The sequence below is a fragment of the Bradyrhizobium sp. CCGUVB14 genome, assembly GCF_024199935.1.
Classification (GTDB): Bacteria; Pseudomonadota; Alphaproteobacteria; order Rhizobiales; family Xanthobacteraceae; genus Bradyrhizobium.
Map to the genome: position 1 here is coordinate 9,643,195 of NZ_JANADS010000001.1, position 56,998 is coordinate 9,700,192.

The window sequence follows — 56,998 nt, forward strand, 5'->3', positions numbered from 1 at the left end:
ACGAACTGCGCGATCATGATGCAGACGAACAGGCATCCGACCTCGAAGAAGTACAGCACGACTTTGGCGTGATCGGGCCGGATATCCCAACCCTTCAAGGTACGCAGGTCGGTCATGCCGTTGATGCCGCCGGTGTAGCCCTGCTGGCCCACGATCAGGATGGTGAGGATCGCCGCGACCGCCTGGGTGATGATCGCGAAATAGGTGCCGCCGACGCGGCGCTTGAACATCGCGGTACCGATGATCAGGGCGAAGATGCCGGGCACCAGGATGATGGCGGCGATGGTGAAGGTGAGGCTGTTGAAGGGCTTCCAGAACAGCGGCAGCGCCGTGATCTGATTCCAGTCCATGAAATCCGGAATGCCGGGGGTCGACTGGATCTTGGTGTTCTCCACGCTCGATGCCTCGAGCTTGAGGAACATCGCCATGCAGTAGCCGCCGAGACCGAAGAACACGCCCTGTCCGAGGCTGAGAATGCCGCCATAGCCCCAGCAGATCACCAGCCCGAGCGCGACGAAGGCATAGGTCAGATATTTCGCGACCAGATTGAGCCTGAAGACATCGAGCGTGAGCGGCAGCACCACCACCAGGAAGACCGCGAGCACCAGAATTCCGATGAGCTCCGATCGATTGAAGAACCGATTGTCGGTCATTGCATCAGCCTCTATTTCTCACTTGCGGACCTTGAGGGCGAACAGCCCTTGCGGCCGCAGCATCAGGATTCCGACAACGGCGAGCAGCGTCAGCACCTTGGCCATCGAGCCCGACATGAAGAACTCGAGGGTGGATTGCGTCTGCGAGATCGAGAAGGCCGAGGCGATGGTACCGATCAGGCTCGCGGCGCCGCCGAACACGACCACCAGGAACGTGTCGACGATGTAGAGCTGTCCGGAGGTCGGACCGGTCGAGCCGATCATGGTGAAGGCGCTGCCGGCGACGCCGGCGATGCCGCAACCGAGACCAAATGTGTAGCGGTCGACTTTTTCGGTGTTGATACCGACGGCGCCGGCCATGATGCGGTTCTGCACCACCGCGCGCACCTGGCGCCCCCAGCGCGATTTGTACATGACATAAGCGACGCTGATCGTGATCAGCACGGTGAGGCACATCACGAAGACGCCGTTGATCGGGACTTCGATGCTGTCGGTGACGTGCAGCGAGCCGAGCATCCATTGCGGCAACTCGACACCGACCTCACGCGCGCCGAACACGGAGCGATAGGCCTGCTGCAGCATCAGGCTGAGGCCCCAGGTCGCAAGCAGCGTATCAAGCGGACGCTTGTAGAGGTGCCGTATCAGCACCCATTCCACCAGCATTCCCAGCGCACCTGATGCGACAAAGGCGAGGATCATCGCGAGGAAGAAGTAGCCGCTGAACAGGCTCGGCAAGTAGGTCTGGAAAAAATTCGAGGTCATCCAGGTGACGTAGGCCCCGAGGATCATGAACTCGCCATGGGCCATGTTGATGACGCCCATCTGGCCGAAGATGATCGCAAGACCGAGCGCCATCAGCACATAGACAGAGAACAGGATCAGTCCTGCAAAGCCCTGCATGACGAAGATGGAGCCAAGGTCACCAAGCGAGTAGTCGCCGAACATCGATGTCCTCCGTCAGGGATGAGGTCCCGCGTCGCGAGCGAATTCGCGACGCGGGGGTCTTGGGCGTGGAGTTGCAATCCACGCCAGGGAGAGGCTTGAGCTTTACGGAGAGAGCGGCGATCGCCGCGCTTCTTACTGGTAGCCCTTCGGGAACGGATCCGGCTCGACGAGATCGGCGGTCTCGTAGATCAACTCGAACTGACCATCGAGCTTGGCGCGTCCCACGCGGGTCTTCGACCAGAGGTGATGGTTTTCGTGGATGCGCACATAGCCTTCCGGCGCGCCCTTGAACTCGACGCCGGGCGAAGCCGCCGCGATCTTGTCGACGTCGAAGGAGCCGGCCTTCTCGACCGTCAACTTCCACAGCCACGGGCCGAGATAGGCAGCCTGGGTGACGTCTCCGATCACGGTCTTCTCGCCCCACATCTTCTTGAACGCGGGCACGAAGGCCTTGTTGTTCGGATTGTCGAGCGACTGGAAGTACTTCATGCAGGCATAGGCGCCCGCGATGTTCTCACCGCCGATGCCGTCAATTTCGTCTTCGGTGACCGAGATCGTCAGCAACGCCTGCTTGGAGAGGTCGATGCCGGCGGCCTTGAGCTGCTTGTAGAAGGCGACGTTGGAGCCGCCGACGACGTCGGTGAAGATCACGTCGGGCTTGGTCAGCTTGATCTTGTTGATGACCGAATTGAACTGGGTGTTGCCGAGCGGATAATATTCCTCGCCGACGACCTTGCCCTTCAGCACGTTCTCGACGTGCTTGCGCGCGATCTTGTTGGAGGTGCGCGGCCAGATGTAGTCGGAGCCGATGAAGAAGAACGTCTTCGCGCCCTTCTCCTTGGCGATCCAGTTCAGGCCGGCGAGAATCTGCTGGGTCGCTTCCTGGCCGGTGTAGATCACGTTCTTGGACTGCTCGAGGCCTTCATAGAAGGTCGGGTAATAGAGCATGCCGTTGTACTGCTCGACGACCGGCAGCACCGCCTTGCGCGAGGCCGAGGTCCAGCAACCCATGATCGCCGCGACCTTGTCGTTGACCAGCAGCTTCTTGGCCTTCTCCGCAAAGGTCGGCCAGTCGCTGGCGCCGTCTTCCTGGATGAACTTGATCTTGCGACCGAGCACGCCGCCGGCGGCATTGATCTGCTCGATGGCGAGCTTTTCGGCTTCGATCGAGCCGGTTTCGGAGATGGCCATGGTGCCGGTCGCCGAGTGCAGGATGCCGACCGTCACCTCGGTGTCGGTGACAGCGAGGCCGGTGGTGTTGACCGCCGAGGTCGCCGGGGTCTGCGCGAAAGACGCCCGCGGCAGCATCGTGATAGCCGGGACGGCCGCCATTCCCATCAATAGTTTGCGCCGGAGCGGCGACAACAGGCCCTTGTTGGTTTCGTCTGACATGAGCACCCCACTGTTTGTTCGAGGACACGCGATTGGTGCCGTGAGGATGGCTCGAATTTGTGCACCGCAAGCATACGCAAGATCGCGTATACTGCACCGCAAAATACCGACGTAGGCTTTTGGTACGGGATTTGCGAGGTCGCGAGAGGTTCGGACGAGTTCGGGAGTGGGGTGTAAGTGGCAGGGCGGCAGCGAATAGACCGCGTCAGGCGCCAGTACAATCAATGGGTCGCCAACCAGACGCTGGAAGACTACGCGCTGCGCTTCACCGCCAAGAGCGCGCGACGCTGGTCCGCCGCGCGCGTCGCCAATACCGCCATCGGCGCCATCTCCTTCCTGGTGCTGGAGGCGATCGGCGGCACCATCACCCTCAATTACGGCGTCACCAACGCCGCCGCCGCGATCCTCGTCGTCTCCACCATCATCTTCTTCTGCGGCGTGCCGATTGCCTATTATGCAGCCAAATGCGGCATCGACATTGACCTGCTCACACGCGGTGCGGGTTTCGGCTATATCGGCTCAACCGTCACCTCGCTGATCTACGCCTCCTTCACGTTCATCTTTTTTGCAGTCGAGGCGGTGATCCTGGCGACCGCGCTGGAGATGTGCTTAGGGATCCCCCGTCCGATCGGCTACCTCATCAGCGCCGTCGCGATCATCCCGCTCGTGACCTACGGCATCACGCTGATCAGCCGCTTCCAGCTCTGGACACAGCCGCTCTGGATCGTCCTGCACATCCTGCCCTTCGCCGCGATCGCGTGGGCCAGCCCGCACTCCTTCACGGAATGGCACAAATTCGCCGGCGAGCACGGCGACCTCGGCGGCCATTTCGATCTGCTGCTGTTCGGTGTCGCGTCCTCCGTGGTGTTCTCGCTGGTGGCGCAGATCGGCGAGCAGGTCGACTTCCTGCGATTTCTGCCGCGCGACCGCCGCACCTCCAGGGCGTCGTGGTGGATCGCCCTGATGAGCGCCGGGCCGGGGTGGATCGTGCTCGGTGCGCTGAAGCTGCTGGCCGGCTCGTTCCTCGCCTTCTTCGCGCTGAGCCACGGCGTGCCGCCCGAAGAGGCGGCCGAGCCCGCCCACATGTATCTCGTGGCCTTTCGCTACGTGCTGTCGGACCCGGACCTCGCGCTGGCGCTGACCGGCTTCTTCGTGGTGCTGTCGCAGATCAAGATCAACGTCACCAACGCCTATGCCGGCTCGATCGCCTGGTCGAACTTCTTCTCGCGCCTGACACACAGTCATCCCGGGCGTGTGGTCTGGCTGGTGTTCAACGTGATGGTGGCGCTGCTGCTGATGGAGATCGGCGTCTACAAGGCGCTGGAACAGACGCTCGCGCTCTACTCCAACGTCGCGATTGCCTGGGTCGGCGCGCTGGTATCCGACCTCGTGATCAACAAGCCGCTCGGGCTTCGTCCGCCGCAAATGGAATTCAAGCGGGCGCATCTCTACGACATCAACCCGGTCGGCGTCGGCGCGATGACACTCGCGATCATCGTCTCGATCGCAGCGTTCTACGGCCTGTTCGGCCCGACCATGAAGGCGCTCGCCGCCTTCGTCGCGCTGACGGTGGCCTTCGTCACCGCGCCGATCATCGCGTGGCTGACCGACGGCAAATTCTATATCGCACGCAAGCCGAAGCGGAGCTGGGCCACCATCGAGGCGATCCAGTGCTGTATCTGCGAGCACAGTTTCGAGCCGGAGGACATGACGTCCTGTCCCGCTTACGCCGGCCCGATCTGCTCCCTGTGCTGCTCGCTCGATGCACGCTGCCACGACCTCTGCAAACCGCATGCGCGGGCGCAGGTGCAATTCTCGGACGCACTCGGCAAGATCCTGCCGCAACCGATCTACGCGCGCATCAATTCGCAGTTCGGGCACTATATCGGCGTGTTCGTGGTCTCCGCCGGCCTCGTCGCATTGGTGCTTGGGCTGATCTATCTGCAGACCTCGGCGAGCGTGCATGGCGAGAATTCGCTCGTCTCCAACGTGCTGTGGAAGGTGTTCTTCTCGCTCAGCATCATCATCGGCGTGGTCGCCTGGCTGTTCGTGCTGGCGCAGCAGAGCCGCCGCGCAGCGGAGGCCGAGACACGGCGGCAGACGGCGCTGCTGATCCAGGAGATCGACGCGCACAAGCGCACCGATGCCGAGCTCCAGCGCGCCAAGGAAGTTGCCGAGTCCGCCAATCTCGCCAAGAGCCGCTACGTAGTAGGGCTGAGCCATGAGTTGCGCTCGCCACTCAACGCGATCAGCGGCTACGCGCAACTGCTCGAGCAGGACGCAACGCTCAACACCAAGCCGCGCGATCAGGTCCGCGTCGTCCGCCGCAGTGCCGATCATCTCTCCGGCCTGATCGACGGTATTCTGGATATCTCCAAGATCGAGGCGGGACGGCTTTATCTCTCCCGTGACGAGGTCCGCCTGAGTGAGTTCCTCGATCAGCTCGTCGGCATGTTCCGTCTCCAGGCCGGTGCCAAAGGCATCGACTTCGTGTTCCGGCGGCCGGCGACATTGCCGACGGTGGTCTATGCCGACGAGAAGCGGCTGCGGCAGGTGCTGATCAATCTCCTCTCCAATGCCATCAAGTTCACGCAGACCGGCAGCGTCCAGTTCGTCGTACATTACCGCAGCCCGGTCGCCGAGTTCGAGGTGATCGACACCGGACCCGGCATCCAGGGCGACGATCTCGAACGCATTTTCGCGCCGTTCGAGCGCGGCGCGCTCGGGGTCTCGCAGCCGCAAACGGGTACGGGCCTCGGGCTCACCATCAGCCGGCTGCTGGCCGGCGTGATGGGCGGCGACATCAAGGTTGCCAGCACCGTCGGGCGCGGCAGTACGTTCAAGGTGAAGATGCTGCTATCGGAGGTCAGCAACCCCAGGCGCATCGCGCCGGTGGAGGCGCCGGTCTCCGGCTATCATGGTGCGCGCAAGACCATCCTCATCACTGACGACGACCCGGTGCATCGCGATCTCCTGCGTGAGGTCCTGACGCCGCTCGGTTTCATCTTGCTGAGCGCCACCGACGGCCCGGGCTGTCTCGCGCTGGCGCAGCATTGCCGGCCCGATCTGTTCCTGCTCGACATCTCGATGCCAGGCATGGACGGCTGGACCGTGGCGGAACAACTGCGCGCCGACGGTCACCATCAGGCCCGCATCCTGATGGTGTCGGCGAGCGCGCTGGAGGCACACGGCGCACCGCTCGCACAGCCCTTCCACGACGGTTATCTGATGAAGCCGATCGACATTCCGCGGCTGCTGGAGACCGTTCGCCAGTTGCTCAAGATCGAATGGCAATACGGCTCCGACGACATCGTCGTGCCACTGTGGCGGCCAGACGGCGGCTCGCGGCCGCCGGTCCGACACATCGAGGCGCTGATCGGGCTCGGCCAGATCGGCTACGTCAAGGCGATTCAGCTGAAGCTGGACGAGATCGGCAGCGAGCACCCCGAGCATGCCGACTTCGTCGCGGAGATGCGATCGCTGGTCGATCGCTTCGATCTCGATAAATACATGACAACATTGAAAACACTGCATGCTTATGAGCATTGAGCCGAAAAAGCGCGACGTCGCGCTCGTTGTCGACGACTCTCCCGAAACGCTGCGGCTGCTCACCGACGCGCTTGACGGCGCCGGGATGACGGTAATGGTCGCGCTCGACGGCGCGAGCGCGATGCGCATCGTCGACCAGATCACGCCCGACATCGTGCTGCTCGACGCCGTGATGCCCGGGCTGGACGGCTTCGAGACGTGCCGGCGGCTCAAGCGCGACGCGGGCCTGGCCAATGTCCCCGTGATCTTCATGACGGGCCTGGCCGAGACCGAGCACATCGTGCGCGGGCTGGAAGCCGGCGGGGTCGACTACGTGACAAAGCCGATCGTGATCGAGGAGATGCTGGCGCGCATCCGCGTCCATCTCGGCAATGCGCGACTGACCCAGAGCGCGCGCACCGCGCTCGACGTCTCCGGCCGCTTCCTGTTCGCGGTCAACCGCCAGGGCCACATCCTGTGGGCGACGCCGCAGGCGCAAAAGCTGCTGGCCGACCATCACGGCGCCCAGGCCGACGACTTCGTGCTACCGCCGTCCCTGCTGCAATGGCTGGAGCAGGCGAAAGGCAAGGGCAGCGCGAAGTCGCAAGCCGCGTCACTGCCCGACAATCCGCAGCTTCGCTTCTATTACATGGGCGAGATCGCGCCGAACGAGTTCCTGCTGCGACTGTCCAAGGAGTCGGGCACCGCGCTGCCGCCGGAGTTCACCAGCGAGCTCGGCCTCACCACCCGCGAGGGCGAGGTGCTGGCCTGGCTCAGCAAGGGCAAGACCAATCGCGACATCGCGCAGATCCTGGGATTGAGCCCGCGCACCGTCGACAAGCATCTGGAGCAGATCTACGCGAAGCTCGGCGTGGAGAACCGGACGGCGGCGGCGGCGATTGCCACGAATGCGACGCGGAGGAATTCGTGAGGGACTGCGGATGAGCTGGATCGCCGCCAACTACAACAACGGTGTCGTCCCGGCGAACGCCGGGACCCATACCGCGTGATCTCTCGATTCTAGAGGTAGCCGTACCGAACGACGAGTCTTCGCCAATCAGCTCCCTGGGGTTATGGGTCCCGGCGCCCCGTGCGCAATTGCGCACTAGGCCGGGGACGACGGCGGAGGACGTGGCGGCAGCTGTGATTACACAACGACCCGCGAACACCCCTCACCCATAGACAAACGCCTTGTCGTCCAGATCCGTCTTCGGGATCTCGTCCTTCTCGGTCCAGTAATCCTGGCTGTGCTGCCATTCCGGCTTGTCGCCGCGCTTGGGCAACAGGTTCATATGGCGCGTGATGTAGCCGGGGTTGAAGTTTTCCGGATCGATCCAGGGCAGGATCGGCATGTTGTGGTCTTCGGCGCGCAAGGCCACCTCGACCTTCTTGCTACCCTTCGCCTTCATGTGGCCGAGCAGCCGGCAGACAAAGTCCGCGACGAGATCCACACGCAAGGTCCAGCTCGCGCGGAAATAGCCGAACACCCAGACCAGGTTCGGCACGCCCGTGAACATCATGCCGCGATAGGTGACGGTGTCGCCGAAAGCCAGCGGCTTGCCGTCGATCTCGAAGGCGATGTCGCCGAGCGCCGACAGGTTGAAGCCGGTCGCGGTGACGATGACATCGGCCTCCAGCAGCTTGCCGGATTTGAGCTGGATGCCGTTCTCGACGAAACATTCGATCTCGTCGGTGACGACGGAAGCCTTGCCGCTGGCAATGCCCTTGAAGAGGTCCGCATCGGGCACGAAGGCGATACGCTGCCGCCACGGACGATAACTCGGCGTGAAATGCGTCTCGACGTCGTAGTCCGCGCCGAGCACGGCGCTGATCTGGCCGATCAGCTCCTTCTTCACCTGCTCCGGCTTCGACAGGCAGAGTTTTGTAAATGCATCCTGCTCGAACAGAATCTTGCGGCGGACGATCTCGTGAATCCAGGCCTCGTCGACCTGAAGCCGGCGCAATTCCTCGGCGATCTCGATCGCATTGCGCCCCAGGCGGAAATAGGTCGGCGAGCGCTGGAGCATGGTGACATGCGCGCATTCGTCCGCGATGTTCGGCACCAATGTCGCAGCCGTCGCGCCCGAGCCGATGACGACGACCTTCTTGGCCTTGAGATCGATATCATCAGGCCAGGTCTGCGGATGGACGATGCGACCCTTGAAGCGATCCATGCCCTTCCATTCCGGCGTGTAGCCTTCCGAATGGCGGTAATAGCCTTGGCACATCCAGAGGAAGTTCGCGGTGAAGATCCGGGCTTCGCCGGTATCGGTCGTCACCGCCTCGATGGTCCAGAGGTTCTGTTCGCTCGACCAGCTCGCCGAATTGATCTTGTGCTTGTAGCGGATATGGCGAGCGATATCGTTGTCGTCGATCACCTCGTTCATGTAGGCGAGGATCTCCTCGGCCGTCGCAATCGGCGGTCCGACCCAGGGCTTGAAGCTGTAGCCGAAGGTGTGGAGGTCGCTGTCGGAGCGGATGCCGGGATAGCGATGGGTGCTCCAGGTGCCGCCGAACGTCGCCTGCGTTTCCAGGATGACATAGCTCGTGCCCGGAAGCTGCTTCTCGATATGGTAGGCGCTGCCGATACCGGAGATGCCGGCGCCGACGATCAGCACGTCGAAATGTTCCGAAGCCTGTTTGGTGGTGGCGTGACTGCGAACAGCGACATTCATTGTTGTTTCTATGCCTTGCTTGTTTTTGTGGCCGCCCTTGATCGGACGACGCGTTTCCTCCGCGACGGGCATGGTTGCCAACCGCGCTTCCTCAGCAAAATGACATAGATCAAGTCGCGATCAAACTACAACGCCGCGCCCCAGCTCCGCGCTGTCTGCAAGATCCAGTCGCGATAGAGCGTCAGCGGCGTGACGCCCGTCAATCCGCCGCAGCCGGCGGCACCATTTGGTCCCGTCGACCAGCTGATGACGCCGACAAGCACGGCGCCATTCGGCTTGTCTTCGAACACGGGGCCGCCGGAATCACCGGTGCAGGCGCCGATTCCGTCGCGAACACCGTTGGTTACGGGATCGACCAGGCGGATCTGGAACGTGCCGGGCTGACCTGTGGCCGCGAGACTGGCAACGCGAATCGCGCCGCCGCTCTTGCCATCGCCGCGCACGGTGACGCCGATACCGGCGATGGTGAAGCGGCTGCCAACCTGGATTGGAATATTCGGCATGCCGACCGACACTGTCGATTTTCCCTTGAGTGGAATTTCCAGTTGCAGCAATGCCACGTCGGCGGTGGCACGATGCGCCAGCATCGCCTGCATGTTGAAGCCTGGATGGATCGCGACAGTACGCACGTTCAGCAGTTGCGGCGCGCCGTCCGCGCCGCGATCGACGATCTTGTAGTCCGCGCCGGGCTGCACACAGTGCGCGACGGTGAGCACCAGTTTGGGTGCGATCAGGCTGCCGGTGCAGAAATTGCCGCGCGAGCCCACGATGGTGACGACCGCACGCGCGACGCCATCGGTCTGCGGCGTGCCGCCGCCGACGATCGCATGCGCGGGCGTGGCGAGCAGCAGCGCGGATACGATGAGAGTTGCAAGCTTCTTCATGGGAACACGCTCTGGCGTCAGCATCGGCTTCGGACTGGCCCTTGCCGATAGCGCATGCTAGCCCTCTTGGAAAGGAATTGACGAGGGCAGGATAGTGACGATCGAGGCTGTGATCTTTGATTTTGGCGGCGTGTTGACGAGCTCGCCGTTCGAGGCGTTTTCGCGGTTCGAGACCGAACGCGGCCTGCCCGTCGACATCATCCGGCGCACCAACGCCGCCAATCATCTGGAGAACGCCTGGGCCAAGTTCGAGCGCGCCGAGGTCGACGTCGACACGTTCGATAAGCTGTTCGCAGAGGAGTCGCGTGCACTCGGCGCCGAAGTACGCGGCCGCGAGGTGCTGCCGCTGCTTCAAGGCGATCTGCGTCCTGAGATGGTCGAGGCCCTGAAGCGCATCAAGGCCAGGTTCAAGACCGGCTGCATCACCAACAATTTGCCGGCCAACGCCATCGGCAGCATGACCGGGCGTTCGCTCTACGTCGCCGAGGTCATGGTGCTGTTCGACCACGTCATCGAATCCGCCAAGATCGGCCTGCGCAAACCGGACCCTCGGATTTACCAGCTGATGGTCGAGACGCTGAAGGTCGATCCGAAGAAGTGCGTTTATCTCGACGACCTCGGCGTCAATCTGAAACCCGCGCGCGAGATGGGCATGACCACGATCAAGGTGGCGAGCGGCGCGCAAGCGATCGCCGAGCTCGAGGCGGCGACGGGGTTGAAGCTGGGGTAGGCAACTCGTTGTTGCGAGGCGTAGCGCCGTAGGGTGGGCAAAGCGGAGGCGTGCCCACCACAGGCAGATGGTGGGCACGGCGCTTCCGCGCCTTTGCCCACCCTACGAGAGCTTACTCCGCGGCAGACGCGATCCGCTCCGGAAACGCTGCCGCCAGCGACGCACGATCCGGCTTCAGCACACCACGCTCGGTGATGAGCCCGGTGACGAGCCGCGCCGGGGTCACGTCGAAGCCGTAGTTCGCGACCGGCGATCCCTCCGGCACGATGCGCACGGTCTCCAGCCTGCCGTCCGCGGTACGGCCGGTCATGTCGGTAACCTCTGCTCCGCTGCGCTGCTCGATCGGAATGTCGCGAATGCCGTCATTGACGGCGAAGTCGATCGTCGGCGACGGCAGCGCAACGTAGAACGGCACGTTGTTGTCATGCGCGGCGAGCGCCTTCAGATAGGTGCCGATCTTGTTGCAGACGTCGCCATTGGCGGCGACGCGGTCGGTGCCGACGATGGCGAGATCGACCATGCCATGCTGCATCAGATGCCCGCCGGTGTTGTCGGGGATCACCGTGTGCGGCACGCCGTGATGGCCAAGTTCCCAGGCGGTCAGCGACGCGCCCTGATTGCGCGGCCGGGTCTCATCGACCCAGACATGGATCTTGATGCCGCGTTCTTGCGCGAGATAGATCGGCGCGGTTGCGGTCCCCCAGTCGACGGTGGCGAGCCAGCCGGCGTTGCAATGGGTCAGCACGTTGATCGTCTCGCCCGGCCTCTTCTTCGCAACGATCGCCTCGATCAGCGCGAGACCGTTGGCGGCAATGCCGCGGTTGATCTCGACGTCCTGCTCGACGATCTCGTCGGCACGCGCATAGGCGGCTTCCGCCCGCTCAACCGGATCGATCGGCGCGAGCGTCGCGCGCATTTCGTCCAGCGCCCATTTCAGATTGATCGCGGTCGGCCGCGTCACCACGAGCGTATCGTAGGCGCGTTTCAAGCCCGCGTCGGAGGCGTCCTCGCGCATCGCCAGCGCCATGCCATAGGCCGCGGTGGCACCGATCAACGGCGCGCCACGCACCAGCATATCGCGGATGGCGACCGCGGCGTCCTCGCACGAGGTCAGCTTCGCAACAACGAACTCATGCGGCAGCCTGCGCTGGTCGATCGCGCCGACCGACCAGCCGTCGCGCTCGCGCCAGATGCTGCGGAAATGCTTACCGTCGACCTTCATGGCATTCTGCCTTTTCGTCCTTGTCTTGCATCTCAACCGCGCAGGATGCGCCCGGCCACCGCATCGAGCTTCTTCAGAAGCTCGGGATCGCGCGCCTCGGGCGCGGTGATCAGCGCGGTGTCGAGCGCACGGTCCGAGCCGATCGGGCACGGCTCGTGCTCACGGGGAAACTCCCTGGCCAGCCGCGCCACCAGCGCCTTGGCTTTGTCGGCGTTGGAAGTCAGCACGCGGATGATGTCCTGCACCGTGACGGCATCATGATCGGGGTGCCAGCAGTCGAAATCCGTCACCATCGCGACCGTCGCGTAGCAAATCTCGGCCTCGCGGGCGAGTTTTGCTTCGGGCATGTTGGTCATGCCGATCACGGAATAGCCCAGCGTCTTGTACGTCATGCTTTCCGCATAGGTGGAGAATTGCGGTCCCTCCATGCAGACATAGGTACCGCCGCGCGCGATCGCGATGCCCTCGGCTTCGGCCGCAGCGGCCAAATGAATCCGCAGCCGCGGCGAGACCGGATGCGCCATCGAGACATGCGCGACGCAGCCCTTGCCGAAGAACGAGCTCTCGCGCTTGTGCGTGCGGTCGACGAACTGGTCGACGAGAACGAAGGTGCCGGGCGGCATCTCTTCCTTGAAGGAACCACAGGCCGACAGCGAGATCAGGTCGGTGACGCCGGCGCGCTTCAGCACGTCGATATTGGCGCGATAGTTGATGTCGGAGGGCGACAGGCGGTGGCCCTTGTCGTGGCGCGGCAGGAACACGATCGGCAGGCCTGCGATGGTGCCGCGCCGCACCGGCGCCGACGCCTCGCCCCAGGGGCTCCTGATCACCTCTTCGTGCGCGCCTTCGAGTCCCGGCAGGTCGTAGATGCCGGAGCCGCCGATGATGCCCAATACCGCCTGCGTCATGCCTGCTCCACCCTGTCAGCTACGTGCGACATGGTTAAGCTATGCCAGTTTTGCGGCGGTTTTGGAACGGGGTGGTGAGATGATGCCAGTGGTGTGGGGGGCGGCGGCGCTCACCACGCACGAGATGTCGTCCCCGCGAACGCGGGGACCCATACCGCGAAATCTATCGAGGTGGTTGGTCGTAATCCCGAACGACCGATCTTCGTCAAACTTCTCCCTGGGGTTATGGGTCCCTGCGTTCGCAGGAACGACCCAGGAGAGAGAGCGGCGTCCGCGGCTTAAGCCGCGGCCGCCAACTTCAACTGCGTCGCGACCATGCGTTCCAGCGTCTCGACGGACTGGAAATTCTCGGGCGTGATCTCGGTCTGCGGAATGGTGAAGTCGAACTCGGCTTCGACGCCCAGCATCAGATTCACCATGTCCATCGAGGTCAAGCCGGCATCGACGAGCTTCGTCGACGGCGTGACGTCGGCGGTGAGCGAATTCTGCGCGAGGATGCCCTTCACCAGCTTGGTGATGCGATTACGCAAATCGGTATCGAAAGCCTGCATTGGCAAATTTCCATCTGTCCATAAAAGGTCGGCCGGTTGCCGGGTACGATGGGCACGACCGGCCGATCCCGCAATGGGCGGCACCATTACTTCGCGTTTCTTAGTAAACGATGACTCAGATTGTCTGAAATTCGGGCTTCTTCCAAATCCCTAACGTGACATCGGGATTCTCGCCGACGCAAACAACCGGCCCTTAACTGTTCGTCCGGAATTGCGGTTCGTTTACCCTCTATTTCATCGACGAATTTGAATTAAATCCGTAGCCTCAGATCACAAGCAAAGATGGTCGGATGATCGCGAACGGCATCGCAAATGATGCCTGCGGTTTCGAACGGCGAAACGGAGGCGGACGAGCATGAACGTGCGTGAAGCAGTCCTGGCTGTCGACGAGACGCAAGCGAGTCTTTTCGAAGGTCCTTCCTTGATCGAGCGTGCGGCTCGCACCGCCACCGTGGCGGCAGCCGACGCTGACGGCGTCGATCGCGACGCCCGCTTCCCCCACAAGGCTTTCGACACCGCGCGCGAGCAGAAACTGCTCGGCGTCATGATCCCGGTCGAGTTCGGCGGCTTCGGCGCCTCGATCTACGATGTCACCGACATCTGCTACACGCTCGGGCGCGCCTGCGCCTCGACTGCGATGATCTACGCGATGCATACGACCAAGGTCGCCTGCGTGATCCGCCACGGACACGGCATTCCCTGGATGGAGACCATGATGCGCCGGGTCGCCCGCGACCAGTGGCTGCTCGCCTCCTCCACCACCGAGGGTCAGAACGGCGGCAACATCCGCGCCAGCGCGGCCGCGGTCGACCACGCCGGCGACACCGTCTCGCTCGTGCGCGACGCCACCGTGATCTCCTACGGCGCCCAAGCCGACGGCCTCGTCACCATCGCCCGCCGCGCCACCGAGGCTGCGGCTTCCGACCAGGTCCTGCTGGCGCTCGCCAAGGACGATTATTCGCTGAAGCAGACGCAGGGGTGGGAAACGCTCGGCATGCGCGGCACCTGCTCGACCGGCTTCGAGCTGAAGGTTGATTGCCCCGCCGACCGTGTCTTCCCGGAAGCCTATGACAAGATCCACGCCCAGACCATGACGCCGTTCGCGCATCTATGCTGGTCGTCCGCCTGGGCCGGCATTGCCGCGGCCTCGGTCACGCGTGCGCAGGCCTTCGTCCGCAAGGCGGCCCGCAGCTCCGGTGGCCAGATGCCGCCGGCGGCTGCGCACTTCACCGCCGCGAAGATGTCGCTCGCAAAACTGCGCGCGCTGATCGCAGCCAATGTCGACGCCTTCGCCGGCGCCGAGCATGACGAGCGCGCGCTCGGCTCGCTCGATTTCCAGTCATCGATCACGCTGTTGAAGGTCCAGGCCTCCGAGCTCGCGGTCGAAACCGTGATGCATGCGATGCGTACCGCGGGCCTGTCCGGCTATCGCAACGACGGCGAGTTCACGATGGGCCGCCATCTTCGCGACGTGCTGTCGTCCCCGATCATGATCAACAACGACCGTATTCTGGCCAATGCCGCCACCTCGACCTTGATGAGCGGCATTCCGGCAAGCCTTCGTGACTAATAAGCCTTCGCGACCGACGTGCTTTCGAGACCAACAAGAATAATTGCCGATAACAGGAAGTCGAACATGAACATTGCTGTTCTCCCCGTTTCGCCCGAGACCGCACCGCAGGCCACGGATCCGCTCGATCATCTCGCCGACAAGCTGTTCCACCCGATGGGGTCGGACGGCGTCTACGCCCGCACCGCGCTCTATGAGGGCGTTGTTGAACGTCTCGCCGCACTGATCACGAGCAATCGCGAAGCCGGCACCGAGGTGATGCGCTTCCCGCCGGTGATGAGCCGCGCCCAGCTGGAAAAGTCCGGCTACCTCAAGAGCTTCCCGAACCTGCTCGGCTGCGTCTGCGGCCTGCATGGTACCGAACGCGAGATCAACGCCGCGGTGAGCCGCTTCGATGCCGGCGGCGACTGGACCTCGTCGCTGTCGCCGGCCGACCTCGTGCTGTCGCCCGCGGCCTGCTATCCCGTCTATCCGATCGCGGCGAGCCGCGGCCAGCTGCCGAAGGGCGGCCTGCGCTTCGACGTCGCGGCCGACTGCTTCCGTCGCGAGCCGTCGAAACATCTCGACCGGCTGCAATCGTTCCGGATGCGCGAATATGTCTGCATCGGCACCCCCGATGACGTCGCCGACTTCCGCGAGCGCTGGATGGTGCGCGCGCAGGCGATCGCGACCGATCTCGGCCTGACCTTCCGCGTCGACTATGCCAGCGATCCCTTCTTCGGCCGCGTCGGACAGATGAAGGCGGTGAGCCAGAAGCAGCAGCAGCTGAAGTTCGAGCTGCTGATCCCGCTCCGCTCGGAAGAGCAGCCGACCGCCTGCATGAGCTTCAACTATCACCGCGAACATTTCGGAACGACCTGGGGCATCCAGGACGCCAATGGCGAGCCTGCGCACACCGGCTGCGTCGCCTTCGGCATGGATCGCCTGGCGGTCGCGATGTTCCACACCCACGGCACCGATGTCTCCGCCTGGCCCACCAAGGTGCGGGACATTCTTGGCATGCAGCCGCAAGTCGCGGCTGACGCTCACGGCGAAGGTTGGCGCTAAGGTAAGGGGCCTCCCATTTCCACGGGTAAGACGAGCGTGATCCACACCAAGGTCCGATGTCGCGAGATCACTGAAGCCGACGTCGATGCGGTCGCGGACCTGTTGACGCGCGGCTTCGTCGGCCGCTCGCGCAATTACTGGATCCAGGGCCTGCGCCGACAGGCCTTCCGGCCGGTGCCGGACGGCTATCCGCGCTTCGGCTACATGCTCGACAATGACGGCGCGCCGGTCGGCGTGCTGCTGCTGATCTACACGACGCGCAAGGATGGCGAGGAGACCGCCATCCAGTGCAATCTGTCGAGCTGGTATGTCGAGCCGGCTTACCGCAATTACGCGCCGCTGCTGACCAAGATCGCGCAGCGGCACAAGCACGTCACTTACCTCAATATCAGCCCGGCGCCGTGGACCTGGCCGCTCATCGAGACGCAGGGCTTTCGCGCCTATTGCCGCGGGCTGTTCGTCTCGGTGCCGGCACTGTCGCGCGCACCACGCTGGAGCAAGATCGAGGTCATCTCGCAGCATACCAAGCAGATCGAGGGGCTCACCGATGATGAGACCGAGCTGCTGACGCGGCATGCACGCTACAATTGCCTGAGCCTGGTCTGCCGCACGCCGAAGGGCGTCTTCCCCTTCATCCTGCAACCGGTGCGCATCCGCCGCGGTTTCATCGCGCCGCCGGCGATGCAGCTGATCTACTGTCGCAATGCTTCCGAATACGCCGCCTGTGCCGGCCGTATCGGCCGGCTGCTGTTGCGGCTGGGCAAGATCTCGGTTTTCGTCGATTCTAACGAGCCCATCCCCGGCATGGTCGGTATTTATACCGAGCGGCGCGGCCGCAAATATTTCAAAGGTCCGCACCGCCCGCGGCTGGCTGATCTCACGGATACGGAACTCGTACTCTACGGGCCGTAGGGACGGTACGCTCTTACAGCAAAGACGGTGTGGTCCCGGCCTCCGCCCGGACGGCACCTAGATTTGTTGCGCGATTCCGGACACTCGCTCTCTTCATTACCAGTCACCCTCCGTAAACTACGGCGCTTAAGGGAATTTTCCCGCCTCTTCGCTACGCTCAGTGGCTGAATGACGTTGCGTTAAGTCTATTTCCGCCGAGATCCACTGATCCCATGACGTCGACAAGCGACAGCGAGCTCGGTGCACGCCGCGAGCAAGGCCAGGACGGCCTGCTTGGGCTGAGCCAGCTTGCACTCGATGGCATGGAACAGGGCGTCTGTGTCTACGACGCCGATAACCGGATCGTGCTGGTCAATACACGCTACCTGACGCTGTTCAACATGTCGCCCGACATCGTTCGGCTCGGAACGAGCTATCGCGACGTGCTTGCCCACAGCATGGCGCGCGGAAACATTCCAGCGGATGAACTCGACGCGCTCTATGCTTCACGGATCGCATTGATCGCGGCCGGCAAGCCGTTCCAGACCCGGCAAACGCTCGCCAGCGGCCTTGTCATCACGCTTGAACTGAAGCCGCTTCCCGGCGGTGGCTGGATGACGATCTGCGACGATGTCAGCCGCCTCGCCCGACTTGAGACCGAGCTGCAACTCCAGACCGAACGCAGCCAGCATGCGCTCGCGCACATGTCGCACGGCCTGATCATGTATGATGCCAATAGCCGCATCGTCGTCTGCAACGAGCGGTTCTTGCAATTCTACAACCTCGACCGCAACGTCGTGAAACCGGGTGTCGCGCACAGCACCGCCATCGACCACTGGCTGTCGCGCGGCAACAGAGCGGACATGTCCGGAGAGGAGTTCCGCGATGCCCGGATCAACGACGTCCGGACCAGGAGCCCGAAAACCGTTCTCGTGACGCGCTATGACGGCCGCAGGGTCCAGGCCGTATCCCGGTTCATGCCCGACGGCGGCTGGGTTACCGTGCATGAAGACGTCACCGAGCGGCTGCAGCACGAAGAGACGCTGAAGCAGCAGAACCTCATGCTGGATGCCGCGCTCGAAAACATGGCGCATGGGCTCGCGTTCTACGACAGCGACATGCGCCTGCGCACCTGTAATTCCACCTACCAGGAGATCTACCGGCTGTCGCCGGAGGAGAGCAAGCCCGGCACACATCTCGCCGAGCTGATCGAACGCTCGATGGCGAACGGCGCCTTCTCCTCCGAATACAGCCCGCAGCAGATCCTGGAAACCGCCCGCACCCGGATCGCGAACCGCGATTCCTCGCCGATGCGGCGAAGCATGACCAACGACACGGTGATCTCGGTTCGCTATTGCGCGCTGCCCGAGGGCGGCTTCGTCGCCACCTATGAGGACATCACCGAGCGCGAACGCGCGGTCGAGGAGCTGAGCGAGCAGTATCGCCGCTTCGACGCGGCGCTGAACAACATGAGCCAGGGCCTGTGCATGCTCGATGCAAGCCTGCACGTGATCGTCTGCAACCGCCGCTACATCGAGATGTACGGCCTGTCGCCCGACATCGTGAAGCCCGGCGTCTCGATGCGCGAGATCATGGAGCACAGCTGCGATCTCGGCATCCATCCGAACACCACCGCCGCCAAGATCTATGCCGACTATGTCGAGCGGCTGCGCGAGGGCGAGCACACGCTGCACCGCCATCTGAGCGACGGCCGCATCATCAAGCTGAACCACAAGCGGATGGAGCATGGCGGCTGGGTCGTCACCTATGAGGACGTCACCGAGCGTCACAAGGCCCAGGCCCGGGTCGCGCACATGGCGCAGCACGATTCCCTCACCGACCTGCCCAACCGCACGCTGTTCCGCGAGAAGATGGGCGAGGGGCTGAACCAGGTCGCGATCGCCGGCGGCGCGATGGCCGTGCTCTGCTTCGACCTCGACAATTTCAAGACCGTCAACGACCGGCTCGGCCACGCCGCCGGCGACCGCCTGCTGCGCTGGGTCGCAGCACGGCTGAAGGAGAATGTCGGCGAGCACGACACTGTCGCCCGTCTCGGCGGCGACGAGTTCGCCGTGCTCCAGCGCGGACCGCAGCCGCAATCGGCAGAACGGCTTGCGCGGCGCCTGGTCGAGATCATCGGCCATCCGCCGCCGCTGGAGAGCCAGTCGATCCATGTCGGCGTCTCCGTCGGCATCGCGATCGCGCCCGACCACGGCCTCGACGCCGACGAACTGATGAAATGCGCCGATCTCGCGCTCTACCAGGCCAAGGCCAAGGGGCGCGGTGCCTATCAGCTGTTCGAGCCTGAAATGGAAGAAGAGGCGCGCAGCCGGCATGCGCTGGAGCACGACCTGCGCGGCGCGCTGGAAGCCAACCAATTCCATCTGGTGTTCCAGCCGCAGGTGCGGCTCGACACCACCGAGCTGACCGGCTTCGAGGCGCTGCTGCGCTGGAAGCATCCGTCGCGTGGCCTGGTCTCGCCGGCCGAATTCATTCCGATCGCCGAAGAGAACGGGCTGATCGTTCCGATCGGCGAATGGGTGCTGCGTACGGCCTGCGCCACGGCGGCCTCGTGGCCGGATGTCACGGTCGCGGTCAATTTGTCGCCGGTGCAGTTCCGTTCGCGCGGACTGGTGGCGATGGTGACGAGCGCGCTTGCAGAAGCCGGCCTGCCGCCGCAGCGGCTCGAGCTCGAGGTCACCGAGACGGCGCTGCTCGATGACAGCGAAGCGACGATCGAAATCCTGCACCAGCTCCGTGCCCTCGGCGTGCGCGTCAGTCTCGACGATTTCGGCGTCGGCTACTCTTCGCTGAGTTACTTGCGCAAATTCCCGTTCGATCGCATCAAGATCGACCGCTCCTTCGTCGGCACGCTCGGCGAAAGCCCCGAGAGCGTCGCCATCGTTCGCACCATCGCGAGCCTCGGCTCCGTGCTCGGCGTCGAGACAACGGCGGAAGGCGTCGAGACGGTGGAACAGCTCGAATTCGTCAGGGAATGCGGCTGCACCGCGGTGCAGGGATATTACTTCGGCAAGCCCTGCCCGGCAGCCGAGGTGGGACTCACCATCGAGACGCTAGGCGCGGTCCGTCGCGTGGCGTGAGGCGCGACGCAATCAATCCTCGCCGGCTCCGCCGAGCCGATCGCGCAGAACACTGATCACGCGATGAGTCGTCTCGATCTCCTTCACTGACAAGCCATCTGCCAATCCATTGACCCACGGAACCTGGAGGCGACCGGCTGCATCGTAGACCTGCCTGCCCTTGTCGGTGAGCACCACGAGCTGCGCCCGGCGGTGATGCGGATTGGTCTCAAATTCGACGAGGCCATCCCGCGCGAGATCGTTGACGATCCGCTGCACGTTCTGGCGGTTGACGCCAAGATTGCGCGCCAGCCAGGCCACCGGCTCCGGGCGCTCGGCATCGACGATCGCGCCCAGGATCTGCCAGCGCGCGCTGGTGAGCCCCAGCGACGCCACCAGCCGGTCACCGGCGGTCAAAAGCAGGCCATTCGCTCGGAACAGATCGAGGATGAAGCCGGTCAGGGCCTCGCCGGAAGGGGTGCGTCTGGCCTTGGTCATTTGTAATGATTGCTCTGTATTGACATCATCATGTCAGATATCTATGTCACACCTTGTCGAATTGACATGATGATACCAAATTGAATGGAGTGATGCCATGCCCCAGATGCGTCCGCTCGACCCGAGCTTCCCGATCGACCGCCAGATCGCACTCAACGCCGCCCCCGTGGTGCTGGTCAATTTGTTCACGCTGGATGCGGCGGATGAACAGAGCTTCCTGACGAGCTGGCAGGACGACGCGGCTTTCATGAAGCGGCAGCCGGGCTTCATCTCGACCCAGCTCCACCGTGCCGTCGGCGACGGTCCGACCTATCTCAATTATGCGGTCTGGGAATCCAATGCGCATTTCCGCGCAGCTTTCACGCACTCGGAGTTCCGCGCGAAGATCGCGGTCTATCCGGCGTCGGCGGTGGCAAGCCCGCATCTGTTCCAGAAGGTCGCGGTACCCGGGGTCTGCGTGGCGTAGCCGCAAACGTAGGGTGTTAGCTTGCCGCGGGCAGCGCACTGTCCGGCGGCGGGCACCACGGGCGATCGGCTGACGCCAGTCCGATCAGGCGGCCCTGGATGTAGTCGCAGCCCCAATCGCGCAGCATGTTGGCGGCCTCCTCGTCCTGCACCCATTCGGCGACGGTCTTGATGTCGAGGCGGCGGGCGAGGTCGATCAGGGTCTGCACGAAGGCGCGGTCGTCGGCGGAATGCGTGATGTTCTGGACGAAGGCGCCGTCGATCTTGACGATGTCCACACCGAGCTTGCGCAAATTGCGGAACGAGGTGTAGCCGGCGCCGAAATCGTCGATCGCGATTCTGCTGCCGAAGTTCTTGAGGCGGCTGACGAAGGCGCGGACGTCGTCGATGTCCTGGATCGCAACCGTCTCGGTGATCTCGACGATCAGCCGCTCGGCGACGCCGGGATGGGCGCGCATCAGCGATTCGATTCCGGCCCACCAATCGGGATCCATCGTGGTGTCAGGCGAGATGTTGAGGCTGAGGCGGATGTCGGGTGCGGCCGCGAGCTCGGCAACCACGAGCTCGAGCACGCGGTGATCGACCAGACGGATGAGGCCGAGCCGCTCGGCGACCGGAACGATGTCGGGCGCGAGCAGCACCTGGCCGTCGCCCTGGTCCATCCGCACCAGGCATTCGTGGAACGCGCCCTCGCGCGTGGCAGCCGATACCACCGGCTCGTAAGCAAGCTTGATGCGGCGCTCGTTGAGCGCGGTGACGATCTCGTCGGTGACGCGAATGTTGACGCGGCGCTGCGCATCGCGCTCGGCATTCGGACGCCAGGTGGCGAACGAGCCGGCGCGACGGCGCTTGGCGGCATCCAGCGTCTCGTGGGCGCGGTTGATGGCCTCGTCGGTATTGCGGGCATAGCGCGGCAGGCTGACCGCACCGATCGAGACGGTGACCGAGACCGGGCCGGATCTGGTCGGCACCACCTCGTCACGGACGCCGGCGAGAAAGCGCTCCGCGGCAACGTTCATGTCGTCGACGGTGCAGTTCTTCAGGATGAGGCCGAACTTGTTGCCGGAGAACCGGCCGAGCACGTCACCACCGCGTAAGCGCGCGCGAATGCGCTTGGCAACGTCGAGGATCACGGCATCGGCCACGTCGAAGCCGAAAGCGTCGTTGACGCGGGCAAGATGATCGATGCCGACCAACATGAAGGCTGCGGTCGAGCGGAAGCGGGTCGTTTCCTCGATCGCTTCGGCCAGCGCCGCGATCAGGTGAGAGCGATTGAGCTCGCTGGTGAGGGGATCAAGCCGGGCAAGCTTGGTCAGCTCCTCGTCACGGGCGCGCCGCTCATTGTTGATGCGGACGGAGCCGATCGCGCGCATTGGGCGGCCGTCGGCACCGGCGAACCAGCGGCCGGTCTCCTCGATCCAGACCACAGGATCGGAGGCGCTCATGCGCACGCCATATTCGACCCGGTAGGGCGTGCCGTCGGTGCCGTGCACGGGAGATGTCTGCGCCAGCGCCGCGCTCCGCGCCGTCTGCGCGGGCTCGATCAGCCTGGCGAACTCGGCGCCGGTCGCGAGGCGCTCGGCGGGAATGCCGGGAAAGATGGCGCCGACCTGCTCGCCCCAGACAATGGCGTCGCTCGCGATATCCCAGACGAACACGGCCTGACCGAGAGCGGCCAGGATTTCGGAGGCTTGCGGCAATGCGGGGGTCAAAAGCGCCTCGTTTCGGGACAGCGGGGAGTCCTGAGCCGGCACAGAATACGGCCAGATTCGCCTCCGACCCTAGGCAAAGTTCATAAACAATTTGGAAACCACGTTTCCGGACGCCCTGGAACAGAATAGGCTCGACCGGCATAGGCCTTGCGAGACCATCACATGCACCGGCGCGAGCGTCCCAAAACGCGCCAGTTCAACCGGATCAGCGGTGTTGCGATGGTGAATGCGGACCAGATCGAAGAGACAACGCGGGAAGCGAGTACCGCGCTGGTACCGCTGACGCCTGTTTTGCAGTTGGTCCGCAAGGTGCCGCTGACGCGCCCCGATCCGAGCTTCGTCACCCAGCTGATCGCGAATGCCGAGCACCTGCCTCAGGCAAGCCGGCTACGCCGCGGCTCGTCCGAGGACGCGCGCATGGCCTATGGCGGCAAATGCCCGCTTCCCAGCGTCACCTCACGCACGCGTCAGGTCGCGTAACGCCGATCAGCGTGGCTCTTCAGGCGAGGGCGGCGTGCCGTTGCCCGGCTGCAAATGCGGCGAGGGAATTTCCGGCGACGGCATGATGCCCGGCTTCGGCGCGGGATGATCCATCAGAACGGATTCGGCAACCGATTGCGCCGAGGGCGCGGGCGGCGGTTCAGGCTGCGGTGCGGGCACGGGATTGAGCTTCGGCTCGAACACTGTTGCCGGCGGCGGCGCCTCGGCCTGACGCTTCGACTTGCGCGGCACCGCCACCGTCTCCGCAGCGACATAGGTGATACGGCGGCGCGTGCGCTGGGCGATGCCGCCGAGGAAATCGGCCATCGCGAGCAACACCAGCAGGAAGTAGGTGGAGTTGCCGAATTTGGGCCACATCACGAATTCGGCCGCGGCCGCACCGAACAGGATCAGCGACAGCAGGTGATCCATCAGAAACTTTGCGCCGGGCCGCGCGCCCTTGACCACTTCGAGCAGCAGCAGCAGCACGCCGAGCGCCAACAGGAGATCGGCGAGCGTCACCGGCCAGGTCTCGCCGGTGATCATCGGCACCTTGAACAGCACGTCCGAGAAGGACACGCTGGGCATCAGGAAGGCGATGATGTTGTAGACCGCGAGCGGAATCAGAAGCAGCGGGAAACCGACCATCGGCAAAGCGCCTTCTCGATCAATATGTTCGGGCAAGACAATGCGACGGCGAAGCATTCGCTCCGCCGCCGTCACCGTCATATCTCATGGATTGGCCGAAATCAGGCAGGTCACGTCATCCTGATTGAGGATAACCCTGCCTGAGAAGAGTCTCAGGACTCTTTCTTCTTCAGGACCTGACGGCCCTTGTACATGCCGGTCTTGAGGTCGAGATGATGCGGACGACGGAGCTCACCGGAGTCCTTGTCTTCCACATAGGTCGGCTTCTTGATGGCGTCTGCCGAGCGGCGCATGCCACGGCGCGACGGCGAAGTTTTTCGTCTCGGAACGGCCATTTCAATATCCTCTAGGGATTGGTGTTCATCCGGGCATCGTCCGCGAAGGGACGGCTCAGCACCCGCAAACCGAGGCGAGCTGAATGCCGATCAAGGCCGGGCTTATAGAGGAAGGCTGGCCGTAAATCTAGGGTTCTGGGACGGAAAATGCGCCCGAAAAAGGCCCGAAATCAGCGATTTTCCCGCCAGCAGGTCAAAAGCGAGGAGGCCTGTGCCCTCGCCACATAGGTCCCGGCCAGCCGCCGGACGCCCGGTCCCGGGGTCCTGGCGCTGCGTTTGACCGGATTCGGCAGGATCGAGGCCAAAAGGGCCGCTTCCCGGGGCGAGAGGTTGGCAGCCGACTTGCCGAAGGCGTAGGCGCTGCCCGCCTCCGCGCCAAACTGGCCCTGCGGGCCGAGCTCGGCGATGTTGAGGTAAATTTCCAGGATCCGCGGCTTGGGCAGCACGAAATCGATCCAGAGCGCCAGCGGGAATTCCAGCGCCTTGCGGACGAAATCGCGTCCCTGCCAGAGGAACAGGTTTTTCGCGACCTGCTGGGTGATGGTGGAGGCACCGCGGAACGGCGTCCCGTCCTCCTTGGCGTCGTCGATGGCCTCGCGCAGCGCGCCCCAGTCGATGCCGTGGTGCTTGCAGAAATGGGCGTCCTCGGCCGCCACGACCGAGCGAGGCACATATGGCGACATCGCCGCCAGATCGATCCATTCCCGATGCATCGGCGCGCCCGTCAGCGAGCGCCAGGCCATCAGCGTCGAAACCGGATGGCCGGCGCGGTAGAATGGCGCGATCACATAGGGCGCCAGCATCGCGACCACGACCATCACCAGCAGGATTTTGACGACGCGCAAATCGACCTTTCCGGCGCAAATTGAAACCTGGCCGCGAATCCCGCCATTAAGTCTGTGATAATTCGGGCCTTTTCCAGCACTTTTTAGGCCTTCCAAACGATTGACTGGGGCCGGCTCATAAAGGATTGTCCCGCCGAATTTTAGTTCTGGAGCCTTTCTTGATGACCGGCACGTCCCCGTCCGATTTCGCCAAACGCCTGGACAAGACCGCTGATGACACCGAAGCCCTGCTCGGGCGCCTCCTGTCGGACGACATCCTGCACGATGAGATCGCCCGTCCCAAGCGACTGATGGACGCAATGCGCTATTCGAGCCTGAATGGCGGCAAGCGCCTACGGCCGTTCCTGGTGGTCGAGAGCGCGGCCGTGTTCGGCGTTCCCCGCGAAGCGGCGCTGCTCGTGGGTGCCGCGCTCGAATGTATCCACTGCTATTCGCTGATCCATGACGATCTGCCGGCAATGGACAATTCGGACCTGCGCCGTGGCCGCCCCACCCTGCACAAGCACACCGACGACGCCACCGCGATCCTCGCCGGCGACGGCCTTCTGACGATCGCCTTCGACATCGTCACCCGCGACGAGATCCATCGCGACGCCAATGTGCGGTTGCTGTTGACGCGCGCGCTGGCGCGCTGCGCCGGCATCGGCGGCATGGTCGGCGGCCAGATCCTCGATCTCGCCGGCGAAGGCCGTTTTGGCGGCAACGAGCCGATCGATGTCGCCCGTATTCAGCAGATGAAGACCGGCGCGCTGCTGCGCTATGGCTGCATCGCCGGCGCGATTCTCGGCCAGGCCTCGCAGAAAGAATACCAGGCGCTCGACGATTACGGCCGTGCGCTCGGTGAAGCCTTCCAGATCGCCGACGATCTGCTCGACGTCGAGGGCGATGCGGCAGCGCTCGGCAAGCCGGCCGGCGCCGATGCCGCGCTCGGCAAGACCACTTTCGTCACCCAGCTCGGCATCGAAGGCGCCAAGCAGCGCGTGCGGGATCTGCTCGCCCGCGCCGACAGCGCGGTCTCGATCTTCGGCGATCGCGCCGCCGTGCTGCAGGCCGCAGCGCGCTTCGTCGCCGAACGCAAGAACTGACGCGTATCGATGGCGGCCGAGGGCAAAGAAGACCCCGTCCTCGTCCGCTTCCGCCAGATGTCGCGGCCCATGCGGCTGATCTACGCGCGGCCGCGGACCTTCATCTCGCTCGGCGTCGGCATCCTCGTCTGCCTGCTCGTCCCCGGTTCGAACCGGCTGGTAACGCGGCTGCTGTTCGGCTGGGATGCGCTGATCGCGGTCTATCTCGTGCTGGTCTACAGCATGATGTTGTGCAACGACCATCAGCACATCCGCCGTAGCGCCGCGATGCAGGACGACGGCCGCTTCGTGATCCTGCTGGTGACGGCGATCGGCGCATTCGCCAGCATTGCCGCGATCGTCTCCGAGCTCGGCACGCCGCACCGTGGCGCCGCGGAGCTGACGATCGCCATCGCGACCATCGCGCTGTCCTGGGCCGCCGTGCACACCACCTTCGCGTTGCACTACGCCCATGATTATTACCGCCATCCGCCGGGCGGATTGCAGTTTCCGAGCGGCGACAAGGAAGATCACGCCGACTATTGGGACTTCGTCTACTTCTCGTTCGTGATCGGCATGACCGCGCAGGTCTCCGACGTCGGCATCACCGACAAGACCATCCGCCGCACCGCTACGGCGCATGGCATCGTGTCCTTCATCTACAATACGGCGCTGCTGGCGTTGACGGTGAACATCGCGGCGAGCGCGATTGCGACGTGATCCCCGCGACATTGTCCCGGCTTCGCCGGAACGATGTCAGGGGGAGCAGCGCTCTCAGTTGCAGACCTCGGCATTGGCATCAACGTGAGGGCCGCCGCCACCGCGATACACGAGGTGGCAGCCGGGCTTGACCGGACGGCAGAGCAGGTCGTTGCAAAAAATCTGCCCCCCGCCGCCCGAGGCGCGACCCGCGCCGGCTGCAGCGATGCCGCCTGCCGCTCCAGCGGCCGCGCCACCGGACTGACGACGCTGCCGCGCGGGACGATCGTCGCCGTCGTCTCGCTTGGCCGTTGCAGGCTTGGCCGGCTTGCCGGCACGCTGCTTCTCGCATTCATTGTCGTCGTTCAGCGCATAGCCGTCGCCGCAGACGATCTTGGTGCACTTGTCACCGTCGGCCTTGAAGCCGTGATCGCAAACCAGCGGGCAGACGCGCGACTGCTTTGACTTCACCGTGTCGAGCGCATCCGTGCTTGCGACCTTCACGTCGAGCTTGGTGCCGGCATAGCGGTTGAACTGCGACAGCGACCGCTGCGAGGACGTGCTCCAATTGCCGTCAGCCTGACCGGAGAAACAGCCGACGCGGCCAAGCTCGGTCTGCACCGAGCGACTGAGATCGGCCGGCGTGGCAGTCGGCGTCAGCGCGGCGACATTGGTGCCGGCAGGGCTCGCCGTGCTGGCCGGCGCAGCGCTCGGTGCCGTGGCGGCGAGATTGACGCGCTGCTGCTCGGCGGCCGCAGCCTGCTGCTGTGCCTGCTCCTTGGCCTTCTGCGCGGCAAGCTGGGCCTGCTCGGCGGCCTTCGCGTCGGCAACAGCCTTGGCCTGGGCATCTTTCTGGGCCCCGAGGGCGGCGAGACGGTCGCGTTCGGCGTCGGCCTGCTTCGCCTTCTCGATCGCTGCCGCATGAGCCTGCTCGGCCTGGATCTTGTCGAGCTGAAGCTTGGCAAGGTTCGCATAGAAGCCGTCCGGGTGCTGGGCCAGGAAGGCCTCCCACGCCGGCTTGTTGCCGACCTGGAGCGCGAGCTCGTAGTCGCGGCGCATATCGGCCTGCGGATTCACGACGGGCGCGACCGCGGCCACGGGCGCGGCTTTCACCGGCACCAGCGGCACGTCTTCGCCGCCGAGCGAACCGTAAACGAACGGCTCCTGCTTGTTGCCGGTCGATTTGAGCACGTCGTCGCGCACGAAACCGAAGGCGCGGCGAATGTCGAGGCCCGGCGTCGTCAGATGCTTCGACAGCGCGATCGTGAACGGGCTGTTGGCGCCGTCGCCATCCTGCGCCGTGAAGCCGGCCTTGGCAGAATAGGCGATCAGCGTATTGGAGCTGGTCGGCTCGACCTGGGCCAGACCACGGCCGATGCCGCGGGAGGCGAGCGTGCGCTTCATGGTCCTGCCGAACGGATTGTCCCGGCAGGCATCGAGGATCACCAGGCGAAGCTGCTTCGCCGGCTCGACTGCGACCAGAACGCGATCGAGCGAAAGCGCCTCGTCATAGACATCGGTGTCGCGCTCGAGCTTGGCATCGACCGGAATCAGATAGTTGGAGCCTTCGACCTCGATGCCGTGGCCGGCATAGTAGACGACGGCGATGTCGGCATCGCGGGTTGAATCAGCGAAGTCGCGCAGCACGCGCCGCGTGTCGAGCGCGGTCAGATCGTGGCGCGAATCGACGACATCGAAGCCGGCATCCTTCAGCGTCTTCGCCATCACCGAACCGTCATTGACGGGATTGGCGAGCGAGGGCGCGTGCTGATAGGCCGAGTTGGCGAGCACCAGCGCGACGCGCTTTCCGGCGAAGGCGGGCCCGGCGCCGAACATCAGCGCGATGGCGAGGAGAAACGGGCAAAGTCTGAAAAAATTGCGCATGACACGACTTCCAGGAATTCGGGGCAGTTCACACCCTCAGGGACAGCCTTAGCAAAATCCAGCGCCCGCGCTTGTGATGGAGGTCACGAAGACCGCGGCGGCGACCAGCCGAGGAACCTCTTTTATTAGTCGCACCAGGCGGTTGACGGTTCGCCGCCGAAATGCGCGCGGGCCGGCGTTCCCTAGCCATCCCCGATGTGCCCCCGGTATTGCGGCAGGTCGTCCGTGATCTCGTGCCACGGCGCCTTGGAGCCCACGAAAATATGGGCGCTGGGGCGGATCGAGGGGGCATCGACCAGGGTTCCCATGGCGACATGGGCCCATTTTCCTTCACGGACCCGGGAATAGAGCAGCGACCCGCAGCGGGCGCAGTGCGCGTCATGAGTGGTATCGTCCCCGTAAATCATCCGCTGATCCTCGCCCGCAACGAGGCGGAGCTGACTGTATTCGACGCCGGCGAACGGCTTGAAGGCGGAACCGGTGGTCCGGCGGCAGTTCGAGCAGTGGCAGTTCAGCGCATAGGAAAACGCGTCCGCCACCTCGTAGCGGACAGCGCGGCAATAACATTCGCCGACAAGGATGCGAGCGTTCGATTTTTCTGATCCGGTCATGACGGTGCCCTCGCACAAATTGCGGAGGACACCCATAGCGCAATTCGATGCGTACCACTAAGTTCGCGGCGCGCCATCATTCAAAGGGATGACCCATGAGCCAGAATCGTTCGAGCGTCGAAGCCGTCGTGCAATCCTATTTCGACGGGCTCTACGAGGGCGACGCCGAAAAGCTCGGCGCCATCTTCCATCCGTCCGCCGATCTGCGCTGGGTCGAAAAGGGCGAACTGCAGGTGCTCACCGTGCCCGACTGGCTCGACCGCGTGCGCAAACGCGCCTCTGCCAAGGCGGAGGGCAAACCGCGCGAGGATTTCATCGTCACCATCGACCGCTCGGACGACAAGACCGCCTTCATCAAGGTCAAATGCCAGCTGCCGCCACGCTTCTTCACGGATTATCTGGTGGCCATGAAGCTCGCCGACGGCTGGCAAATCGTGTCGAAATCGTATCGGTATGACCTGAAGGAGTGAGGGGCCTTAGCAGACGGATTCTCGTGGTCCTCGGCCCTCCTCTCAAATCCGCCGTCATTGCGAGCCCAACTCTCGCCACACGTCATTGCGAGGAGCTCTTGCGACGAAGCAATCCAGAGTCATTCCGCTGAAAAGATTCTGGATTGCTTCGCTGCGCTCGCAATGACGGCGCGGATAGCGCGTCCTCTGCTTCTCTCTCCCCCTCCTGCTCTTCCCGAAAGTCCCCCCATGCTGCTCGACCGTCGTTCCCTGCTCGCCTCGCTGTGCTGGATGGCCGCCTCTCCGGCTCTCGCTGCGGACGCGCCGCCTGAACTCGAATCCTACGAGCGCGAAAGCGGTGGGCGGATCGGGGTCTACGCGGAGAATCTCGCCACCGGCGCAAAGCTCACCTGGCGGGCCGACGAGCGCTTCGTGATGTGCTCGACATTCAAGGCTTCGCTCGCGGCTTGCGTGCTGGCACGGGTCGAACGCGGCGAGGAGAAGCTCGCCGCGATGGTCCCTTATGGCAAGGCCGACCTGCTGGAGTACGCACCGGTTGCAAAGCAAAACCTGTCGGCCGGCACGATGTCGGTCGCGGACATGTGCAAGGCGATCGTCGAGCTCAGCGATAACACCTGCGCCAATCTGCTGCTCGCACGGATCGGCGGCCCCGCCGCGCTCACGGCGTTCTGGCGGTCGATCGGCGACACCACCTCGCGGCTCGACCACAACGAGCCCGAGCTCAACCGCTCACCGCCCGGCGATCCCCATGACACCACGACGCCGGCGGCGATGGCCGGCAATCTCAAGCGGCTCGTCACGGGCGAAGCGCTGTCGCCGGCTTCACGGGCCCAGCTCACCGACTGGATGGTGGGCTGCAAGACCGGTGCGAACCGGCTGCGCGGTGGCCTGCCGGCCAGCTGGAAGATCGCCGACAAGACCGGCAACAACGGCAAGGACGCGTCGGGCGATATCGCGGTCGCCTGGCCCAAGCCGGATACGCCGATCCTGATCGCGGCCTATACCCAGGGCGGCACGCCGAACCCCACACAGATCGAAGCCGTGTTCACCCGCATCGGGCGCATGGTGGCCGAACGACTGGCGTAGGCCGCTTCGCATTGACCTCTTGGCCGCTTCCGGGCCAAGACAGGCCATGATCGCAGCGAAATTCCAGACCTTTCTCATCCTGCTCACGGTCCTGGCGGGCACCGCGCTCGTTGCCCGCCGCTTCAACCTGGCGCCTGCCATTTTGCTGATGCTCTCCGGCGTCGGCCTCGCTTTCGTGCCGGGCATGCCGCCGGTGGAACTGCCGCCGGAACTGGTGCTGCTGATGGTGCTGCCGCCGCTGATCTACTCGGCGAGCGTCGCAATGAGCTGGCGCGAGTTCAGGAACAATCTGCGCCCCATTGTGCTGCTCGCGGTCGGCGCGGTCATCTTCACCGCGGCGCTTGTTGCGGCTGCGACGCACTACGTGATCGGCCTGCCCTGGAGCGTCGGCTTCCTGCTGGGCGCCATCGTCGCACCGCCCGACGTGGTGGCGCCGCTCGCGATCGCGCGCCGGCTGAACATGCCGCGCCGGCTCCTGGTCATCCTCGAGGGCGAAGGGCTGGCCAACGACGCCACCGCGCTGATCCTGTACCGCTTCGCGCTCGCCGCGATCATGGTCGGGCATTTCTCGCTGCCGCTGGCGGCCGGCGAATTTTCCCTCATCGTCGCCGGCGAGATCGCCTTCGGCATCGGCGTCGGCTGGCTTTCGCTGCGCTTCCGCAAATGGTCCTGCGAGCCGCGGGTCGAGCTGACGCTGTCGTTGATCACGCCCTACGTGTCCTACTGGCTGCCCGAACATGTCGGGGGCTCCGGCGTGATCGCCACCGTCGCCTGCGGCCTTTATGTGAGCTGGAACGGGCCGTTGCTGATTTCAGCGTCGACGCGCCTGCAAGGCATCTTCTTCTGGGACCTGATCATCTATCTGATCGAAGGTCTGCTGTTCCTGCTCACGGGCTTCCAGATGCGGGCGCTCTATGAAAAGTCAAAAGCGTTCCCGCTCGACGACATCATGATCGCGACCGCATTGGTCATGACCATCATCGTTCTGGCGCGCTTCGCCTGGCTCTACCCCGCGACCTATCTGCCGCGGATACTCAGCAAGTCGCTGCGCAAACGCGATCCGTCGCCGCCCTGGCAATGGCCGTTCGCGCTCGCCTTCACCGGCGTGCGCGGCGCCGTCTCGCTGGCCGCCGCACTGGCGCTGCCATTCACGCTGCCTGATGGCAATGCCTTCCCGTATCGCGATTTGATCCTGTTCGTGGCCTTCGGCGTCATCTTCATCACCCTGATCGGCGTCGGCCTGACGCTGCCGCCGGTGGTCCGCTGGCTCGGAATCGCGGAAGCCGGCCGCAACGAGCATGTCGCCGAGCACGAGGCCGAGATCGCGGCACGGCGCCAGGCGCTCGACGCCGCACTGAAGTCGCTGGATGCGTTGACCGAAGAGAAAGAGGTCTCGGATGAAGTGATGCGGCTGCTGCGCGCGCGCCACGAGATCCGGGTCAACCAGCTTCCTGACTCACTCGATCCCGCCCGCCACGACGTCTCCGCCGCGGGCACCGCACTGACCCGCGAGCTGATCGCCGCCGAACGCAAGTTCATCCACGACCTGCTCCGCGACGGCCAGATCACCGACGAGACGCGACGGAGGATCGAACGCGATCTGGATCTGGAAGAGGCGAGCCTTGCAAACCGGGAGTACCAGGGCGCGCCGCTGTAGATTCTTGTCATTGCGAGGAGCGAAGCGACGAAGCAAATTACCGTCTTTCGCAATACGCCCGCATTGCCGTCACGACGGCCGTCGCGATCAGCTCCTGCCGCTCCGGCGAGCTCATTGCCATCTCCTCGTCGCGATTGATGATGGAGCCGGCTTCCAGCAGCACCGCGGCACTTCGGGTCTGCGAGAGCACGACGAGCCCGTCATAGCGGTAGACGCCGACATCCTTGTCGAGCAATGGATGCCGGTAACGCCCCATCACCGGCAGGCTGTATTGGGTCGCGTATTGCAGACCCTTCTCCTTCAACTCCCGGCCCAGCAACCGGGCGAAGGCGAGGCTGGCGGCAAAACGCGGATTGCGCTCGGACACGAACAGCGAATGGCCGCTGAAGCGATCGCTGAAATAACTCCTGGCGCCTTCGAACTCCCATGGCTCGAGCATCTTGTCCGGCACGGAATCATGGTGGATCGACAGGAAAAAATCGGCATGCGCGGCGCTCGCAGTGCCGACACGCTTGAGCAGGCTTGGCCGCGCCTTGCCGTCGGTCACCAGCACGCGGGTCGCGGCAAAGCCCGCCGACTTCAAGCGCTCTCCGATCAGCCGCGTCAAATGCAGGTTGAAGCCGAACTCCACATCGTTGCGCGCACTGGTCGCGCCCTGCGATTCCGAGGTGTGCCCGACATCGAGGATGATCCTGAATTTGCGCGGCTCGCATGGCTCGGGCGCCGGCGGCTTGATTTTGGCTCTTCCGGCCTTCCGCGCCCCGGCCGCCTTGCCCTGATCAGTTGGCAAAGCCAAAAGCGAGATCAGCGAAACAGCAATAGCGGCGGTGATGCGCCACGATATTTTCACACCGGCCGTTCCCCCTTCACCGTCACGCGCGTGCCCGAGCGCGTATGCGGCCAGTAGTCCCACATTGCGCGGTGTTGGGTGCAGCGGTTGTCCCAGAAGGCGATAGCGTTCTCGGTCCAGCGGAAGCGGCACTGGAACAGCGGATTTTCGACATGCTGATAGAGATAGGCGAGCATCGCTTCGCTCTCGTCGCGCGGGATGCCGTTGATGTGGCGGGTGAAGCCGCGGTTGACGTAGAGCGCCTTCTTGCCCGTCACCGGATGGGTGCGCACCACCGGATGCTCGGCATTCGGATAGGACGGACGATCAGCGACGCCGTAATTGGCGTAGAGCCCGCGATAGATCGGCTCGCCGTCATGCAGCGCGGTCAGGCCGTCGAGATAGGCTTTCATGCGATCGGACAGGGCTTCATAGGCCGCGTACATGTTGGCGAACAGCGTGTCGCCGCCGCGCGGCGGACACTGCTTGATGTAGAGGATCGAGCCCATCGGCGGTTCGAGATCGCAGGAGACGTCGGAACGCCAGCCCTCGCCGTTGGCGCGCGGCGAATTCTTGTCGGCATAGATCTTCATCAGCGCGGGGTCTTCATCCTCATGCGGTGCGGCGGGATGAAAATGCAGCTCGCCGAACTTGCGGCCGAAAGCGAGATGCTGCTTCGGCGTGATCTCCTGGTCGCGGAAGAAGATCACGAGGTTTTCGGCGAGCGCGCGGTGGATCTCGTCCATCTGCCGGTTGGAGCGGGCGTCGCCCTCGACCAGCGCGCCGATATCGACGCCGGAGATTTCCGCACCGATGATCGGGGTGAGCTTTTCGACCGCGATGGTCTCGTAAGGAGCACCGTCTTCAGCCGCATGGCGGTAGCGCGGGCCTTGCTTGCCGGATAGCGAGCTCATGGCGGTTCTCCCGATCGTTCTGATTGGGAGCATGGTAGCAATGTAGGGCGGGTTAGCGAAGCGTAACCCGCCACTTCGTCCCGCAAAAAATAAGGCGGATTACGCTTGCGCTAATCCGCCCTACGATTCCGATATGTCGGAGACGATTACTCCGCCGCCGATACCGGCACCTTGGCGCCCTGGCCATACTTCTGGTCGATGTAGTCGATCACGAGCGCCTTGAAGTCGGCGGAGATCGTCGGACCGCGCAGCGTGCGGAACTTCTTGCCATCGACGAAGACGGGCGCGGCCGGCGCTTCGCCGGTGCCCGGCAGCGAGATGCCGATATTGGCGTGCTTGGATTCGCCGGGGCCGTTGACGATGCAGCCCATCACCGCGACGTTGAGCTCTTCCACGCCCGGATATTTGCTCTTCCAGCCCGGCATCTCGTCGCGGATGAATTCCTGGATCGAGCTGGCCAGCTCCTGGAACGTGGTCGAGGTGGTGCGGCCGCAACCGGGGCACGCTGCAACCAGCGGCACGAAGGTGCGGAAGCCCATGGTCTGCAGCAGCTCCTGGCCGACCTGCACCTCACGGGTGCGGTCACCACCGGGCTCCGGCGTCAGCGAGATGCGGATGGTGTCGCCGATACCCTGCTGCAAGAGGATGCCGAGCGCGGCCGAGGACGCCACGATACCCTTCGAGCCCATGCCGGCCTCGGTCAGGCCGAGATGGATGGCGTAGTCGGAACGGCTGGCGAGATCCTGATAGACCGCGATCAGATCCTGCACCGCCGAGACCTTGGCGGAGAGGATGATGCGATCCTTGGGCATGCCGAGCTCTTCGGCACGCGCGGCCGAAAGCAGCGCCGACTGCACCATCGCCTCGCGCGTCACCGCGCGCACGTCGCGCGGATTGGCGGACGCGGCGTTCTCGTCCATCAGCTTGGTCAGCAGTTCCTGGTCGAGCGAGCCCCAATTGGCGCCGATGCGGACCGGCTTGCCGTTCTTGTTCGCGATCTCGATGATGTCGGCGAACTGGGTATCGCGCTTGTCCTTGAAGCCGACATTGCCGGGATTGATGCGGTACTTGGCCAGTGCTTCGGCGCAGGCCGGATAGGCCGCGAGCAGCTTGTGGCCGATGTAGTGGAAGTCGCCGATCAAGGGCGTGGTGATGCCACGCTTGGCCAGGCCGTCACGGATGTGCGGAACGGCGGCAGCGGCTTCCTCGCGGTCCACGGTGATGCGGACCATTTCGGAGCCGGCGCGCGCGAGCGCTGCGACCTGGGCGATGGTGCCGTCGATGTCGGCAGTGTCGGTGTTGGTCATCGACTGCACGACGATCGGCGCGCCGCCGCCGACGGCGACGTTGCCAACCTTGACCTGGGTGGTCCGGTGACGCGGCGCCGGGCCTGCGATGTCGGAATCGAGGGGGTTTTCGAGCTTGTTCATGGGGTCCAAATATCAGGTTTTGGTGACGTTCAGCAATGCATCAGCTGGCGCCGCCGCCGTTTGGCTCGGACGGTTAACCAGAAAAAGCCCAGCAATTACAAGGACGGCTGCCGCCCCGAACGCCAGGCTCAGGTGATCGTGCATGATGAAATAGCTACCCACCACGCCAAACAAAGGGGTGATGAAGGTAAAAGCCGACAATTTGCTGGCCGAATAGGCCTTCACCAGCGCGAACCAAAGCGTGAACGTGGTTCCAACCACCCAGATGGCCTGGAAGGCCATCAAGGCGAACGACAGCGGCGACGGGGTGTGGGTGATGGATTCGCCCGACAGCAGCGCAGCCGTCCCCAGGATCGGGATCGAGGTCGCGACCTGATAGCCGAGCGCCTTTTCAGGGGCGGCGAAGCGCAGCCGTGTCCCCTTGGCGACCAGCGTGGTCGCAGCCCAAAGTGAAGCGCCGCCAACAACCATGAGATCGCCGAGCAGAACCTGTGAGTCGACATTGGCCTGCGGCACGCCGATCGCAAGCGCCACCCCGGCAAAGCTGATCGCCAGCCCCAGCCATTGCGTGCTGCCCAGGCGCTCGCCAAGCACCTGATAGGAGCCGAGCGCGACGAAGAACGGCGCGGTGTAGAGAAACACCACCGCGCGGGAGGCGGAAGTGAGGCGAAGGCCCTGGAAAATCAGCACGAACTCGATACCGAACATCAGCCCGGCGATCAGGCCGGGCTTCCACGTGCCGTCACGCTCGAAGAATTTGACGCCGCGCAAGCTGCCGATGATGAACAGCACCGGCAGCGCGCCCATCGAGCGGATCATCGCCTGCAGCATCGGTGGGACATCCGGCAGCACCAGCTTGATCGCGATCTGATTGAAGGCCCAGGTCAGGCACAGCATCAGCATCAGCGCGATGGCGCTGGCGCTGAGGGGGCGCGCCGCGGACGATATGGCTTGAGGTGAGGACATTTCTTCCCGGGGTCCGGCTTTGCGCCGTTGTTGCTTCAAGAGGTTTTCTGACAATGGGTGCAGACACCCGTGATCTCCACCACGGACAGCTTTGGTGCGAAGCCCGAGGCGCGCGCCGCGGCGTTGAGTTCCTTGGCAAAGGAGCCTGACGGGATCTCGCCGACCAGACCGCAGCGCTCACAGATCAGGAACGCGACCGCCGAGGTCGCGTCATGGTCGTGGGCGGCGCAGGCGAGATAGGCGTTGCGACTTTCGATGCGGTGCACGAGGCCGTTCGCCATCAAAAAATCGAGCGCACGGTAGACCGTGATCGGCGCCGGTCGCGCCATCGACTTGGCGAGTTCGTCGATCACCTCATAGGCTCCAAGCGGACGATGGCTGGAGAGCAGCGCGCCCAGCACCTGGCGCCGGATCGGCGTGAATTTCTGCGCCCGCTGCTCGCAGACCGCTTCCGCATGCGCCAGCGCGTCCGCGGTGCAGCGGCCGTGATCATGGTCGGGCGTCGGAAATGCCGGCTTTGCGAGGGTCATCCAGCCAGCCTTCTAGCATTTCGGCCGGGGAACCCAAAGCAGGACGGACGCGGCGGCGATCAGCCATGCTTTTGCTGCGGGACAGCATCGCGTTCTTCCGCCATGAAATAATCATAAGCTTGCTTATTATATCCTAGCTTATTGGAGACCAAGCTCATGACCCGCGGGTCTGTCGACCAGAATTTCCTGTTCACGCTCGGCGAGCTCTACCGCCTCTTGCGCGTCTATGCCGACAAGGAGGCCTCGCGCTTCGGCATCACCCGCGCGCAATGGGCGGTGCTGGCCAAGGTCGAGCGCAGCGAAGGCATGAAACAGTCGGAACTCGCCGAGCTGCTGGAGATGCAGCCGATCACGCTGACGCGGCTGATCGACAAGCTCTGCGACAGCGACTGGATCGAACGCCGCAGCGACGCCTCGGACCGCCGCGTCAAGCGCCTTTATCTGAAGAAGGCCGGCCGCGCTCTGCTGGGCAGGATGAGCGGCCTGAAGTCGGAACTCACGGCGAACGCGCTCGACGGCATCAGCCCGGCGGACGCCCACCGCCTTCTCACACAACTCGAAACCATCAAGGAAAACGTGCGTACCGCGATCCAGACGTCTGGTGCGGAACAAGCGCGTAAGGAGCAGCGCTATGGCTGATCAGGTTCTCAAATTCCAGCCCGAGCAGAAGATCGACAGCGGCAAGCCGACCAAGAAGGCCGGTACCGACCCGCGCCGCCGCTTCGTCGCCGGCCTGCGCCGCTATCGCCGCTTCCTGCTGATGGTGGTGCTGCCGATCGTCGCCGTCATCGCCGGCCTGACCTTCTATCTCCATGGCGGCCGCTATGTCGGCACCGACGATGCCTATGTCGGCGCGCAGAAGGTGCTGGTGACGCCGGACATCTCCGGCAAGATCGAGAAGGTCGTCGTCAAGGAAGGCCAGCTCGTCAAGCAGGGTGACGTGCTGTTCGAGATTGATCCCGTCCCGTTCCGCCTCGCGGTGGACGAGGCCAAGGCGCAGCTGATGCAGGCGCAGACGACTTATGACAATTTGCGCGCCAACATCAAGATCTACGGCGACATGCTCAACCTCGCCCAGCAGGGCGTCGACCTGAAGCAGCGCGACGTCGAGCGCAAGCAGGCGCTGGTGAAGAACAGCTACGGCTCGCAGCTCGATCTCGACAACGCCTCGAACGCGCTGGTCACGTCGGGTTCGATCGCGCAATACGTCAAGCAGCAGATCTCGACCGCCAAGACCCAGCTGCTCGGCGACACCGACCTGCCGCTCGATAAATTCCCGCCTTACGTTTCCGCCAAGTCCAAGCTCGACAATGCCGAGCGCAATCTCGATCATACCGTGGTGCGCGCATCGATGGATGGCGTGGCGACCCAGGTCGAGCAGATCCAGCTCGGCCGCTACGTCGCCGCCGGCACGGCTGTGTTCTCCGTCATCGACATCGCCCATCCCTGGGTCGACGCCAATCCGAAGGAGAGCGACCTGACGTTCGTCACCGAAGGACAGCCGGTGACCCTCGAGGTCGACGCATTCCCGAACCACGTCTTCAAGGGCAAGATCGGTTCGCTCTCCCCCGGCACCGGCGCGCAGTTCGCGATCCTGCCGCCGCAGAACGCCACCGGTAACTTCGTCAAGGTGGTGCAGCGCGTGCCGATCCGGATCTATTTCGACGAGAGCGACAAATACGTGAAGAAGCTGAAGGCCGGCATGAGCGTCTATGCCACCATCGACACCGGCCACCAGCGCTCGCTCGCCGGCCTGCTCGGCCTGTCAGCCACGGCAAATCAGGACAAGGACTAAGTCGATGTCCAATGCCAGCCTGATGGTCCCCGGCCTGCGCCGGAACATGGTGACGATCTGCGCCATGACGGCGACCATCATGCAGGCGCTGGACACCACGATCGCCAACGTCGCGCTGCCCTACATGCAGGGCACGCTGTCGGCGTCGCAGGACCAGATCAACTGGGTGCTGACCTCCTACATCGTCGCCGCGGCCATCATGACGGCGCCGGTGGGCTGGATCGCCAACCGCTACGGCCGCAAGCGCATCTTCATCATCTGTTCGGCCGGCTTCACGCTGGCCTCGGTGCTGTGCGGACTAGCTCAGGACATCAACCAGATGGTGCTGTTCCGCCTGCTGCAGGGCGTGTTCGGCGCGGCGCTGGTGCCGCTGTCGCAGGCGGTGATGCTCGACTATTACACGCTGCAGGAACGCGCGACCGCCATGTCGATCTGGGGCATGGGCGTGATGATGGGGCCGATCATGGGCCCGTCGCTGGGGGCCTGGCTGACCGAGAGCTATTCCTGGCACTGGGTGTTCTTCGTCAACCTGCCGTTCGGCGCGATCACCGTGCTCGGGCTCGCCGTCTTCATGGACGAGACCGACAAGAATCTCAGCCTGAAGTTCGACTGGTTCGGCTTTGGCGCACTGGCGATCGGGATCGGTGCACTTCAACTTGCGCTCGATCGCGGCGAGCAGCTCGACTGGTTCGAGTCGGTCGAGATCGTGACCGAGTTCGTGATCTCGGGCATTGCTTTCTATTACTTCTTCGCGCACTCGTTCACGACGTCGCGGCCCTTCATCCAGTTCGCGCTGTTCAAGGATCGCAACTTCCTCACCGGCTGCATCTTTATGACAGTGATGGGCCTCGTGCTGTACTCGACCATGGCGCTGGCCTCGCCCTACTTACAAAACGTCATCGGCTATCCCATCATGACCGCCGGCGGCCTGCTCGCGAGCCGCGGCTTCGGCACCTTCTTTGCCATGATGATGGTCGGCCGTATCATGCGCTACATCGAGGCCCGCACGCTGATCATCTGCGGCCTGTCGCTGACGGCGGCCTCGCTGTTCCAGATGACCGGCTGGACCGACCAGACCCAGGTGCCGGAGATCGTCATCGTCAGCGTGATCCAGGGCTTTGGCTTCGGCCTGGTCTTCGTGCCGCTCTCGACGGTGTCGTTTCTGACGCTGCCGAACCATCTGCGCACCGACGGCACCTCGATGCTGACACTCTTGCGCAACGTCGCAAGCTCGGTCGGCATCTCCATCGTGATCGCCCAGCTGACGCAGGGCACCCGCAAGACCTACGCGATCCTGTCGGAGCACATCAATCCGTTCAACCACGCGCTCCAGATGCCCGACGTGCGCGGCATGATCAACCTTTCCACCGATGCTGGCCGCGCCATGGCCGACCGCATGGTCAGCGTGCAGTCGCAGATCATCGCGTTCGCGCACGACTATCAGCTCGTGATGTTCTTCATCCTCTGCACCATCCCGCTGGCGCTGATGATCGGCTCGACCAAGGCCACGCTGCGCAAGCAGGCGGCGCCGGAACACGCGGTGATGGAGTAGGACGCGGTCGAGCCGCAGTCTCCCCTGTCGTTCCGGCCTTCGCCGGGACGACACCGGAGTTGTTGAACTGCCGTCGTGCTCCAACAGCCCCTACAACAACTCCTCGCACCCCAAATCCTCGACCGCCATCATCACCCGCTCCAGATTGTTCCACCAGATCCCTGGCGGGATGTTGATCGCCCATTGCCAGACCGGCTTGGTGATGTGCCAGAGCACCGACCAGCGATAATCCTGGTCGAGCGCGCCGCGTGTGTAGCCGGTCACGCCATGTGCGAGCAGCGTCTCGTGGTAGCGATTCAGCAGCGCCCGCTCGAGCGCCTGCCTGCGATCCGGATACCATTGGATCGCCATCATGTAGGCAAGGTCGTTGGTAGGCACATTGATGCCCCACAGATCGAAATCGAAGATGCGCACGGTGTCGGCGACGCCCGCGCGCGGCAGCAGGAAATTCCAGGTATGTGCGTCGCCATGGACAATGCTGATGTGCCGCCGCGAATGGTAGCGCTGCGACAGCCGGGCCGACTGTTCGATGAGCCGGCGATAGAGAATGCGTCGTTCCTCACTCAGGCGATCGCCGAGCTCATCGGCGAAGCGATCGTAGTGACCGGCGAAAGTCTCCAAATGCGCCGCGCTATCCTCGGCGCTTGCCCAGGTGCCGACGGTCTCGCCGAGGTCGGCATGATTCCACCACGCCGCATGCATGCCCGCCAACGTCGTGACGATGGCCGTGGACTGATCTCGCGACGGCGGCAGCGTCGGCACGGTCGCAAGCTCATGACTATCGGTGAGATCTTCAAGCAGGAGATGCCAGTTGAGGGTGCCCTCGTCGAAACGTCCGTCGAAGCAGCGCGGCACCAACCCCCGCGGCATGCGCGGTGCCAGCATCGTATAGAAGTCCAGCTCTTGCCGGCCGCCGTTGGCGAGCGTCTTGGCAAAGTCGGCATGCGGCGTCTTGAGGATCAGCGTCTGCGGCGAGCCGCCGGATTCCCCGACATAGCGCAGGCCGAGCCGGGTGATGTGCGACACGACCGTGTCGCGCTCGTGCAGCACCTTCACCTCGCGCACGGCCCCGGCATCCAGCGCGCCGGCCTTGCGCAGCGCGGCCGTGAGGTAACCGGGTTCAGCGACCGCCGGCAGTTGTGAGGATGTCATGAATCGCGCCCCCCGGTGCCGCAGCCATACTGCATGATCACACCGGGAAGCGCTAGCGCGCGACAGCCTCCTTCACAGGAAGACGGCAAGACGTCACACGTCGAAGAACACCGTCTCGTTGTCGCCCTGCAGGCGCAGGTCGAGCTTGTAGACCGCTTTGCCGGCCTCGCGCACCGCGATCAGCGTGGCGCGCCGCTCCGCCGGCACCAATCCGAGCACGAGATCGGCGGCGTTGCCGGCCTCGTCGCTGAAATAGATGCGGGTATAAAGATGCCGCAGCATGCCGCGCGCGAACACCGCCAGAACGATGTGCGGCGCCTGCGGCTTGCCGTCGGGATCCGGCACCGCACCCGGCTTGACTGTGTCGAACGAATAATTGCCGTCCTTGTCGGTGCCGCAGCGGGCGAAGCCGCGGAAACTCGCATTCGGCAATGCGCGCTTGTCCTGCGGATCGGCGAAGCGGCCCTGCGCATCCGCCTGCCAGATCTCCAGCATGGCGTCCGGCACGATGGCACCGTCGCCGTCGAACACCCGGCCCTCGATGCGGACGCGATCGCCGGTGACGTCAGGCGTCAGCGTCGAATTGGTGAAGGCGTCGTTCCAGGCATATTCGCCGGTCGGCGTCATGCCGTATTTGAAGAACGGGCCGACCGTCTGCGACGGCGTGATCCCATCGGGCTTCACAGAATCCTGCACGTTACTTGGTCTCCATGGGGGTGGCGTTCTCGCCGCGCAGCACGATGTCGAAGCGATAGCACAGCGCCCATTCGGGCTTGGTGTTCTCCAGGTCGAACGACGAGACCATGCGCATTCGCGCCTTTTCGTCCGGCACCGAGTTGAAGATCGGATCGAACGGGAACAGCGGGTCGCCGGGGAAATACATCTGCGTCACGAGGCGGGTAACGAAGGAATGGCCGAACACCGAGAGATGGATGTGGGCGGGGCGCCAGGCATTGTGGTGATTGCCCCACGGATAGGCGCCGGGCTTGATGGTGACGAAGCGGTAATAGCCGGACGCATCGCTCTGGGTGCGGCCCGCGCCGGTAAAATTCGGATCCAGCGGCGCCGGATGCTGGTCGCGGACATGGACGTAGCGGCCGCAGGCATTGGCCTGCCAGATCTCGACCAGCGAGTTCGGGACGCCGCGGCCATCCTCGTCACGGACATGGCCGTGCACGATGATGCGTTCGCCGAGCGGCTCGCCCTTGTGTTGGGTGGTGAGGTCGTTGTCGCCGTCGCGCACGGTCTCGTGACCGTAGACCGGGCCGGTCAGTTCCGACAGCGTGTGCCGCATCGGGATCAGGGGCTTGTTCGGCGCGCGCTTGATCGAGCTCTTGTAGTCGGGCGACAGCGGCAGCGGATGCGCCTTGTTGCTGTCGGTGGGATAGATGAATGTCATTGGCGAACTCCTCCCCGGCCATTTTGGTCCAGCCGGTCAACGCTTCTGCCAATCATTATAGAATATAACTAATCTAGGGAAGCCGGTTTAGCGCCTCCGGCAACCCCGGCATCATCGGTCACCAAGCCTTACTTGATCGGCGCACGCGGCAGCACGGCCTCCCCGGCCTCGAGCCGGTAGGTATGGTCGAGCGAGTACCATGGCGTCGAAACGTCACGTGCGATCGGATGCGGCGTCTCGTGGCGCACGAACTTGCCGATCAGCGCCTGTGTCACGCCGAACTGCACGTCGCTGTCGATATGAGGGTCATTGGGATCGTAGACCTGCGAGATCAGCACCTTGAATCCCGGCTTGAAGATCAGGGCGTGCAGATGCGCGGGGCGATAGGGGTGCCGGCTCTGCGCTTCCAACAGGCGGCCGACGACCCCATTGGTCGGAATCGGATAGCCGATCATCATCACCGAGCGAAAGGCAAAGCACCCGTCGGCATCGGTCGTGAACTTGCCGCGCAGGTTCATGTCGGCCTGCTCAGGGTCCTGGTTCTCATAGAGCCCGACCGGCGAGGCATGCCAGACATCGACCTCCGCGCCCGCGACGGGGCGGCCGTCCTTGTCGACGACACGGCCGTTGACGAACAGCGGCGCGCCCGGCGTTTCGGACCGAACGATCGATCCGCCATTCTCCACCCGTGGCGAGTTCAGCCGCCAGAACGGCCCGAGCAGCGATTGATCGGTTTCGGTATTGCCGTGATCGCCGTTGTTGAGGAGGCACACCAGCGGCGAGACGCCAAGCGAGCCCGCCATCAGCACGACCTCGTTATGCGTGTCGGTGGTCAGCTTGCCGAGCTCGGCGATGACGGCCGTGGCGTCGCGGAATTCCTTCTCGGTCAGGCGCACGTCGCGGACGAAGCCGTGCAGATGCTTGACCAGCGAGACCATGATCTGCCGCATCCGCGGATCGGACGTCCGCTCCATCACCTCAAGTGCGGCGGCCGTGACATCCTGCTCGCGCTCGATGATCATGCTTGTCTCCCAGCCGCCCGCCGGCTCTTCACCTCTCCCCGCAAGAACGGGGAGAGGGAGAGGATAGACCGTCAGTTCAGCTTCTCGATCGCAACGGCAACGCCCTGGCCGACGCCGACGCACATGGTGGCGAGTGCGAGCTTGCCGCCGCGCTTTTCCATGCCGTGGACGGCGGTGAGCGCGAGGCGCGCGCCGCTCATGCCGAGGGGATGGCCGAGCGCGATGGCGCCGCCATGCGGATTGACGAAATCGGCATCATCGGCAACGCCGAGCTGGCGCATGCAGGCGATGCCCTGCGAGGCGAAGGCTTCATTGAGCTCGATCAGATCGAAATCAGTGATCTTCTTGCCCAGACGTTCCATCAGCTTGCGGGTCGCGGGCACGGGGCCGATGCCCATGATCCGCGGCGGCACGCCGGCCGAGGCGAGGCCGAGGATACGGGCGCGCGGCGTGAGGCCATGCTTCTTCACGGCGGCCTCAGAGGCGAGGATCATCGCGGCTGCGCCGTCATTGACGCCGGAGGCATTGCCGGCCGTCACCGTGCCGGGATTGCGCACGATCGGCTTCAGTTTTGCCAAGCCCTCGAGCGTGGTCTCGGGACGCGGATGCTCGTCCTTGTCGATCGTGACCGGGCCGGCCTTGCCGCCGGGAATGGTGATCGGGGTGATTTCTTCCGCGAAATAGCCGGCTGCGATCGCCTTACCCGCACGCTGCTGCGAGCGGATCGCGAAGGCATCCTGGTCTGCGCGGGAGACCTGGAATTCCTCGGCGACGTTCTCGCCCGTCTCCGGCATCGCATCGACGCCATACTGTGCCTTGAGCAGCGGATTGATGAAGCGCCAGCCGATGGTGGTGTCGAAGATCTCGGCCGAGCGCGAGAAGGCTTCCTGCGCCTTGCCCATCACGAACGGCGCGCGCGTCATGGATTCGACGCCGCCGGCGATCGCAAATTCGATCTCGCCGGAGCGGATGGCGCGGCCGGCAGCACCGACTGCATCGAGGCCGGAGGCGCAGAGCCGGTTCAGGGTCTGGCCGGGAACCGAGTCCGGGAGCCCCGCGAGCAGCAGCGCCATGCGCGCGACGTTGCGGTTGTCCTCGCCGGCCTGGTTGGCGCAGCCAAAGAAGACTTCGTCCACCTGCGCCCAGTCGAGATTGGGGTGCTTGGCCATCAGCGCCTTGATCGGGGCGGCGGCGAGATCGTCGGCGCGCACCTTGGCGAGCGAGCCGCCGAAACGGCCGATCGGGGTCCGCACGGCATCGCAGATAAAGACGTCACGCATCGTTGTTCTCCCTGAATGCCGCGGTTCGGCGGAAATTCTTCAATGTCGGCGGAGTTTTAGGAGGGCGCCCGCGGCAGGTCAATTGACGGTTTCTTGCGTGTTCCGAAGGGTGCGCACGCCGCCAGCGCATGCCGCGGTGCGGACAACGTGGAAAACCCGCCCGGCCCGGCCAAACCGATAGGAGCACGAGGCGAAATTTTGTAGGTTGCGCCGCCCATGACCATGCAACAGCCCATCCCTGTACCGCCCCCCGATGAGACGCCCGCGCAGCCGGCGGAAGCCGTCGCGCGCGTCACGCCGATGATGGAACAGTACCTGGAGATCAAGGCAGCGCATCAGGGCCTGCTGCTGTTCTACCGGATGGGCGATTTTTACGAGCTGTTCTTCGAGGACGCGGAAATCGCCTCGAAGACGCTCGGCATCGTCTTGACCAAGCGCGGCAAGCATCAGGGCAACGACATCCCGATGTGCGGCGTGCCGGTCGAGCGCTCCGAGGATTATCTGCATCGCCTGATCAGCGCCGGCCACCGGGTCGCCGTCTGCGAGCAGACCGAGGATCCCGCCGCGGCCAAAGCGCGCGGCAACAAGAGCGTCGTCCGCCGTGGCGTGGTGCGGCTGGTCACGCCGGGCACGCTGACCGAGGACACACTGCTCGATGCGCGCGCCAACAACTATCTGCTGGCGATCGCGCGGGCGCGCTCGTCGGCCGGCGGCGACCGCTTTGGTCTCGCCTGGATCGACATCTCGACTGCCGAATTCACGGTCACGGAAGTTTCGGGCAGTGAGCTCGCCGCGACGCTGGCGCGCATCAATCCCAACGAGGCGATCGTCACCGACGCGCTTTATAGCGATAACGAGCTCGGACAAACCTTGCGCGAGCTGCCGGCGGTGACGCCGGTGACCCGCGACGTCTTTGATGGCGCTACCGCCGAAAAGCGCCTCTGCGACTACTTTGCCGTCGCGACCATGGACGGGCTGGCGCAGCTCTCGCGGCTCGAGGCCACGGCCGCTGCCGCCGCTGTCACCTATGTCGACCGCACCCAGGTCGGCAAGCACCCGCCGCTGTCACCGCCCGCGCGCGAAGCCTCGGGCGCGACCATGGCGATCGATCCCGCCACCCGGGCCAATCTCGAGCTGACGCGAACGCTCGCGGGCGAACGCCGCGGCTCGCTGCTCGATGCCATCGATTGCACCGTGACCTCGGCCGGTTCGCGCCTGCTGGCGCAACGGCTCGCAGCGCCCTTGACCGACGCGCCGGCGATTGCGCGACGGCTCGATGCCGTCAGCGCCTTCGTCGCGGATTCAGCCACGCGCGAGGACATCCGCAGCATTCTGCGCGGCGCGCCCGACATGTCGCGTGCGCTCGCCCGTCTCTCGGTCGGCCGCGGCGGACCGCGCGACCTCGCGGGCCTCCGTGATGGCATCATCGCCGCCGACCAGGTACTGGCGCGGCTCGGCGAGCTCGACCAGCCGCCACAGGAAATTGCGGCGGTGATGGCGGCGCTGAAGCGTCCCTCGCGCGAGCTCGCGGCCGAATTCGCCAGCGCGCTGGACGATCAACTGCCGCTGATCAAGCGCGACGGCGGCTTCGTTCGTGCCGGCTATGAGCCGGCGCTCGACGAAGCCCGGAACCTGCGCGACGCCTCGCGCCTGGTCGTGGCCTCGATGCAGGCGCGCTACGCCGACGACACCGGCGTCAAGGGCCTCAAGATCCGCCACAACAACGTGCTCGGCTATTTCGTCGAGGTCACCGCGCAGCATGGCGACAAGCTGATGTCCGCGCCGTTGAACGCGACCTTCATCCATCGCCAGACGCTGGCGGGCCAGGTGCGCTTCACGACGTCGGAGCTCGGCGAGATCGAGGCCAAGATCGCCAATGCCGGCGACCGCGCGTTGGGACTCGAGCTCGAAATCTTCGAACGGCTCTGCGCCAAGGCGCTCGAGATCAGCGACGATCTGCGCGCCGCGGCGCAAGGCTTTGCGCTGCTCGACGTTGCGACGTCGCTGGCCAAGCTCGCCGTCGACGAGAACTACGTGCGGCCCGAGGTCGACGGCTCGCTCGGCTTTGCGATCGAGTCCGGCCGCCATCCCGTGGTCGAGCAGGCCTTGAAGCGCAATGGCGAGCCGTTCATCGCCAATGCCTGCGATCTCTCGCCAAGCCCGGCACAAAAATCCGGCCAGCTCTGGCTGCTCACCGGTCCGAACATGGCGGGTAAGTCGACCTTCCTGCGCCAGAACGCATTGATTGCGCTGCTGGCGCAGATCGGCAGTTTCGTGCCGGCCACGCGGGCACGGATCGGCATCATCGACCGGCTGTTCTCGCGCGTCGGCGCCGCCGACGATCTCGCCCGCGGCCGCTCCACCTTCATGGTGGAGATGGTCGAAACGGCTGCGATCCTCAACCAGGCCGGCGAACGCGCGCTGGTGATCCTCGACGAGATCGGCCGCGGCACCGCGACCTTCGACGGTCTCTCGATCGCCTGGGCCGCGATCGAGCATCTGCACGAAAGCAACCGCTGCCGCACGCTGTTTGCCACGCACTACCACGAGCTGACCGCGCTCTCGGCAAAGCTGCCGCGCATGTTCAACGCGACCGTGCGGGTGAAGGAGTGGCAGGGCAACGTCGTGTTCCTGCACGAGGTGCTGCCGGGCTCGGCCGACCGCTCCTACGGCATCCAGGTCGCCAAACTCGCCGGCCTGCCGCCGGCCGTGATCAATCGCGCCAAATCGGTGCTGGCAAAACTCGAAGCCCAGGACCGCGGCCAGACCGCCCGCGCGCTGGCCGACGATCTCCCGCTGTTCGCGGTGCCCTCGCGCGCCGCCGCAGAAGCCGCGCCGCCGACCGAGGCCGAACTGCTGATGGACGCGGTGAAAGCGCTGCACCCCGACGAGATGTCGCCGCGCGAGGCGCTCGATGCGCTCTATGCGTTGAAGGCCAAGCTGCCGAAGCAGTGACGATGCCCTAGGGCCGTAGGGTGGGCAAAGCGTAGCGCGCCCACGTCTTGTGCGTTGATCGAGGGAAAGACGTGGGCACGACGCGCGAAGAGCGCGCCTTTGCCCACCCTACGATTCCTGCGCGCTCGGCTTACGCCCTCGCCGCGATCGCCGCGGCTTCCGCCGCAGCACGCTGCATGCTGGTCGACATCTCGCTCGTCACCGTGCTCTGCTCCTCGACGGCGGCGGCAGTCGATGTCACGTATTCGCTGACATTGTTGATCGCCTGCTTGATCGAGCCGAGCGCACTGACGACGTCGCCGGAGATGCCGTTGAGGCTGCCGATCTCCTGGCCGATCTTGTCGGTCGCCTGTCGCGCCTGGTTGGCGAGACTCTTCACTTCGGAGGCGACCACCGCAAAGCCGCGGCCGGCTTCACCCGCGCGCGCCGATTCGATCGTGGCGTTGAGCGCAAGCAGATTGATCTGCCCCGTGATGCTGTTGATCATCTCGATGATGCCGCTCATCGCCTGCGCCGCCTCGGTCAGGCGCTGCGCCTGCGCATCGGCGGAGGCGACCTGATCCACCGCGCTCATCGCGGTCTCGCGCGATTTGGTCATCGCCTCCGAGATCTCCCGCACCGAGGCGTTGAGCTCCTCGGAGCCTGCCGCGACCGATTCCATCATGGCGCGGACGCGCTCGTTGCCCATGCGGACCAGCACCTGCCGCGTGGTGTCGGTGGCGTATTTCACGACCTTGAACGGCTTGCCGTTGAGATCGAGGATCGGGTTGTAGGAAGCCTGGATGTAGACCTCCCGGCCGCCCTTGCCGATGCGCTTGTACTCGGCCGCCTGGTACTGGCCGCGGCCAAGCGCCGCCCAGAACTCGCGATAGGCCGCGCCATCGCGCTCACCGGGCTCGACGAACATGCTGTGATGCTTGCCCTGGATCTCGGCCAGCGAATAGCCGAGCGTAGCGAGGAAGTTGGCGTTCGCGGTGATGATCGTGCCGTCCATGTTGAACTCGATCACGGCCTGCGCCTTGTCGATCGCCGACATCTGACCGGCGAGATCCGCGTTCTTCAGCTTCTCCGCGGTCACGTCGGTTGCGTATTTGACGACGCCGAACGGCTTGCCGTTCTCGTCGAGCAGCGGATTGTAGGAGGCGAGGATCCAGACCTCGCGGCCACCCTTGCCGACGCGCTTGAACTCGCCGGCCCGGTATTCGCCGCGGTTGAGCCTGGCCCAGAATTCGCGATAGGCCGCGCTGTCGCGTTCGGCCTGCTCCACGAACAGGCTGTGATGCTTGCCCTCGATCTCGGCGAGCGAATAGCCGAGCGCCTTGCAGAAATTCTCGTTGGCGGTGACGATGGTGCCGTCGAGCTTGAACTCGATCACGGCCTGGGCGCGGCTGTTGGCGGCGATCTTCGAGGCGTCCGTCATGCTCCGGATTTTCTTCTCAGTGATGTCGGTCGCAATCTTGGCGACCATCACCGCCTTGCCGTCGCCGTCGAGCACCGGATTGTAGGATGCTTCGATCCAGACCTCGCGACCGCCCTTCGCGATCCGCTTGAACTCGCGCGCCTGATACTCGCCACGGTTCAGCGCGGCCCAGAACGCCTTGTACTCGGCGTTGTCGCGCTGGTCGGCCGGCACGAACATGGAGTGATGCTTGCCCTGGATTTCGTCAAGCCGGTAGCCGAGAGCATCGAGAAAATTCTTGTTGGCCGTGATGATCGTCCCATCAAGTTTGAATTCGATCATCGCCTGCGAGCGGCTGATAGCGGCAAGCTGTGCATCGGCGTTACCGCGGGACTTACGACCAAACATCAAGGGAACTCCATCTCAAAATAATGTCGATGGGACACGCCCATCCAAACCAGGGAATTCAACCGCGGCGGAGTCGCCGTATTCAAATCGACAATCCCGCGGATCCGGAGCGATCAAGTCGCCAATTCGTCATCATGACGCACGGATGGAAGCCTGGGCGGGCACGCAATACGAGTCGTAATGGAAAAGATCGAATAAAGTTCTAATGGACGTGTCGAAATTCGGCAGTCGCGGAAGTCCATAGTCTTACGGCTGGAGCCGCGCCTTGTGCACCGCACGCCGGCCGTCAGCGGCTCGCCCCGGCAAACGGGTCGATCAGCTTCAAGGTCGCGGCGAGGCGGATGCTGCGCTTGCCGGCGAGCGCGGTCGCTTCCATTTCGGCGCCCTTGTCATCGCAGTGACCGGAGAAGCCGATGCCCACCGCATAGCCCCCGAACAAGGGATGCTCGCTCTTCGCCGGCGTGTGTTCCTGATTGACGAATTCGCCTTTCCAGCGACCGTTCGCCGAAGAATAGGCGCCGAGATAATAGAAGAAGGCATCGCCGCCGAGGATGCGGCCGTCGCGCAGCAACATCACGCCGGTATGGCCGCCGGTAATTCCGTCCAGCATCCGGATGTCGATCGAATAGAGTCCGCTGACGATGCCGCCCTCGCCGACCGTACCGGGTGGGGGAACGTCATCGTCGCCGAGCGGCGTCATCACGGCGCGAAACACCGCGGCGTCCTCGACCACTTCTCCCTCGAAGCGGTAGAGCTTGCCCTGCTGTCGACCGCGAATGCTGATTGTAACGGCGTCGGAACTGACCAGCGACCTGTGCTGCGGCGACCGGCTGTGGCGCTTCGTCCGGAGCCTGGCGACGATTTCGCCGTCCACAATCTCGTAGGTGCCGAAGTGGGCGAAGGCCGTGTTGCCGCCAAGCATTTTCCCGGCATGGGCGTACAGCACGCTGCGGCCGGAGCCGTCGTTGATATCGTATTCGACCTTGTACAATCCCTCCACCACACGCCCCGATCTTGCTCTGTTGCCAGTCTAGCGGGTCTGCCAGCCCCGGTAACTAACTATCCTGAGTCAGGACTGAGGTCCCAAGCGTAAGCGTACCTCACCTTACGAAGCGCGACGCGGCTCATGTATCGCCCTCTTCCGTCGTCCCATCCACCACAGCGTCAGGTTCCAGCCGATGCAGGTGGCGAGTGCGCAACTCAAGCCGATCACCGAGCCGAACTGCGTGACGGCGACGTGCAGCACGGCGACGCCGAGACCGAAACCAAGCAGGCCCCAGGCGCTGTTGGCAAGCACGGCGGCGGTGGCGGGGCCGCCGATGCGGGGGTGCAGGATCAGCATCATCGAGGAGAACACGATCGGAAACAGCGCAATCACGCCGGTGACGCGAGGACCGACCCAGGTCGAGGCAGTCACCACGGTGCCGACCAGGCTCGCGACCAATGCGGCGCGCAGCGGAATGTCGTACCAGCGACTCGCGATCAATGGCATTTTCGCAACGTGCCGATAAGGTTTGAGCAACGGAATGCAGATCGCAAAGGCGATGGCATTGATAATCAGCCCGCCGGCCAGCGTCCAAGCGAACTGACGCACGATGGTGGCGAGCACCAGCCACAACGCGATTGCGGAGCCCGCGCTGATCCACATGCTGAAGCGCTGCGCCAGCATCGAATAAGTTAGGCCCATAAAGATCGTCGCCGCGTTGACGGGCAAGCTCGACAGCGCCCCCTGCGCGATGAAAGCGGCGTCATGGTCGATCGCGAGGAAGACATAGGAAGGTCCTGCCGAGATCGGCAGCGTCGCCACCAGCGCGCCGATTACCGGGCCGGAGCGCTCGGTGATAACAGACGCCGACACCACGAAGGCGGCCGCAACCGCCATGCGCAGCAGAAGGAAGAGGATGTAGGAAAGTTCGGCCGGCATACAATCTGTCGTCCCGGCGCAGGCCGGGACCCATAACCACGTCTAAGCGTTGGGAGCAAAAGTCGTCAGGCAGCAATGCTTCAATCGATGGGACACGGCGTATGGGTCCCGGCTTTCGCCGGGACGACGCAAGATCACATCCGCTGCATCGACACCGAAACCTTCGGGCCGTTCTTGATGGTCTGATAGACCACGCAATAGCGCTCGGTGAGCTTGAGCAGCAGATCGAGCTTGTCCTGCGGCGCCGGCGTGTCGACCTCGAAGCGCAGGCGGATCTCGGCGAAGCCGACCGGGGTCTCCTTGTCGACGCCAAGCGTGCCGCGGAAATCGAGATCGCCCTCGGCGTAGACGTTACCGGTCTTGAGCGGCACCTCGATCGCGGTCGCGACCGACTTCAGCGTGACGCCGGCGCAGGCGACCAGCGCTTCGAGCAGCATGTCGCCCGAGCAGAGCTCGAGGCCGGAGCCGCCGGTGGCGGGATGGAGGCCTGCCATCGCGATGGCGCGGCCGGTCTCGACCTTGCAGGCGATGCCTTCGCTGTCGGTCGAGCCCTTGGCCTTCAGCGTGATCATCGCGGTCTTGGGATCGGTCTTGTAGCGTTCCTTGATCGGGGCCTGCATCTGGCGCAGTTCTGCGGCGTCCATCTTGTTCTCTCCCGGAAAAATCGCCCCTCGATGTACCGGCTCGGAGAGAAAATGTCACCACCACATGGCCTGACCGGGACCCTGGGTTGCGTCACGGTCGGGCACGTTGCGATCGAGCGAACGGTCGAGTGACGTCAGCACACTTCGCTTGAAATTCTCGAACAGCGGCGAATTGCGGTCGCGCGGTCGGCCGAGATTGATCTCGATCTGGTCAAACAGCCGGCCCGGCCGTGGCCGCATCACCAGCACGCGATCGGCCAGCACCACGGCCTCGTCGACGTCATGTGTGACGAGGATCAAGGTCGGGCGCGTATCGGCCCAGAGGTCGAGCAGATGATCCTGCAGGTCGCGCCGGGTGAAGGCGTCGAGCGCCGAGAACGGCTCGTCGAGCAACAGCACCTCTGGCTGCGGCACCAGCGCCCGCGCGATCGCGACGCGCTGCGCCTGACCGCCCGAGAGCTCGCGCGGCCAGGCCTGCGCCTTGTCGGCAAGTCCCACACGCGCCAGCGCACGCGCCACCTTCTCGCGTCGCTCGGCGGCCGGGAGATCGGCAAGTCCAAACCCGATATTGTCGGCGACGCTGAGCCAGGGCAGCAGCCGCGGCTCCTGGAAGATGATGCCGATCTTGGCATGCGGCGAGGCGATCGCTTCGCTGTCGAGCGTCACCGTGCCCGAGCTGGCGCGGTCGAGGCCGGCGATGGCGCGGAGCAAGGTTGATTTGCCGCAGCCCGAGCCGCCGATGATGGCGATGATCTCGCCCTGCCTGACCTCGGCGGAGAAGCGCGCCAGCGCCTGCACGCCGTTGGGATAGGTCTTGCTGACCCGGTCGAGCGCCAGCATGGCCTAAGTCTCCTTCGCTCGACCGAAAGCGTCCTGCCAGCGCAGGAACGGCGCGGCTGCGACCTCGATCAGCCAGTCGGTGAGCTTGCCGAGGATGGCAAAGATCACGATGGCGGCGAGGATCTGCGCGGGCTTGCCGAGCTGCTGGCCGTCGAGCAGGAGATAGCCGAGGCCTTCGGAGGCGCCGATCAGCTCGGCGGCGACGACGAACATCCAGCCAAGACCAAGGCCGACGCGCAAGGACACGACATAGGCCGGCAGCACTGCTGGCAGCAGGATGCGGCGGATCATCGCGAAGCCGGAGAGGCGGAAGGTGCGACCGACCTCGACGATCTTGCGGTCGACCGACAAGATCGCGCCCATCACGCCGAGATAGACCGGGAAGAACACGCCGACCGCGATCAGCGCGATCTTGGAGGTCTCGAAAATGCCGAGCCAGAGGATGAACAGCGGCACCCAGGCCAGCGACGGAATCGCGCGCAGGGCCTGCACGGTCGGATCGAGCAGCCGCCGCGCCAGCGACCAATAGCCGGAGATGGCGCCTAGCAGCGTGCCTGCGACCACGCCGAACGCGAAGCCGAGGCCGACGCGCCACAGCGTCGCGGCGATGTGGCGGAGCAGTTCGCCGGAGCGCGCGAGGTCGGCGATGGTGGAAAAGACCCGCGACGGCGGTGGCACCAGCCGGCCGTTGGACCAGCCGAACCAGACGATGAGTTCCCAGCCGACTGCCAGGATCAGCGGCAGCAGCAGCCCCAGCATCGGCCGCGCATAACGCGACAGCCGCGAGGGCGCGGCGGCGCTCTCGGCCGTATCCGAGGATTGCTGCAAAACTGGCGCGTCGGAGATCATGGCCGGTAGGAAGCGCGTCTGGGGCGGGAATGCAACAGTGTCGCTACATCCACAGCCCTCGTCCCGGCGAAGGCCGGGACCCATAACCACAGGGAGATGTGGTTAAGGGGGCTCGGAGTGACCGTCTTCGCGCCAAACCACGCCCTGGGATTATGGGTCCCGGCCTTCGCCGGGACGACACCTGAATTTGCCGCTCACGCCTGCCGCCCGTCAATTCGTCGGCAGCGGGACCTGGTCGTCGATCAACGCATCCAGCGTCGCCTTCACATCGACCTTGGCGTCGACGACGCCGGCCTGTTGCAGGGCAAGACCGGCGGCGAGGATCGACTCGCGCTGGGGCGCGCCGATACGGCTATGGGTGAGCTCGGTGCGCTCCTTGAGCTGCTTGTCGACGACCGCATCGGGCAACTTGGTCACAGCGATGAAGGTCTTCTTGAGGTCGTCGTAGTTCGCCAGCGAATATTTCCGCGCCTCTTCATACACCGCGAGCACGCGGCGGGCAGCGTCCGGATAGTCCTTCAGGAACTGCTCGCGCACATTAAGGATGCCCCAGGTGTTGGCGTCAGCCTTGCGGTAGAACAGCTTTGCGCCCTCCTCGACCTCGGCCTGCGCCATCATCGGATCGAGACCGGCCCAGGCGTCGACATCACCGCGGATCAGCGCGGTCTTGCCGTCGGCGTGCTGCAGCAGCACCGGGGTGATGTCCTTCTCGGTGAGGCCGGCACCCAGCAGCGCGCGCACCAGGAAGATGTGCGGATCGGTGCCGCGCGTCACCGCGACGCGCTTGCCCTTGAGGTCGGCAACGCTTGCGATCTTGGAATCCTTGCCTGTGACCAGTGCGGTCCATTCGGGACGCGAATAGACATAGATCGACTTGATCGGATTGCCGTTGATGCGCGCGACCAGCGCGGCCGAACCCGCGGTCGAGCCGAAATCGATCGAGCCGGCATTGAGGAATTCGAGCGCCTTGTTCGAGCCGGCCGACTGCACCCAGGTGATGGTGATGCCGTCCTTGGCGAACTCCTTCTCCAGCAGGCCCTTCTGCTTGAGAACCAGCGACACCGGATTGTAGGTCGCCCAATCGATGCGGATTTCCTTGAGCGGATCAGCAGCCTTGGCCGCGGGGGTCACGGCGAGCGCAACGGCTCCCGCCAGCAGAATGCGTCGTGTAATCTTGGTCATACCCAGCCTCCTCAGGAATTTCATTGTTTTTCAATGAGTTATATCTAGAGGTCAACGAGAAAATCCCACCCTTGAAAGCGCAGGGCCTGAGAACAATTTTGCTTCCATCCGGCCTTTTCCAGCATGGAACGACTATTGCCAGAGAATGGCGGGTGACAGCGCCTGTCACCTCTTATATCCGGTGAGACATGGACAGCGTTGCGACCGAGCACAAGCCACAGGTGGATGATCGCTTCGACACCGCGCGGATCACCGCGGCGGTCGATGCGCTTGCGGAAAAGCATCAGGGCCGCGAGGACGCGTTCCGCACCGCGACCGCGCAACTGCTCAAGGCCGAGCTGCTCGCCGCGCGCTCCGCAGCACAAGCGATCCTGCTGAAGGACCGCCACGGTCGTCGCTGCGCCGAGCGGCTGTGTCACGTGCAGGATGAGATCATCCGCATCCTCTATTCGGCTGCGACCCGTCATCTCTACCGCTCGCCAATCCCGAGCGGCGCGGAGCGCATGGCGGTGGTCGCGACCGGCGGCTACGGCCGCGGCCTGATGGCCCCCGAGTCCGACATCGATCTCCTGTTCATCCTGCCCTACAAGCAGACCGCCTGGGGCGAGCAGGTCGCCGAAGCCATTCTCTATTGCCTCTGGGACATGGGGCTGAAGGTCGGTCATGCCACGCGCTCGGTCGATGAATCGATCCGGCAGGCGCGCGGCGACATGACCATCCGCACCGCGATCCTGGAGACGCGCTTCCTTACCGGCGACAAGCCGCTGTATGAGGAACTGGTCGCCCGCTTCGACAAGGAAGTGGTGCAGGGCACTGCATCCGAATTCGTCACCGCAAAGCTCGCCGAGCGCGAGGAGCGGCATCGCCGCGGCGGCCAGTCGCGCTATCTGGTCGAGCCCAACGTCAAGGACGGCAAGGGCGCGCTGCGCGACCTGCACACGCTGTTCTGGATCGCGAAATACGTCTACCGCGTTCGCGACACCGACGAGCTGGTGGAGCGCGGCGTGTTCGACGCGCAGGAGTATCGCAGCTTCCGCCGCTGCGCCGACTTCCTCTGGTCGGTGCGCTGCAATCTGCATTTCTACTCCGGCCGCGCCGAGGAGCGCCTGTCCTTCGATCTCCAGCGCGAGATCGCGATCCGGCTCGGCTACACCTCGCATCCCGGCATGCAGGACGTCGAACGCTTCATGAAGCACTACTTCCTGGTCGCCAAGGAAGTCGGCAACCTCACCGCCATCCTCTGCGCCAAGCTCGAGGACCAGCAGGCGAAGCCCGCGCCGGTGCTGAGCCGGATGATGGCACGGCTGCGCCCCACGGCCGTGAAGCGGCGCGTGCCTGACAGCGACGACTTCATCGTCGACAACAACCGCATCAACGTCGCCGCGCCCGACGTCTTCA

51 protein-coding genes (2 of these 51 running past the window's edge) are annotated in these 56,998 nt (G+C 64.4%); 19 read left to right on the plus strand and 32 right to left on the minus strand.

Annotated features, from left to right (window positions below):
* From urtC to urtA, 3 genes are all read right to left on the minus strand, one after another.
* Nucleotides 1-653, minus strand: partial view of an urea ABC transporter permease subunit UrtC gene (gene urtC, locus NLM32_RS45110; RefSeq protein WP_254135068.1) — the 5' portion only. Its footprint begins 490 nt before the window's first position; the window shows 653 of its 1,143 coding nt (coding positions 1-653); the start codon lies at nt 651-653; the stop codon falls past the left edge of the window.
* A gap of 18 nt (nt 654-671) precedes the next feature.
* Nucleotides 672-1,598, minus strand: a complete 927-nt coding sequence (urtB, locus tag NLM32_RS45115; RefSeq protein WP_254135069.1) for an urea ABC transporter permease subunit UrtB — start codon at nt 1,596-1,598, stop codon at nt 672-674.
* A gap of 132 nt (nt 1,599-1,730) precedes the next feature.
* Nucleotides 1,731-2,990, minus strand: coding sequence for an urea ABC transporter substrate-binding protein (gene urtA, locus NLM32_RS45120; protein WP_254135070.1), 1,260 nt, complete (start codon nt 2,988-2,990; stop codon nt 1,731-1,733).
* A 177-nt stretch (nt 2,991-3,167) separates the two neighbouring features.
* Here urtA and NLM32_RS45125 point away from each other — a divergent pair, with 177 nt between their 5' ends.
* Nucleotides 3,168-6,539, plus strand: coding sequence for an ATP-binding protein (locus tag NLM32_RS45125; protein ID WP_254135071.1), 3,372 nt, complete (start codon nt 3,168-3,170; stop codon nt 6,537-6,539).
* Complete coding sequence (locus NLM32_RS45130; protein WP_254135072.1) at nt 6,523-7,449, plus strand: response regulator; 927 nt, start codon at nt 6,523-6,525, stop codon at nt 7,447-7,449. Before NLM32_RS45125 ends, NLM32_RS45130 begins: the two co-directional genes overlap by 17 nt.
* A 241-nt stretch (nt 7,450-7,690) precedes the next feature.
* Here NLM32_RS45130 and NLM32_RS45135 read toward each other — a convergent pair whose 3' ends face one another.
* The gene (locus NLM32_RS45135; protein WP_254135073.1) at nt 7,691-9,193 is read right to left on the minus strand and encodes an NAD(P)/FAD-dependent oxidoreductase; all 1,503 of its coding nucleotides are present in this window, start codon (nt 9,191-9,193) and stop codon (nt 7,691-7,693) included.
* Nucleotides 9,194-9,318: 125 nt separating this feature from the next.
* Nucleotides 9,319-10,077, minus strand: a complete 759-nt coding sequence (locus NLM32_RS45140; RefSeq protein WP_254135074.1) for a trypsin-like serine protease — start codon at nt 10,075-10,077, stop codon at nt 9,319-9,321.
* Nucleotides 10,078-10,171: 94 nt separating this feature from the next.
* Here NLM32_RS45140 and NLM32_RS45145 point away from each other — a divergent pair, with 94 nt between their 5' ends.
* Complete coding sequence (locus tag NLM32_RS45145; RefSeq protein WP_254135075.1) at nt 10,172-10,807, plus strand: HAD-IA family hydrolase; 636 nt, start codon at nt 10,172-10,174, stop codon at nt 10,805-10,807.
* Nucleotides 10,808-10,919: 112 nt separating this feature from the next.
* On the opposite strand, the gene mtnA is transcribed toward NLM32_RS45145, so the two are convergent.
* From mtnA to NLM32_RS45160, 3 genes are all read right to left on the minus strand, one after another.
* Nucleotides 10,920-12,029 carry an S-methyl-5-thioribose-1-phosphate isomerase gene (gene mtnA / locus NLM32_RS45150; protein WP_254135076.1) on the minus strand — a complete coding sequence of 370 codons (1,110 nt, stop codon included), beginning with the start codon at nt 12,027-12,029 and terminating at the stop codon, nt 10,920-10,922.
* A 32-nt stretch (nt 12,030-12,061) separates the two neighbouring features.
* Nucleotides 12,062-12,937 carry an S-methyl-5'-thioadenosine phosphorylase gene (locus NLM32_RS45155; protein WP_254135077.1) on the minus strand — a complete coding sequence of 292 codons (876 nt, stop codon included), beginning with the start codon at nt 12,935-12,937 and terminating at the stop codon, nt 12,062-12,064.
* 278 nt (nt 12,938-13,215) lie between these two features.
* Nucleotides 13,216-13,488, minus strand: coding sequence for a phosphopantetheine-binding protein (locus NLM32_RS45160; protein WP_254135078.1), 273 nt, complete (start codon nt 13,486-13,488; stop codon nt 13,216-13,218).
* Nucleotides 13,489-13,843: 355 nt separating this feature from the next.
* Here NLM32_RS45160 and NLM32_RS45165 point away from each other — a divergent pair, with 355 nt between their 5' ends.
* The 4 genes from NLM32_RS45165 to NLM32_RS45180 all read left to right on the plus strand — a co-directional run bounded on the left by NLM32_RS45165 (nt 13,844) and on the right by NLM32_RS45180 (nt 20,097).
* Nucleotides 13,844-15,058 carry an acyl-CoA dehydrogenase family protein gene (locus NLM32_RS45165; protein WP_254135079.1) on the plus strand — a complete coding sequence of 405 codons (1,215 nt, stop codon included), beginning with the start codon at nt 13,844-13,846 and terminating at the stop codon, nt 15,056-15,058.
* A gap of 66 nt (nt 15,059-15,124) precedes the next feature.
* Nucleotides 15,125-16,105: an amino acid--[acyl-carrier-protein] ligase gene (locus tag NLM32_RS45170; protein WP_254135080.1), complete on the plus strand. Its 981-nt coding sequence runs from the start codon at nt 15,125-15,127 to the stop codon at nt 16,103-16,105.
* 36 nt (nt 16,106-16,141) lie between these two features.
* Nucleotides 16,142-17,017 carry an acyl-CoA acyltransferase gene (locus NLM32_RS45175; protein WP_254135081.1) on the plus strand — a complete coding sequence of 292 codons (876 nt, stop codon included), beginning with the start codon at nt 16,142-16,144 and terminating at the stop codon, nt 17,015-17,017.
* Between the two features lie 212 nt (nt 17,018-17,229).
* Nucleotides 17,230-20,097, plus strand: a complete 2,868-nt coding sequence (locus NLM32_RS45180; protein WP_254135082.1) for a PAS-domain containing protein — start codon at nt 17,230-17,232, stop codon at nt 20,095-20,097.
* A gap of 12 nt (nt 20,098-20,109) precedes the next feature.
* Here NLM32_RS45180 and NLM32_RS45185 read toward each other — a convergent pair whose 3' ends face one another.
* Nucleotides 20,110-20,574, minus strand: coding sequence for a MarR family winged helix-turn-helix transcriptional regulator (locus tag NLM32_RS45185; RefSeq protein WP_254135083.1), 465 nt, complete (start codon nt 20,572-20,574; stop codon nt 20,110-20,112).
* A gap of 97 nt (nt 20,575-20,671) precedes the next feature.
* Here NLM32_RS45185 and NLM32_RS45190 point away from each other — a divergent pair, with 97 nt between their 5' ends.
* Entirely contained in the window at nt 20,672-21,040 is a 369-nt protein-coding gene (locus NLM32_RS45190) for an antibiotic biosynthesis monooxygenase (RefSeq protein WP_254135084.1), read from the plus strand.
* 16 nt (nt 21,041-21,056) lie between these two features.
* On the opposite strand, the gene NLM32_RS45195 is transcribed toward NLM32_RS45190, so the two are convergent.
* Nucleotides 21,057-22,751, minus strand: coding sequence for a bifunctional diguanylate cyclase/phosphodiesterase (locus tag NLM32_RS45195; RefSeq protein ID WP_254135085.1), 1,695 nt, complete (start codon nt 22,749-22,751; stop codon nt 21,057-21,059).
* A 219-nt stretch (nt 22,752-22,970) separates the two neighbouring features.
* On the opposite strand from NLM32_RS45195, the gene NLM32_RS45200 reads away from it, so the two are divergent.
* A complete protein-coding gene (locus tag NLM32_RS45200) occupies nt 22,971-23,231 on the plus strand; it encodes a hypothetical protein (RefSeq protein ID WP_254135566.1) in 261 nt (86 codons plus the stop codon).
* Between the two features lie 6 nt (nt 23,232-23,237).
* Here NLM32_RS45200 and NLM32_RS45205 read toward each other — a convergent pair whose 3' ends face one another.
* From NLM32_RS45205 to mtgA, 3 genes are all read right to left on the minus strand, one after another.
* A complete protein-coding gene (locus tag NLM32_RS45205) occupies nt 23,238-23,879 on the minus strand; it encodes a hypothetical protein (RefSeq protein WP_254135086.1) in 642 nt (213 codons plus the stop codon).
* Nucleotides 23,880-24,031: 152 nt separating this feature from the next.
* The gene (gene rpmF, locus NLM32_RS45210) at nt 24,032-24,214 is read right to left on the minus strand and encodes a 50S ribosomal protein L32 (RefSeq protein ID WP_007598106.1); all 183 of its coding nucleotides are present in this window, start codon (nt 24,212-24,214) and stop codon (nt 24,032-24,034) included.
* Nucleotides 24,215-24,384: 170 nt separating this feature from the next.
* Nucleotides 24,385-25,059, minus strand: coding sequence for a monofunctional biosynthetic peptidoglycan transglycosylase (mtgA, locus tag NLM32_RS45215; RefSeq protein WP_254135087.1), 675 nt, complete (start codon nt 25,057-25,059; stop codon nt 24,385-24,387).
* 161 nt (nt 25,060-25,220) lie between these two features.
* On the opposite strand from mtgA, the gene NLM32_RS45220 reads away from it, so the two are divergent.
* Complete coding sequence (locus NLM32_RS45220; protein WP_254135088.1) at nt 25,221-26,144, plus strand: polyprenyl synthetase family protein; 924 nt, start codon at nt 25,221-25,223, stop codon at nt 26,142-26,144.
* A gap of 9 nt (nt 26,145-26,153) precedes the next feature.
* Nucleotides 26,154-26,843, plus strand: coding sequence for a DUF1345 domain-containing protein (locus tag NLM32_RS45225; RefSeq protein WP_254135089.1), 690 nt, complete (start codon nt 26,154-26,156; stop codon nt 26,841-26,843).
* Between the two features lie 54 nt (nt 26,844-26,897).
* Here NLM32_RS45225 and NLM32_RS45230 read toward each other — a convergent pair whose 3' ends face one another.
* Entirely contained in the window at nt 26,898-28,706 is a 1,809-nt protein-coding gene (locus NLM32_RS45230; RefSeq protein WP_254135090.1) for a caspase family protein, read from the minus strand.
* 182 nt (nt 28,707-28,888) lie between these two features.
* Nucleotides 28,889-29,317 carry a GFA family protein gene (locus NLM32_RS45235; RefSeq protein WP_254135091.1) on the minus strand — a complete coding sequence of 143 codons (429 nt, stop codon included), beginning with the start codon at nt 29,315-29,317 and terminating at the stop codon, nt 28,889-28,891.
* A 95-nt stretch (nt 29,318-29,412) separates the two neighbouring features.
* Between NLM32_RS45235 and NLM32_RS45240 the strand changes: the two genes are divergently transcribed.
* From NLM32_RS45240 to NLM32_RS45250, 3 genes are all read left to right on the plus strand, one after another.
* Nucleotides 29,413-29,787 carry a nuclear transport factor 2 family protein gene (locus NLM32_RS45240; protein ID WP_254135092.1) on the plus strand — a complete coding sequence of 125 codons (375 nt, stop codon included), beginning with the start codon at nt 29,413-29,415 and terminating at the stop codon, nt 29,785-29,787.
* A 228-nt stretch (nt 29,788-30,015) separates the two neighbouring features.
* A complete protein-coding gene (bla, locus tag NLM32_RS45245) occupies nt 30,016-30,873 on the plus strand; it encodes a class A beta-lactamase (RefSeq protein ID WP_254135093.1) in 858 nt (285 codons plus the stop codon).
* A gap of 46 nt (nt 30,874-30,919) precedes the next feature.
* Nucleotides 30,920-32,530, plus strand: a complete 1,611-nt coding sequence (locus NLM32_RS45250; RefSeq protein ID WP_254135094.1) for a Na+/H+ antiporter — start codon at nt 30,920-30,922, stop codon at nt 32,528-32,530.
* Nucleotides 32,531-32,567: 37 nt separating this feature from the next.
* Here the strand turns inward: NLM32_RS45250 and NLM32_RS45255 are convergent, their stop codons facing one another.
* The 5 genes from NLM32_RS45255 to NLM32_RS45275 all read right to left on the minus strand — a co-directional run bounded on the left by NLM32_RS45255 (nt 32,568) and on the right by NLM32_RS45275 (nt 37,199).
* Complete coding sequence (locus NLM32_RS45255; RefSeq protein ID WP_254135095.1) at nt 32,568-33,380, minus strand: N-acetylmuramoyl-L-alanine amidase; 813 nt, start codon at nt 33,378-33,380, stop codon at nt 32,568-32,570.
* Nucleotides 33,377-34,273, minus strand: coding sequence for a TauD/TfdA family dioxygenase (locus NLM32_RS45260; RefSeq protein ID WP_254135096.1), 897 nt, complete (start codon nt 34,271-34,273; stop codon nt 33,377-33,379). Before NLM32_RS45260 ends, NLM32_RS45255 begins: the two co-directional genes overlap by 4 nt.
* A gap of 146 nt (nt 34,274-34,419) precedes the next feature.
* A complete protein-coding gene (gene ispG / locus NLM32_RS45265; RefSeq protein WP_254135097.1) occupies nt 34,420-35,703 on the minus strand; it encodes a flavodoxin-dependent (E)-4-hydroxy-3-methylbut-2-enyl-diphosphate synthase in 1,284 nt (427 codons plus the stop codon).
* Between the two features lie 12 nt (nt 35,704-35,715).
* Nucleotides 35,716-36,669 (minus strand): DMT family transporter, encoded by a 954-nt coding sequence (locus tag NLM32_RS45270; RefSeq protein WP_254135567.1) that lies wholly within the window; start codon nt 36,667-36,669, stop codon nt 35,716-35,718.
* A gap of 35 nt (nt 36,670-36,704) precedes the next feature.
* Nucleotides 36,705-37,199, minus strand: coding sequence for a Fur family transcriptional regulator (locus NLM32_RS45275; RefSeq protein WP_254135098.1), 495 nt, complete (start codon nt 37,197-37,199; stop codon nt 36,705-36,707).
* Between the two features lie 156 nt (nt 37,200-37,355).
* Between NLM32_RS45275 and NLM32_RS45280 the strand changes: the two genes are divergently transcribed.
* Genes NLM32_RS45280 through NLM32_RS45290 form a run of 3 tightly spaced genes read left to right on the plus strand, consistent with a single transcriptional unit; the run spans nt 37,356 to nt 40,546 of the window.
* Complete coding sequence (locus NLM32_RS45280; RefSeq protein WP_212303293.1) at nt 37,356-37,838, plus strand: MarR family winged helix-turn-helix transcriptional regulator; 483 nt, start codon at nt 37,356-37,358, stop codon at nt 37,836-37,838.
* Entirely contained in the window at nt 37,831-38,994 is a 1,164-nt protein-coding gene (locus NLM32_RS45285; RefSeq protein WP_254135099.1) for an HlyD family secretion protein, read from the plus strand. Before NLM32_RS45280 ends, NLM32_RS45285 begins: the two co-directional genes overlap by 8 nt.
* Before the next feature lie 4 nt (nt 38,995-38,998).
* Nucleotides 38,999-40,546 carry an MDR family MFS transporter gene (locus NLM32_RS45290; protein WP_254135100.1) on the plus strand — a complete coding sequence of 516 codons (1,548 nt, stop codon included), beginning with the start codon at nt 38,999-39,001 and terminating at the stop codon, nt 40,544-40,546.
* Nucleotides 40,547-40,636: 90 nt separating this feature from the next.
* Here the strand turns inward: NLM32_RS45290 and NLM32_RS45295 are convergent, their stop codons facing one another.
* The 5 genes from NLM32_RS45295 to pcaF form a co-directional block, all read right to left on the minus strand.
* Nucleotides 40,637-41,698 (minus strand): ecdysteroid 22-kinase family protein, encoded by a 1,062-nt coding sequence (locus tag NLM32_RS45295; RefSeq protein WP_254135101.1) that lies wholly within the window; start codon nt 41,696-41,698, stop codon nt 40,637-40,639.
* Nucleotides 41,699-41,791: 93 nt separating this feature from the next.
* Entirely contained in the window at nt 41,792-42,394 is a 603-nt protein-coding gene (pcaG, locus tag NLM32_RS45300; protein ID WP_254135102.1) for a protocatechuate 3,4-dioxygenase subunit alpha, read from the minus strand.
* Between the two features lies 1 nt (nt 42,395).
* A complete protein-coding gene (gene pcaH / locus NLM32_RS45305) occupies nt 42,396-43,097 on the minus strand; it encodes a protocatechuate 3,4-dioxygenase subunit beta (protein WP_254135103.1) in 702 nt (233 codons plus the stop codon).
* A gap of 128 nt (nt 43,098-43,225) precedes the next feature.
* Complete coding sequence (locus NLM32_RS45310; protein ID WP_254135104.1) at nt 43,226-44,119, minus strand: dioxygenase; 894 nt, start codon at nt 44,117-44,119, stop codon at nt 43,226-43,228.
* Between the two features lie 71 nt (nt 44,120-44,190).
* Nucleotides 44,191-45,399, minus strand: coding sequence for a 3-oxoadipyl-CoA thiolase (gene pcaF / locus NLM32_RS45315; protein WP_254135105.1), 1,209 nt, complete (start codon nt 45,397-45,399; stop codon nt 44,191-44,193).
* 216 nt (nt 45,400-45,615) lie between these two features.
* Here pcaF and mutS point away from each other — a divergent pair, with 216 nt between their 5' ends.
* Entirely contained in the window at nt 45,616-48,354 is a 2,739-nt protein-coding gene (gene mutS / locus NLM32_RS45320; RefSeq protein ID WP_254135106.1) for a DNA mismatch repair protein MutS, read from the plus strand.
* 130 nt (nt 48,355-48,484) lie between these two features.
* Here mutS and NLM32_RS45325 read toward each other — a convergent pair whose 3' ends face one another.
* The 7 genes from NLM32_RS45325 to NLM32_RS45355 form a co-directional block, all read right to left on the minus strand.
* Nucleotides 48,485-50,161 (minus strand): PAS domain-containing methyl-accepting chemotaxis protein, encoded by a 1,677-nt coding sequence (locus tag NLM32_RS45325; RefSeq protein WP_254135107.1) that lies wholly within the window; start codon nt 50,159-50,161, stop codon nt 48,485-48,487.
* Between the two features lie 286 nt (nt 50,162-50,447).
* The gene (locus NLM32_RS45330) at nt 50,448-51,164 is read right to left on the minus strand and encodes a hypothetical protein (protein WP_254135108.1); all 717 of its coding nucleotides are present in this window, start codon (nt 51,162-51,164) and stop codon (nt 50,448-50,450) included.
* 102 nt (nt 51,165-51,266) lie between these two features.
* On the minus strand, nt 51,267-52,085 hold the full coding sequence (locus tag NLM32_RS45335; protein ID WP_254135109.1) for a hypothetical protein: 819 nt from the start codon (nt 52,083-52,085) through the stop codon (nt 51,267-51,269).
* 134 nt (nt 52,086-52,219) lie between these two features.
* Nucleotides 52,220-52,729 (minus strand): OsmC family protein, encoded by a 510-nt coding sequence (locus NLM32_RS45340; RefSeq protein WP_063686102.1) that lies wholly within the window; start codon nt 52,727-52,729, stop codon nt 52,220-52,222.
* A gap of 54 nt (nt 52,730-52,783) precedes the next feature.
* Complete coding sequence (locus NLM32_RS45345; RefSeq protein WP_254135110.1) at nt 52,784-53,569, minus strand: ABC transporter ATP-binding protein; 786 nt, start codon at nt 53,567-53,569, stop codon at nt 52,784-52,786.
* Between the two features lie 3 nt (nt 53,570-53,572).
* Complete coding sequence (locus NLM32_RS45350; protein ID WP_254135111.1) at nt 53,573-54,418, minus strand: ABC transporter permease; 846 nt, start codon at nt 54,416-54,418, stop codon at nt 53,573-53,575.
* A gap of 210 nt (nt 54,419-54,628) precedes the next feature.
* On the minus strand, nt 54,629-55,600 hold the full coding sequence (locus NLM32_RS45355) for an aliphatic sulfonate ABC transporter substrate-binding protein (protein ID WP_254135112.1): 972 nt from the start codon (nt 55,598-55,600) through the stop codon (nt 54,629-54,631).
* A gap of 188 nt (nt 55,601-55,788) precedes the next feature.
* Between NLM32_RS45355 and NLM32_RS45360 the strand changes: the two genes are divergently transcribed.
* Nucleotides 55,789-56,998, plus strand: partial view of a [protein-PII] uridylyltransferase gene (locus NLM32_RS45360; protein WP_254135113.1) — the beginning only. It continues 1,583 nt past the right edge of the window; only the first 1,210 of its 2,793 coding nucleotides appear in the window; it begins with the start codon at nt 55,789-55,791; its stop codon lies beyond the right edge, outside the window.

What these genes read in the sequence shown, in the direction of transcription:
- urtB (WP_254135069.1), bottom strand. Translation starts at nt 1,598, where the DNA reads ATGTTCGGCGACTACTCGCTTGGTGACCTTGGCTCCATCTTCGTCATG.
- urtA (WP_254135070.1), bottom strand. Translation starts at nt 2,990, where the DNA reads ATGTCAGACGAAACCAACAAGGGCCTGTTGTCGCCGCTCCGGCGCAAA.
- NLM32_RS45130 (WP_254135072.1), top strand. Translation starts at nt 6,523, where the DNA reads ATGCTTATGAGCATTGAGCCGAAAAAGCGCGACGTCGCGCTCGTTGTC.
- NLM32_RS45135 (WP_254135073.1), bottom strand. Translation starts at nt 9,193, where the DNA reads ATGAATGTCGCTGTTCGCAGTCACGCCACCACCAAACAGGCTTCGGAA.
- NLM32_RS45140 (WP_254135074.1), bottom strand. Translation starts at nt 10,077, where the DNA reads ATGAAGAAGCTTGCAACTCTCATCGTATCCGCGCTGCTGCTCGCCACG.
- mtnA (WP_254135076.1), bottom strand. Translation starts at nt 12,029, where the DNA reads ATGAAGGTCGACGGTAAGCATTTCCGCAGCATCTGGCGCGAGCGCGAC.
- NLM32_RS45155 (WP_254135077.1), bottom strand. Translation starts at nt 12,937, where the DNA reads ATGACGCAGGCGGTATTGGGCATCATCGGCGGCTCCGGCATCTACGAC.
- NLM32_RS45160 (WP_254135078.1), bottom strand. Translation starts at nt 13,488, where the DNA reads ATGCAGGCTTTCGATACCGATTTGCGTAATCGCATCACCAAGCTGGTG.
- NLM32_RS45165 (WP_254135079.1), top strand. Translation starts at nt 13,844, where the DNA reads ATGAACGTGCGTGAAGCAGTCCTGGCTGTCGACGAGACGCAAGCGAGT.
- NLM32_RS45170 (WP_254135080.1), top strand. Translation starts at nt 15,125, where the DNA reads ATGAACATTGCTGTTCTCCCCGTTTCGCCCGAGACCGCACCGCAGGCC.
- NLM32_RS45180 (WP_254135082.1), top strand. Translation starts at nt 17,230, where the DNA reads ATGACGTCGACAAGCGACAGCGAGCTCGGTGCACGCCGCGAGCAAGGC.
- NLM32_RS45185 (WP_254135083.1), bottom strand. Translation starts at nt 20,574, where the DNA reads ATGACCAAGGCCAGACGCACCCCTTCCGGCGAGGCCCTGACCGGCTTC.
- NLM32_RS45190 (WP_254135084.1), top strand. Translation starts at nt 20,672, where the DNA reads ATGCCCCAGATGCGTCCGCTCGACCCGAGCTTCCCGATCGACCGCCAG.
- NLM32_RS45200 (WP_254135566.1), top strand. Translation starts at nt 22,971, where the DNA reads ATGGTGAATGCGGACCAGATCGAAGAGACAACGCGGGAAGCGAGTACC.
- NLM32_RS45205 (WP_254135086.1), bottom strand. Translation starts at nt 23,879, where the DNA reads ATGGTCGGTTTCCCGCTGCTTCTGATTCCGCTCGCGGTCTACAACATC.
- rpmF (WP_007598106.1), bottom strand. Translation starts at nt 24,214, where the DNA reads ATGGCCGTTCCGAGACGAAAAACTTCGCCGTCGCGCCGTGGCATGCGC.
- NLM32_RS45220 (WP_254135088.1), top strand. Translation starts at nt 25,221, where the DNA reads ATGACCGGCACGTCCCCGTCCGATTTCGCCAAACGCCTGGACAAGACC.
- NLM32_RS45225 (WP_254135089.1), top strand. Translation starts at nt 26,154, where the DNA reads ATGGCGGCCGAGGGCAAAGAAGACCCCGTCCTCGTCCGCTTCCGCCAG.
- NLM32_RS45230 (WP_254135090.1), bottom strand. Translation starts at nt 28,706, where the DNA reads ATGCGCAATTTTTTCAGACTTTGCCCGTTTCTCCTCGCCATCGCGCTG.
- NLM32_RS45235 (WP_254135091.1), bottom strand. Translation starts at nt 29,317, where the DNA reads ATGACCGGATCAGAAAAATCGAACGCTCGCATCCTTGTCGGCGAATGT.
- NLM32_RS45240 (WP_254135092.1), top strand. Translation starts at nt 29,413, where the DNA reads ATGAGCCAGAATCGTTCGAGCGTCGAAGCCGTCGTGCAATCCTATTTC.
- bla (WP_254135093.1), top strand. Translation starts at nt 30,016, where the DNA reads ATGCTGCTCGACCGTCGTTCCCTGCTCGCCTCGCTGTGCTGGATGGCC.
- NLM32_RS45250 (WP_254135094.1), top strand. Translation starts at nt 30,920, where the DNA reads ATGATCGCAGCGAAATTCCAGACCTTTCTCATCCTGCTCACGGTCCTG.
- NLM32_RS45260 (WP_254135096.1), bottom strand. Translation starts at nt 34,273, where the DNA reads ATGAGCTCGCTATCCGGCAAGCAAGGCCCGCGCTACCGCCATGCGGCT.
- ispG (WP_254135097.1), bottom strand. Translation starts at nt 35,703, where the DNA reads ATGAACAAGCTCGAAAACCCCCTCGATTCCGACATCGCAGGCCCGGCG.
- NLM32_RS45270 (WP_254135567.1), bottom strand. Translation starts at nt 36,669, where the DNA reads ATGTCCTCACCTCAAGCCATATCGTCCGCGGCGCGCCCCCTCAGCGCC.
- NLM32_RS45275 (WP_254135098.1), bottom strand. Translation starts at nt 37,199, where the DNA reads ATGACCCTCGCAAAGCCGGCATTTCCGACGCCCGACCATGATCACGGC.
- NLM32_RS45280 (WP_212303293.1), top strand. Translation starts at nt 37,356, where the DNA reads ATGACCCGCGGGTCTGTCGACCAGAATTTCCTGTTCACGCTCGGCGAG.
- NLM32_RS45285 (WP_254135099.1), top strand. Translation starts at nt 37,831, where the DNA reads ATGGCTGATCAGGTTCTCAAATTCCAGCCCGAGCAGAAGATCGACAGC.
- NLM32_RS45290 (WP_254135100.1), top strand. Translation starts at nt 38,999, where the DNA reads ATGTCCAATGCCAGCCTGATGGTCCCCGGCCTGCGCCGGAACATGGTG.
- NLM32_RS45295 (WP_254135101.1), bottom strand. Translation starts at nt 41,698, where the DNA reads ATGACATCCTCACAACTGCCGGCGGTCGCTGAACCCGGTTACCTCACG.
- pcaH (WP_254135103.1), bottom strand. Translation starts at nt 43,097, where the DNA reads ATGACATTCATCTATCCCACCGACAGCAACAAGGCGCATCCGCTGCCG.
- NLM32_RS45310 (WP_254135104.1), bottom strand. Translation starts at nt 44,119, where the DNA reads ATGATCATCGAGCGCGAGCAGGATGTCACGGCCGCCGCACTTGAGGTG.
- pcaF (WP_254135105.1), bottom strand. Translation starts at nt 45,399, where the DNA reads ATGCGTGACGTCTTTATCTGCGATGCCGTGCGGACCCCGATCGGCCGT.
- mutS (WP_254135106.1), top strand. Translation starts at nt 45,616, where the DNA reads ATGACCATGCAACAGCCCATCCCTGTACCGCCCCCCGATGAGACGCCC.
- NLM32_RS45325 (WP_254135107.1), bottom strand. Translation starts at nt 50,161, where the DNA reads ATGTTTGGTCGTAAGTCCCGCGGTAACGCCGATGCACAGCTTGCCGCT.
- NLM32_RS45335 (WP_254135109.1), bottom strand. Translation starts at nt 52,085, where the DNA reads ATGCCGGCCGAACTTTCCTACATCCTCTTCCTTCTGCTGCGCATGGCG.
- NLM32_RS45340 (WP_063686102.1), bottom strand. Translation starts at nt 52,729, where the DNA reads ATGGACGCCGCAGAACTGCGCCAGATGCAGGCCCCGATCAAGGAACGC.
- NLM32_RS45345 (WP_254135110.1), bottom strand. Translation starts at nt 53,569, where the DNA reads ATGCTGGCGCTCGACCGGGTCAGCAAGACCTATCCCAACGGCGTGCAG.
- NLM32_RS45350 (WP_254135111.1), bottom strand. Translation starts at nt 54,418, where the DNA reads ATGATCTCCGACGCGCCAGTTTTGCAGCAATCCTCGGATACGGCCGAG.
- NLM32_RS45355 (WP_254135112.1), bottom strand. Translation starts at nt 55,600, where the DNA reads ATGACCAAGATTACACGACGCATTCTGCTGGCGGGAGCCGTTGCGCTC.